This is a genomic window from Methylobacterium sp. UNC300MFChir4.1 (assembly GCF_900110155.1).
Lineage (GTDB): Bacteria > Pseudomonadota > Alphaproteobacteria > Rhizobiales > Beijerinckiaceae > Methylobacterium.
The window spans coordinates 1-55682 of the sequence record NZ_FOCS01000011.1; the positions used below are offsets into that span (position 1 = coordinate 1).

General features: G+C 69.1%; 52 protein-coding genes and 3 pseudogenes (1 of these 55 running past the window's edge). 34 read left to right on the forward strand and 21 right to left on the reverse strand.

What is annotated here, in order from left to right; genetic code table 11:
- Positions 1 to 320: transposase (locus BMY19_RS30485; protein ID WP_139215643.1), on the reverse strand; the 320-nt coding region annotated here is incomplete at its 3' end.
- Positions 321 to 329: 9 nt separating this feature from the next.
- Between BMY19_RS30485 and BMY19_RS15880 the strand changes: the two are divergent.
- Positions 330 to 518: pseudogene (locus BMY19_RS15880) on the forward strand (transposase domain-containing protein); the annotation flags it as partial.
- Positions 479 to 1175, forward strand: a protein-coding gene (locus BMY19_RS15885) for an IS5 family transposase (protein ID WP_100252363.1) whose coding sequence is annotated in 2 segments (ribosomal slippage) — positions 479 to 768 and positions 767 to 1175 — 699 coding nt in all. Because the reading frame shifts where the segments join, the coding sequence is not laid out codon by codon here. The pseudogene BMY19_RS15880 and the gene BMY19_RS15885, both read left to right, overlap by 40 nt.
- Before the next feature lie 91 nt (positions 1176 to 1266).
- Here the strand turns inward: BMY19_RS15885 and BMY19_RS15890 are convergent.
- Positions 1267 to 2037 (reverse strand): Flp family type IVb pilin, encoded by a 771-nt coding sequence (locus BMY19_RS15890; RefSeq protein WP_210186922.1) that lies wholly within the window; start codon positions 2035 to 2037, stop codon positions 1267 to 1269.
- A 123-nt stretch (positions 2038 to 2160) separates the two neighbouring features.
- On the opposite strand from BMY19_RS15890, the gene BMY19_RS30490 reads away from it, so the two are divergent.
- Positions 2161 to 2586: a hypothetical protein gene (locus BMY19_RS30490; RefSeq protein WP_139215644.1), complete on the forward strand. Its 426-nt coding sequence runs from the start codon at positions 2161 to 2163 to the stop codon at positions 2584 to 2586.
- On the opposite strand, the gene BMY19_RS15900 is transcribed toward BMY19_RS30490, so the two are convergent.
- The 3 genes from BMY19_RS15900 to BMY19_RS15910 are packed head-to-tail and all read right to left on the reverse strand — an operon-like array spanning position 2570 to position 7522.
- Positions 2570 to 4168, reverse strand: a complete 1599-nt coding sequence (locus BMY19_RS15900; RefSeq protein ID WP_100252252.1) for a flagellin — start codon at positions 4166 to 4168, stop codon at positions 2570 to 2572. The genes BMY19_RS30490 and BMY19_RS15900 overlap by 17 nt on opposite strands.
- A gap of 2 nt (positions 4169 to 4170) precedes the next feature.
- Positions 4171 to 6114: a flagellar hook-associated protein FlgK gene (gene flgK, locus BMY19_RS15905; protein ID WP_100252253.1), complete on the reverse strand. Its 1944-nt coding sequence runs from the start codon at positions 6112 to 6114 to the stop codon at positions 4171 to 4173.
- 34 nt (positions 6115 to 6148) lie between these two features.
- Positions 6149 to 7522 carry a flagellar hook protein FlgE gene (locus tag BMY19_RS15910; RefSeq protein WP_100252254.1) on the reverse strand — a complete coding sequence of 458 codons (1374 nt, stop codon included), beginning with the start codon at positions 7520 to 7522 and terminating at the stop codon, positions 6149 to 6151.
- Positions 7523 to 7872: 350 nt separating this feature from the next.
- On the opposite strand from BMY19_RS15910, the gene BMY19_RS15915 reads away from it, so the two are divergent.
- Positions 7873 to 8286, forward strand: a complete 414-nt coding sequence (locus BMY19_RS15915) for a flagellar biosynthesis repressor FlbT (RefSeq protein WP_100252255.1) — start codon at positions 7873 to 7875, stop codon at positions 8284 to 8286.
- A gap of 214 nt (positions 8287 to 8500) precedes the next feature.
- Here the strand turns inward: BMY19_RS15915 and BMY19_RS15920 are convergent, their stop codons facing one another.
- A complete protein-coding gene (locus BMY19_RS15920; RefSeq protein WP_170862977.1) occupies positions 8501 to 8962 on the reverse strand; it encodes a PilZ domain-containing protein in 462 nt (153 codons plus the stop codon).
- Positions 8963 to 9211: 249 nt separating this feature from the next.
- Here BMY19_RS15920 and BMY19_RS15925 point away from each other — a divergent pair.
- Positions 9212 to 9610 (forward strand): annotated as a pseudogene (locus tag BMY19_RS15925) (helix-turn-helix domain-containing protein); the annotation flags it as partial.
- Here the strand turns inward: BMY19_RS15925 and BMY19_RS15930 are convergent.
- Together BMY19_RS15930 and BMY19_RS15935 are read right to left on the reverse strand one after the other, a co-directional pair.
- Positions 9604 to 10147 (reverse strand): annotated as a pseudogene (locus BMY19_RS15930) (IS630 family transposase); the annotation flags it as partial. The pseudogenes BMY19_RS15925 and BMY19_RS15930 overlap by 7 nt on opposite strands.
- Positions 10148 to 10379: 232 nt before the next feature.
- On the reverse strand, positions 10380 to 10652 hold the full coding sequence (locus BMY19_RS15935; protein ID WP_100252257.1) for a helix-turn-helix domain-containing protein: 273 nt from the start codon (positions 10650 to 10652) through the stop codon (positions 10380 to 10382).
- A gap of 116 nt (positions 10653 to 10768) precedes the next feature.
- Here BMY19_RS15935 and BMY19_RS30495 point away from each other — a divergent pair, with 116 nt between their 5' ends.
- From BMY19_RS30495 to BMY19_RS15975, 8 genes are all read left to right on the forward strand, one after another.
- Positions 10769 to 11632: a hypothetical protein gene (locus tag BMY19_RS30495; RefSeq protein WP_139215645.1), complete on the forward strand. Its 864-nt coding sequence runs from the start codon at positions 10769 to 10771 to the stop codon at positions 11630 to 11632.
- 116 nt (positions 11633 to 11748) lie between these two features.
- On the forward strand, positions 11749 to 12648 hold the full coding sequence (locus BMY19_RS15945; RefSeq protein ID WP_100252259.1) for a 3'-5' exonuclease: 900 nt from the start codon (positions 11749 to 11751) through the stop codon (positions 12646 to 12648).
- 5 nt (positions 12649 to 12653) lie between these two features.
- Positions 12654 to 12977: a hypothetical protein gene (locus BMY19_RS15950; protein WP_139215646.1), complete on the forward strand. Its 324-nt coding sequence runs from the start codon at positions 12654 to 12656 to the stop codon at positions 12975 to 12977.
- 661 nt (positions 12978 to 13638) lie between these two features.
- Positions 13639 to 14499 carry a TnsA endonuclease N-terminal domain-containing protein gene (locus tag BMY19_RS15955; RefSeq protein ID WP_100252261.1) on the forward strand — a complete coding sequence of 287 codons (861 nt, stop codon included), beginning with the start codon at positions 13639 to 13641 and terminating at the stop codon, positions 14497 to 14499.
- Entirely contained in the window at positions 14496 to 16757 is a 2262-nt protein-coding gene (locus BMY19_RS15960) for a Mu transposase C-terminal domain-containing protein (RefSeq protein WP_170862978.1), read from the forward strand. Before BMY19_RS15955 ends, BMY19_RS15960 begins: the two co-directional genes overlap by 4 nt.
- 2 nt (positions 16758 to 16759) lie before the next feature.
- A complete protein-coding gene (locus BMY19_RS15965; RefSeq protein WP_100252263.1) occupies positions 16760 to 17839 on the forward strand; it encodes an ATP-binding protein in 1080 nt (359 codons plus the stop codon).
- Entirely contained in the window at positions 17836 to 19692 is a 1857-nt protein-coding gene (locus BMY19_RS15970; RefSeq protein WP_170862979.1) for a TniQ family protein, read from the forward strand. Before BMY19_RS15965 ends, BMY19_RS15970 begins: the two co-directional genes overlap by 4 nt.
- A 255-nt stretch (positions 19693 to 19947) precedes the next feature.
- Entirely contained in the window at positions 19948 to 21123 is a 1176-nt protein-coding gene (locus BMY19_RS15975; RefSeq protein ID WP_100252264.1) for a methyl-accepting chemotaxis protein, read from the forward strand.
- A 68-nt stretch (positions 21124 to 21191) separates the two neighbouring features.
- Here the strand turns inward: BMY19_RS15975 and BMY19_RS15980 are convergent, their stop codons facing one another.
- Positions 21192 to 22067: an SDR family oxidoreductase gene (locus tag BMY19_RS15980; protein ID WP_091680254.1), complete on the reverse strand. Its 876-nt coding sequence runs from the start codon at positions 22065 to 22067 to the stop codon at positions 21192 to 21194.
- A 321-nt stretch (positions 22068 to 22388) separates the two neighbouring features.
- Between BMY19_RS15980 and BMY19_RS30915 the strand changes: the two genes are divergently transcribed.
- From BMY19_RS30915 to BMY19_RS15990, 3 genes are all read left to right on the forward strand, one after another.
- The gene (locus BMY19_RS30915) at positions 22389 to 22559 is read left to right on the forward strand and encodes a hypothetical protein (RefSeq protein WP_157862090.1); all 171 of its coding nucleotides are present in this window, start codon (positions 22389 to 22391) and stop codon (positions 22557 to 22559) included.
- A gap of 13 nt (positions 22560 to 22572) precedes the next feature.
- Positions 22573 to 22788, forward strand: a complete 216-nt coding sequence (locus BMY19_RS15985; protein WP_091680256.1) for a hypothetical protein — start codon at positions 22573 to 22575, stop codon at positions 22786 to 22788.
- A 164-nt stretch (positions 22789 to 22952) separates the two neighbouring features.
- Positions 22953 to 23378, forward strand: coding sequence for a GFA family protein (locus BMY19_RS15990; RefSeq protein ID WP_100252265.1), 426 nt, complete (start codon positions 22953 to 22955; stop codon positions 23376 to 23378).
- 95 nt (positions 23379 to 23473) lie between these two features.
- Here BMY19_RS15990 and BMY19_RS15995 read toward each other — a convergent pair whose 3' ends face one another.
- A complete protein-coding gene (locus BMY19_RS15995; RefSeq protein WP_100252266.1) occupies positions 23474 to 24082 on the reverse strand; it encodes an urease accessory protein UreE in 609 nt (202 codons plus the stop codon).
- A gap of 251 nt (positions 24083 to 24333) precedes the next feature.
- Between BMY19_RS15995 and BMY19_RS16000 the strand changes: the two genes are divergently transcribed.
- From BMY19_RS16000 to BMY19_RS16010, 3 genes are all read left to right on the forward strand, one after another.
- A complete protein-coding gene (locus BMY19_RS16000; protein ID WP_012318984.1) occupies positions 24334 to 24603 on the forward strand; it encodes a hypothetical protein in 270 nt (89 codons plus the stop codon).
- 152 nt (positions 24604 to 24755) lie between these two features.
- Positions 24756 to 25496, forward strand: coding sequence for a TerB family tellurite resistance protein (locus BMY19_RS16005; protein WP_020092283.1), 741 nt, complete (start codon positions 24756 to 24758; stop codon positions 25494 to 25496).
- Positions 25493 to 26248, forward strand: coding sequence for an N-acetylmuramoyl-L-alanine amidase (locus tag BMY19_RS16010; RefSeq protein ID WP_100252267.1), 756 nt, complete (start codon positions 25493 to 25495; stop codon positions 26246 to 26248). The genes BMY19_RS16005 and BMY19_RS16010 overlap by 4 nt, the downstream gene beginning before the upstream one ends.
- 24 nt (positions 26249 to 26272) lie before the next feature.
- Here the strand turns inward: BMY19_RS16010 and BMY19_RS16015 are convergent, their stop codons facing one another.
- Entirely contained in the window at positions 26273 to 27307 is a 1035-nt protein-coding gene (locus tag BMY19_RS16015) for a TerC family protein (RefSeq protein WP_100252268.1), read from the reverse strand.
- 275 nt (positions 27308 to 27582) lie between these two features.
- On the reverse strand, positions 27583 to 29118 hold the full coding sequence (locus BMY19_RS16020; protein ID WP_170862980.1) for an MDR family MFS transporter: 1536 nt from the start codon (positions 29116 to 29118) through the stop codon (positions 27583 to 27585).
- 255 nt (positions 29119 to 29373) lie between these two features.
- On the opposite strand from BMY19_RS16020, the gene BMY19_RS16025 reads away from it, so the two are divergent.
- A complete protein-coding gene (locus BMY19_RS16025; protein WP_100252269.1) occupies positions 29374 to 30591 on the forward strand; it encodes a TIGR03862 family flavoprotein in 1218 nt (405 codons plus the stop codon).
- 10 nt (positions 30592 to 30601) lie between these two features.
- Here BMY19_RS16025 and BMY19_RS16030 read toward each other — a convergent pair whose 3' ends face one another.
- Entirely contained in the window at positions 30602 to 31504 is a 903-nt protein-coding gene (locus BMY19_RS16030) for a collagen-like protein (RefSeq protein ID WP_100252270.1), read from the reverse strand.
- A 225-nt stretch (positions 31505 to 31729) separates the two neighbouring features.
- Between BMY19_RS16030 and BMY19_RS16035 the strand changes: the two genes are divergently transcribed.
- From BMY19_RS16035 to BMY19_RS16050, 4 genes are all read left to right on the forward strand, one after another.
- On the forward strand, positions 31730 to 32515 hold the full coding sequence (locus BMY19_RS16035; protein WP_100252367.1) for an ImuA family protein: 786 nt from the start codon (positions 31730 to 31732) through the stop codon (positions 32513 to 32515).
- Positions 32442 to 34127: a Y-family DNA polymerase gene (locus BMY19_RS16040; RefSeq protein WP_100252271.1), complete on the forward strand. Its 1686-nt coding sequence runs from the start codon at positions 32442 to 32444 to the stop codon at positions 34125 to 34127. The genes BMY19_RS16035 and BMY19_RS16040 overlap by 74 nt, the downstream gene beginning before the upstream one ends.
- The gene (locus BMY19_RS16045) at positions 34124 to 37408 is read left to right on the forward strand and encodes an error-prone DNA polymerase (RefSeq protein ID WP_100252272.1); all 3285 of its coding nucleotides are present in this window, start codon (positions 34124 to 34126) and stop codon (positions 37406 to 37408) included. Before BMY19_RS16040 ends, BMY19_RS16045 begins: the two co-directional genes overlap by 4 nt.
- 67 nt (positions 37409 to 37475) lie before the next feature.
- Positions 37476 to 37940 carry a hypothetical protein gene (locus BMY19_RS16050; RefSeq protein WP_056532603.1) on the forward strand — a complete coding sequence of 155 codons (465 nt, stop codon included), beginning with the start codon at positions 37476 to 37478 and terminating at the stop codon, positions 37938 to 37940.
- 39 nt (positions 37941 to 37979) lie between these two features.
- Here the strand turns inward: BMY19_RS16050 and fae are convergent, their stop codons facing one another.
- Positions 37980 to 38519 carry a formaldehyde-activating enzyme gene (fae, locus tag BMY19_RS16055; RefSeq protein WP_020092273.1) on the reverse strand — a complete coding sequence of 180 codons (540 nt, stop codon included), beginning with the start codon at positions 38517 to 38519 and terminating at the stop codon, positions 37980 to 37982.
- A 320-nt stretch (positions 38520 to 38839) separates the two neighbouring features.
- On the opposite strand from fae, the gene BMY19_RS16060 reads away from it, so the two are divergent.
- A complete protein-coding gene (locus BMY19_RS16060) occupies positions 38840 to 39055 on the forward strand; it encodes a hypothetical protein (protein WP_020092272.1) in 216 nt (71 codons plus the stop codon).
- 18 nt (positions 39056 to 39073) lie between these two features.
- Here BMY19_RS16060 and BMY19_RS16065 read toward each other — a convergent pair whose 3' ends face one another.
- Complete coding sequence (locus BMY19_RS16065; protein ID WP_100252273.1) at positions 39074 to 39523, reverse strand: hypothetical protein; 450 nt, start codon at positions 39521 to 39523, stop codon at positions 39074 to 39076.
- A 250-nt stretch (positions 39524 to 39773) separates the two neighbouring features.
- Here BMY19_RS16065 and lexA point away from each other — a divergent pair, with 250 nt between their 5' ends.
- Positions 39774 to 40502, forward strand: coding sequence for a transcriptional repressor LexA (gene lexA / locus BMY19_RS16070; protein WP_020092270.1), 729 nt, complete (start codon positions 39774 to 39776; stop codon positions 40500 to 40502).
- Here lexA and BMY19_RS16075 read toward each other — a convergent pair.
- A complete protein-coding gene (locus BMY19_RS16075) occupies positions 40496 to 42823 on the reverse strand; it encodes a ComEC/Rec2 family competence protein (RefSeq protein ID WP_100252274.1) in 2328 nt (775 codons plus the stop codon). The two genes, lexA and BMY19_RS16075, sit on opposite strands and share 7 nt — an antisense overlap.
- Before the next feature lie 193 nt (positions 42824 to 43016).
- Between BMY19_RS16075 and gltX the strand changes: the two genes are divergently transcribed.
- The 4 genes from gltX to BMY19_RS16095 all read left to right on the forward strand — a co-directional run bounded on the left by gltX (position 43017) and on the right by BMY19_RS16095 (position 47306).
- Complete coding sequence (gene gltX / locus BMY19_RS16080; RefSeq protein WP_091680275.1) at positions 43017 to 44444, forward strand: glutamate--tRNA ligase; 1428 nt, start codon at positions 43017 to 43019, stop codon at positions 44442 to 44444.
- 300 nt (positions 44445 to 44744) lie between these two features.
- Positions 44745 to 46034: a citrate synthase gene (gene gltA, locus BMY19_RS16085; RefSeq protein ID WP_020092267.1), complete on the forward strand. Its 1290-nt coding sequence runs from the start codon at positions 44745 to 44747 to the stop codon at positions 46032 to 46034.
- A gap of 68 nt (positions 46035 to 46102) precedes the next feature.
- On the forward strand, positions 46103 to 46984 hold the full coding sequence (locus BMY19_RS16090) for a DNA-3-methyladenine glycosylase family protein (RefSeq protein ID WP_100252275.1): 882 nt from the start codon (positions 46103 to 46105) through the stop codon (positions 46982 to 46984).
- Between the two features lie 73 nt (positions 46985 to 47057).
- On the forward strand, positions 47058 to 47306 hold the full coding sequence (locus BMY19_RS16095) for a hypothetical protein (RefSeq protein WP_020092265.1): 249 nt from the start codon (positions 47058 to 47060) through the stop codon (positions 47304 to 47306).
- 285 nt (positions 47307 to 47591) lie between these two features.
- Here the strand turns inward: BMY19_RS16095 and parC are convergent, their stop codons facing one another.
- The gene (gene parC / locus BMY19_RS16100; protein ID WP_020092263.1) at positions 47592 to 49838 is read right to left on the reverse strand and encodes a DNA topoisomerase IV subunit A; all 2247 of its coding nucleotides are present in this window, start codon (positions 49836 to 49838) and stop codon (positions 47592 to 47594) included.
- Between the two features lie 175 nt (positions 49839 to 50013).
- Positions 50014 to 50733, reverse strand: a complete 720-nt coding sequence (recO, locus tag BMY19_RS16105; protein ID WP_100252276.1) for a DNA repair protein RecO — start codon at positions 50731 to 50733, stop codon at positions 50014 to 50016.
- Positions 50734 to 50869: 136 nt separating this feature from the next.
- Between recO and BMY19_RS16110 the strand changes: the two genes are divergently transcribed.
- Positions 50870 to 51271 carry a hypothetical protein gene (locus tag BMY19_RS16110; RefSeq protein ID WP_100252277.1) on the forward strand — a complete coding sequence of 134 codons (402 nt, stop codon included), beginning with the start codon at positions 50870 to 50872 and terminating at the stop codon, positions 51269 to 51271.
- A gap of 20 nt (positions 51272 to 51291) precedes the next feature.
- Positions 51292 to 51987 (forward strand): gamma-glutamylcyclotransferase, encoded by a 696-nt coding sequence (locus BMY19_RS16115; RefSeq protein ID WP_100252278.1) that lies wholly within the window; start codon positions 51292 to 51294, stop codon positions 51985 to 51987.
- A 69-nt stretch (positions 51988 to 52056) separates the two neighbouring features.
- Here the strand turns inward: BMY19_RS16115 and BMY19_RS30920 are convergent, their stop codons facing one another.
- The gene (locus BMY19_RS30920) at positions 52057 to 52200 is read right to left on the reverse strand and encodes a hypothetical protein (protein WP_020092259.1); all 144 of its coding nucleotides are present in this window, start codon (positions 52198 to 52200) and stop codon (positions 52057 to 52059) included.
- A gap of 175 nt (positions 52201 to 52375) precedes the next feature.
- Between BMY19_RS30920 and BMY19_RS16120 the strand changes: the two genes are divergently transcribed.
- On the forward strand, positions 52376 to 52999 hold the full coding sequence (locus BMY19_RS16120) for a hypothetical protein (RefSeq protein WP_020092258.1): 624 nt from the start codon (positions 52376 to 52378) through the stop codon (positions 52997 to 52999).
- Positions 53000 to 53063: 64 nt separating this feature from the next.
- Here BMY19_RS16120 and BMY19_RS16125 read toward each other — a convergent pair whose 3' ends face one another.
- Positions 53064 to 53975: a LysR family transcriptional regulator gene (locus tag BMY19_RS16125; protein ID WP_100252279.1), complete on the reverse strand. Its 912-nt coding sequence runs from the start codon at positions 53973 to 53975 to the stop codon at positions 53064 to 53066.
- Between the two features lie 101 nt (positions 53976 to 54076).
- Between BMY19_RS16125 and BMY19_RS16130 the strand changes: the two genes are divergently transcribed.
- Positions 54077 to 54751 carry a L,D-transpeptidase gene (locus BMY19_RS16130; protein ID WP_020092256.1) on the forward strand — a complete coding sequence of 225 codons (675 nt, stop codon included), beginning with the start codon at positions 54077 to 54079 and terminating at the stop codon, positions 54749 to 54751.
- Between the two features lie 193 nt (positions 54752 to 54944).
- Here the strand turns inward: BMY19_RS16130 and dnaE are convergent, their stop codons facing one another.
- Positions 54945 to 55682: the 3' end of a DNA polymerase III subunit alpha gene (dnaE, locus tag BMY19_RS16135; protein ID WP_100252280.1), read on the reverse strand. It continues 2781 nt past the right edge of the window; only the last 738 of its 3519 coding nucleotides appear in the window; its start codon lies off the right edge, out of view; the stop codon is at positions 54945 to 54947.

Below are 55682 nucleotides of genomic sequence, written 5' to 3' on the forward strand. Positions count from 1 at the left end.
ACCGCCGGCACGAAAGCCGGCAGCGCGGCGGCGGCCTGGCGCGCCTCGCGTCGCCACGTGAACAGCTGCTGCGGCGTCAACCCGTGCCGGCGGGCCACCACCGACACCACCGCGCCCGGAACGAACGTCTCCTCCAGGATCCGCGCCCGGTCGTCCGCGCTCCAGCGCCTGCGGCCGACCGCGCCGTCGATCACCTCAAAACGCCGGACCGTCCCCTCCGGCTCAAGTCTACGGTCAAGTCGAGACACAAAACGATCCTCTCGTGGCGGATCGTCAAACTGCCCGGTCAGGTCGCCCCACAGAAGATGGGGCCGGAACATCGCTTACGCTCGGACGGTGGGGCCGGGCATTGGGCTGTCGTCGCCTCGCTGGTCGAGACCTGCAAGCTGAACGGGGTCGAGCCGCAGGCCTACCTGACCGACGTCATCACCCGCATCGTCGCCGGACATCCGCAGAGCAATATCGACGACCTGCTGCCCTGGGCCTACGCCCCGCAGACCCTCAGGGCCGTGGCCTGAGAACGACGCTTACCGTGATCAGCGGCCTCGTCCACGTGCTCAAATCTGGAAGGCACTCGACGGACGCGCGGCGCGAGATCTACGGGTCGAAGAAGACCCTCTACAATCGCTTCGTGCGCTGGGCGGCCAAGGGGATCTGGGCCGAGCTGTTCAAGACGCTGGCCCAAGCTGGCGGGCCACCCTCTCAGGTGCTGATCGACTCCACCGCAGTGAAGGCTCACTGCTGTGTCGCGGGGGCAAAGGGGGGAGCAGAACCAGGTCGTCGGCCGCTCGCGGGGCGTGCGCACGACCAAGATCCACGCCCTCACCGACCGCTTCTGCCGCCCGCTCGCCTTCCTGCTGACCGGCGGACAGGCCGCCGACTGCAAGGCGGGCACCCTGCTGCTTGAACGCCTGCCGACCTGCCGCATCGTGCTGGCGGATATGGACTACGACAGCGACGTCATTCGGCGGCAGATCGAGGCGAACGGAGCTGCGCCCGATATTCCGCCCAAGATCAACCGCCGCTGGAAACCGTGCTTCTCACCCGTGCTCTATCGCGGGCGCAACGCTATCGAGCGCATGTTCGGCCGTTTCAAGGACTTTCGCCGCCTCGCCACCCGCTACGACCGTCTGGCGACCAACTATCTCGCCGCCGCCACCAGCTACTGGTTATGAGTCCGGACGGTAGTTCGTGCCGATTCGGGTTAGCCGCAGGAGCGTGCTTCCGTCAGGTACGTCTGCACCCACCAAGAGGGGCGACTGGTCGCTAGAGGGACCGAGCGTAGGCCGCAGCACGGTACAAAGCCTCGAGTTCTGAATGTTGCATGGTCGGCCTTGATAAGCTCACCGCTGCTCCTCCACTGCTGCTATACGTACGTGTTCCGGAAATAGATCCGTCCGATTCGAAGGTAAGATTATCTCCAAAATTGAATCCTGACACCGTTCCATAAACTGTGAGCTTGTCACCGGCCGATCCATCGCCGGTCGGGCTTGTAAAATAGTAGCTTGTCGTAGTTGTCCCAGTGGTATCGGTGATAGAATAATTGGCGGCATTGGCACTACTGGCGGGCTGGTAATCGATCGAGGAACCGTCGGCATAGCGGTAGGATGTGGTATTGGCCATTCCACAACGGCCCAGATTGCACCCGGTATAGACGACTTTTTTGACGTAAGGGCCTTTCGCGGCGAAATCGAGCTTGGCGACTCCTGGCTGCCCATCAGCGATCGACATGTTCGCGATGTTTGGTGTTGAGCTGGCTATTCCTGAACCAGTCGCGCCCGCGATGGCAGCGCTGTTCCGATTCAAGGCACCCGACAACGACGATTTCGTCGCGACGAGAGATCCAACGAGACCCATAGCGATCAAGCCAACGATGAACCCATACTCGATCGCTGAAGCACCCTGATCGTCCGCCCCAAGCGTTCCAGGCTTCGTCACCGTACTCTCCTCATCAGCTGTCTGCTCAGGGAAGCCGCGATCCGACATCCCGATCAATCTTCGATCAATCCCTGCCTCTGCGAAGACGAATCGCAGCATCGTGCAAGTCGATTCACCAATGAGCATGTAAGGCGAATTTGAATGGCTCTGAGCGACGCTGTCAAGCTGCTGTTGGAAGATGTGCGGTGACCAGACCTCTGGACAAAGTAAGATCATAGGATCTTGCTGGCTGCCGCTGACGTGTTGGTATCGGAGTTTGGCTCCAAGGCATTGTCGATTCGCAGTGGCACAGTCTCGGTGGCCATCGCATTAAGGGACGAACTGCTCGATCAGGAGAGGAAATTTATCCGCTGCGCCTTCATCGGAGAGGCCCCAAAACAGCATTCTCTTTACGGCGACATCTACGAGGGAGACACGGTCAAACGCAGGGTCAAGGCGATTTACACTGAGCATGCGCGTCATCAAGGCGCGCGAAGTCTCCGGCGTTTGCACGATGATCAAGGAGCCATTGAGGCTTATCTGCTCGGGTCTACGCCCCTTCCGTGCCTCCTTGACGAATTCGGAATAGATGGAACGGACGGGCCGATGATCACCCGGACCAAGATCGACGTTAAGGATGTAAATTCCCATGCTAAGACAGATAGTTGACCAAAGATAACTTCGAAAGCGATGCAGTGATTTGGTAGCTGGCCTGAAGGCGGCTCTGCAGATCGAGCAACTTTGTCGCGACCACCTCGGTTGGCGCTTGTTCGATGCCGTCGAGAGTGTTTTGAATCGTATTCTGCGTCGCAGTATTGGTCGTGGCCGCGTTCGTCAGCCCAGCGGAAGCGAGGCTGAGATTCGTCACGATGTCTTGGACGCTGGGGGAGGTATCCGCGGAAGCCAGGAGGCTGTTAGCCTTGCTCGCGATGGCCTGATACGTGGCTCCCACGTTGACGTTCGACGTCGCTGGCATGCCAAACGCGACTGTGGCGAGGCCGGCGAGCACGTTCTGAATCGGGGTTTCATTCGCTCGGCTGCCGACGGCGATAGAGCTGGTGGCGCTGACCTGAACCGTTTGAGTCGCTCGCGCGTCACTGTCACCTGCCCCGCTCTCACCTTGATACCAAACGACGGTTTTACTGGCAGCACCCGTGACGTAGCCGGTGGGACGACCAGAGGTGGTATCTGTTACGATACGGTTCGGCGTCGTTCCGGCCGAGGCTGAGGCCGCGAAGAAGTTTTGGGCGGCCCGGCCTGCCGCGTTCGCCATCAGCGTGCTCCCGGCGGAGCTGCCGAGGGCACGGGTCAGAGCTTGAGACAGGTTTGTTGTCGTTGTCGGGATGTCGGATCCGACTGCGAAACTCGTTGTCGAAGTGCTGTCTGCGGTGGTCGCAGCCGTCAGCGTGACGCTCGCCATCGTGCCATCCGGCAGCTTGAGAGAGAGAGTCACGCTGTCGCCCACCTTTGGCTGAGCGGTCAACGACAGCTTCGTAGAGGACGGCGTGCTCGCCGTCGGTGGTGTGTAGCCTGACATCAGGAACGAGCCGGTCGCGGTGGCGGCTCCGGTCAAGGCATAGCCGAATTGCGTCGTCGCGCCAGCATAGGTGTCGTCTGCGAGCGCGATCTGGTTGAGACCTAGGGTCTCATTGTTCGGTGTCGTCCCACCTGGGGCGGTCTGCGTAAGACGCCCAAGCCCTTTTGTGCCGAGGTCCGCCTGAATCTGTTCGGTAATCAACGTCTTCAAGCCAGCGATAGGCTGGCCCGTACTGTCAGTTGTACCCGACAAGATCATATCCGCGCCTGCGACCGGCTGCGTTGAAACGTTCTTGCCACCGAACATGTAGCTGCCGGCCGCCGACTGGTTCAGGGAATCGAGTGCGGAGGAGAGATTGGCCATCGCCGCGTTGGTGCTCGCGATCGTGTTGATCGGCGTACTCTGCAGGCCATTGTTCAAAACCGTCTTGGCGTTCGTCCCCATTGCGGCCACTTGCGTAAGGCTAGCCACCGCCAGGTCGGTTCGGGTTTTTGCTGCCGAGATGCCAGCGGCGTAGCCGGTCAGCGCACTTATCGTCGCCTGTGCGCCGAGCGCCGTCGATCGACCAGTGCCCAGCTTGCCGTAGGTCTGCGCAGTCTGACCGGTCGCGAGCTGCGTAGAGAGATCGTTGAGCTCACCCTTCAAGGAGAGCAGTTGCGTTGCATTTCGATTCGCAATGTACGAACCGGCCGCGAAGGGGGTGATGGTGGTCATGATCAGACCTGGAGCAGTTGGTTGAGCATGTCACGGGCGGCAGTCAGGATCCTGGCATTAGCGCCATAGGCGGTCTGCAGGGTGATCAGGTTCGACATCTCTTGATCGATGTTGACCGCCGCCCCCGAGGAAAATCGGCTCTGGGCGGTCGACAAAGCCGTTTGCTGCGTCGCGTCAAGCGCTGCGGCGTTGGCCGCGGCCGCACCTTGCGATGCGATGATATCCTGCGCGAAACCGACGACGCTAGCCTTGTAGGGGGCGGAGACACCACCGATGCCGCTCGACGACGAGAAAGTCTGCTGTGTCGATGTCAGTGCCTTGTAGATCGTCTGCGCGCGCGCACCGGAGGCGCTCGAGTCGGTCGCACTCGACGCTGTTAGAGCAGCAGTACTGCTGGCGATCGCAGGGTTGATCCTGATACGCTGCGCCAAACCGGTGAGCTGTGAGCCGCTATCGAACGAACCGGTGTAGAGCGCATTGCTGGAGCTGTCCGTGAACATCGCGATCTGCGGATAGCCGGTCGTTAAGTCGGTCGATTTAAGGGGGAGCGTGACGTTGGCCGTTGCAGCCAGGACTGGCGCTTTAGCGTTCTTGCTCGCGATCGCCAGAACTGCCCCGCTGGTGTTGGCTGCCGCGCTTGAGTTTGGGCTCGTGCTCGTGTTGACCGTCAACGCCGGCAGTTTCGGGTCACTCGCCGTCAGGCCATCGAGCGCTTTTTGGATGGTGTCGGCGTAGGTGGCAGGTCCGTCCTTGATGCTGAATGCCACCGTGACGGCACTGGCATCATTAGTTTGGCTGGCCGTCACCGTCGGCAGTGGGTCAGCGTTCGATGCGACGAGGATGATGTTCCTCGGCACGTTGTCAACACCGGTGACCGTGATCGTCAGGGCATTGCCAGCTTGTAAGCCGGCTCCGGCAGTCGCACTGCGTGCCGGTATCGCACCGCTCAGATCTATGGTTGCGGTGCCGCTGACCATGGCTGCGGTTCGCTGCGAGTCCGTCAAGGAACTCGCAAGACCAGCGGCCAAGTCGTCGAGCTGGCGCTGAGCCTGCGGCAGCGTCTGGTCGCGCAGCTCAATTTGCGCGGCAAGGGTGCCGGAGCGCAGCGCCCCGGACGCACCGAGATCGATCGTACCGCCACCCGGCAGCGTCGCCGTGATCGTGCCAACAGCGCGCTTGTCTGGATCAGTTGAGTAGATCGAATTGGCGCTGAGGCCTCCACGTCCATCAAAGCTCAGCGATGCGGCATATCCGCGATCCACCAGAGTGACGCCCGATTGGGTTAAGACCGATACCGTCCCATTGGTGTGGGTCGCAGTCTGTACGTCCATATAACTAGACAGATTGTTGATCGCTTGATCGCGCTGATCCTGTAGGTCCGCAATCGACCCGCTATCCGTAGTGTTCTGAATTTTATTGTTTAAGTTTGCGATGTTGGAGAGGAGTGCGCTGGCTGCCTTCGTATCGGTGCCGAGCTGAGCCTCGATTCCAGTTCTCATGCTCTGCACTGTACTCGCAGCGCTGTTGATTTGACTAGCAAGTGCCGATGCGTTGCTGATTACCGTCGTGCGAGCGGCCGCCGAGGTCGGGTTGGCAGCGAGCTCTTGAAGCGATTCTGTAAAAGTGTTCAGCGTCCCGTCGAAGGCTGTGGTGCTGCCGGGTGTTCCATATAGCTGATCGAGCTGCGAGAGCGTGCTCGATCTCGTACTGGTGTAGGATGCCCCGGAAGTTTCGAGCCTCAGCTGCTTCAGCGCCGCGGCATCGAAGCTGCGCGTGATCGTGCCAGAGGCGACACCTAAATTGTTTGTGCCGGTAGCGACTGGTGCGATCGTCCGCTTGACGTAGCCCGCCGTACCGGCGTTTGCCACGTTTTGCGAAACGATGCCGATGGCCGCCTGCGTGGCGGCGAGGCCGGCCGTCGCGTTCGAGAGTGCGTTGAGCGACATACGTTAAGGCCCCGCTAGCCAGCCTGCGACCCGTCTACCGGATGACGTTGAGAAGATCAGACATCATCGTCTGAGCTGTCGACATCACCCGCGTATTTGCAGAGTAGGCCTGTTGCGTGACGATCATTTTCGAAAATTCGGAAGCAATATCCGTATTCGACTGCTCAATGCTGGAACCTGTAATGGTGCTGCCATTCAATCCCGCATCTGGCTTGCCGGATTCGGCGGTCTGCACGTAATTACCATCTGAGTTGGCCTTGAGACCGTCCGGATTTTTGAATTGGGCAATGCCTACTGTGGCTATCGGAACAATAGACCCATTCGAGAAAGCGCCGTTGATCTTGCCGTCAACACCCATGGAAACGCTTGTGAGCGTGCCTGCCGCGCTACCATTTTGGTTTAGGTTGCTCGTTGTCGCAGCACCCGTGGCATCGGCATACTGAGTAAGACCGCTTTTTCCAAGATTGACGTTCACCGATCCGAAACTTGTTCCGTTGACGGTCAGTGGTGCAATCGGTATCACGCCCGTCGCAGGTTGTTTCATCTGCCCGCTACTATCGAAAGTGACTCCCATCCCGACGTTGGTCCAAACGGGCGGTGTTGAGATCGTGTCGGACTGATAGAAAAGATTCCACACGGCATCTTTTTTGTTCGCTGGATCCGCATCTTGGACTTTTGCCCATCGAGTTGACAGGGTGACCGGCGAGCCAGTCTCAGTATACATTGTGAGCTGTGGGCCGAGGATGCTGTTGTTTGTCAAATCCGACACGTCTGTCGCTGAGGCGGTCGCGAGATCTGGCGTTACAGATCCGTCCGTGGTTGTCACCTTCAAGGATGCCGTGCTGGGGTTATATAGGTGAGAATCTTTAGCTGTGACAGTTGGTGTCGCCGGAAGATTGCCCCCATAGTCGATCGTAGTCGTCGCTTGCGCCTTGAGTGCATAGTTCCCGATTTTAATCGGTCCGGTGGTCGTTTCGCCGGTCGTCGGATTGGTGGTGGTGCCGCTTAGGTACGCGCCCGAGCCGTTGACGAGATACCCATCTTTATCTTGGGCGAAATCGCCGCGACGTGTGTATAATGGCGTTTTGTCAAATGTGGGCTGGTTGTTAGCGTCGCCTGTCTTTTGCATCACGGTAAAGAAGCCGGTGCCATTGATGGCCATGTTAGTAGGTATGGTCGTCGAAATGATGTTTCCGGCGATCGAATTGGTTAGCTGCGATTGAGCAAGAACCGACCCTGCCACTTCTCGCTTCGGCGCAGATTCTGTGACCATGTCGACGAAGCTGGTGTCGACTCGCTTGTATCCGGTAGTCTGAGAATTTGCGATGTTCCCAGAAATGTTGCTGATGGCGTAGGATTGCGCCTGTAAGCCAGAAACTGAAGTCTGAAGAGCGCGAAAAAGGTCCATCGTGAAACTCGTGCGAACGACGAGAGGCCTCTCGCAAAAGATGGTCCAAAAATTATTGATTGTGTACCAATGGCTTAGAGATTTAAACCTCACCTTTCGAGGCATTGGGCGGCAAGTTCTTCCTGATTTCTGGGCAAAATGTGCCGATCCATCGGCAAGCAGTGGCAGGACATCGCTGCGCCCGATCTTGCAAACTATCTGTGGGGCGTCCGCGCCATGATGGAAGCGGCCGGATCGCGCGTTCGCCCCACGGTCGCGAGACTCTCAAACCGTTTGTCGGCCGACTCCGGGACTTAAACAAGTCTTAACGAGCCAAGTGGATTTTGCGAGGCGAATCGGGGGGGCACGTGATGCCGTTGCATCTCAATATCAGACCTGGCGAGCGGCTGTTCATCAACGGTGCGATCATCCAAAACGTCAAATCCCGCACCGCCGACTTCACGATTGAGAATGCCGCGCGTGTCTTGCGTGAGTCCGAGTGTATCGCGGCCGATGATGCCAACACACTCGCCGGCAGGGTCACTCTGGCGCTACAGAATTTACACCTCAGCGCGGATCGCCAAGCGCAACTCACTGAACTGACATCGCTCTTCCACGTTATGGGAGAGCAGATGCCAGAGGGCTTGCCGGTTATGAGGCGGATCAGGGCGGCACTCGCAAGTGGTAATACCTACGGCGCGCTAAAGATGGGTCGCGATCTATTCGAGATCGAAAATCGGACTGTACAGCGCTCGACTCGGAGTGACTCTCATCGGGATGCGTGATCGGAAGCCGTGGCGGTGAGACAGGGGCCCGCGCCGATCCGAGCCCGCTCACGCTCGCGTAAACAGCGACATGCGATGAGTCTCGGTGTAGATCTTCTCTCTGCGTACTGCGCCGCTGCTACCCTGGCCAGGACAGCGTAGCTCTCGTCGGCCATTGCATTCGTTAGGACTCCTTCTCCGCTCAATCGCATCACTGTTGCGCGGAGCAGTTCCTTCAAAGAATGACGCGCTCGTTGAAAGTCAACGGGCCGAACGGAAGTCGGAACGCCACGCCGACCCCGTCAGGGGTGTGGCGGACCACGCGTGCGAAGCGCTTGCCGACGGTCACGGTCGTGCCGACCTGGGGCCGCTCATCGAGCATCAGGGCCGCCCCCGTTCTTGAAAGGTCGGCGATTAACGCTTTCGCTACGTGATCGCCCGCGATTTCGACCCGCACATCGCGATAGATCGGGATGATGCGGGTCGCCTTGCGCTGATCCTCCCGGTCGCCGATGTCTCGCAGCCATGCCAGCTGCGCTTCAATTCTGCAGCGTCTCTCCGGATTCGCCACAACCTGAAAGACGAAGCCGCCCGGTCTTCTATGCAGCACGATGCCGTCGATCAGGCCGAGATGTTCCAGGATGCAGGTGACGCGGACACCGGCGTTGGGCAAGGGCTCTGATGTGAGTTGCTGCAACGCGATCGAGTCAACGCTCGAGACGTCGGCGAGACATGGAACGTCCTCCCTGCCGACCAAACAGTACCGACCCTTGGTTGAGATAACAGCGGGCTCTAACACGCAAAAGGCCTCTGTTGCTGCGTCGCGGAAAATCTATAGGTGTATACTCTTGACGTTCTGTTTCTTGGGGGCCTGCATATAGATGCATCTAGTGCGGTGACGCGGACGGAGGATTCACGCAGGCGGTGAAGCGTGCGATTCTGGGCCATGGCTCAGACGGTATGCGTTCTTCTCGATGCGAGCGATGCGGCACGGCTCGCTGCAATCGCCAGCGACCGCTGTCGCCCGCTCAAACATATCCAGCGCGCCCGCATCGTCTTGCTCTCGGCCGAGCGCCTGAGTGTCCAGAATTTCGCCCGGCGGGTCGGCTTCAGCCGCACGGCCGTGTGGCGCTGGCAGCGGCGCGAAGCCGATGCGGGTGTCGAAGGTTTGCTGCGCGACAAGACGCGTCCGCCTGGCACGCCGACCCACTCGACCGAGACGGTGGCCAGGGTGCTGGCCCTGACCTGCTCGGAGTCGCCAGGCGAGGTCACACACTGGACCGGCCGGGCCGTGGCCAGCGCGGTCGGGATCTCGTTGCGTGCCGTGCAGCGGATCTGGACGGCCGAGTCGTTCTCATCGCCGGCTGCGGCGAGGTAGTCGCGGCACTCCTGCGGAGTGAAGCGCGTGAAGGCCTGACAGATCGCTGCCCAGACATCCGGGATCGTGCGTGCGGCCGCACTCCGCAGCAGCGCCTTCAGCTTCGCGAAGACCTGCTCAATCGGGCTGAAATCAGGGCTGTAGGACGGGAGGTAGAGCAGCCGCGCTCCTGCAGCTTCGATCGCGTCCTGCGCGCTCGCGACCTTGTGGGCGGCTGTCCATGATGACGATGTCGCCCGGGTGCAGCACCGGTACCAAGGTCTCGGTGACATAGTTGCGGAAGCGCCTGCCGTTCGTGGGACCGTCCAGCAGCGCGGTCGCGCACCGCCCGCCCGTTCATAGGGCGGCCGTGATGGTCGTGCTTTTGTAGTGAACAAACGGGGCTGCAAGCCGGCAGCGCTCGCCGCGTGGGGCCCAGCCGTAGCGGCGCGCCATGTTGGTGGCCGCCGCCGTCTCGTCCAGGAACACCAGCCGGTCTGGATCGAGTTCGGGCTGCGCCTTGAACTGATCCGCCCCCAGTGAAGTGGTCCGCCCTGAGGTATGGCTTTCGGGCCAGTGTGTCCGGCGGGGACGGACCAGCAACCGATAGGAATTCTATCAGGTCACGCCATCGCGGCCGAATTCGACAACCTAAAATGGCAACGACCTCACGCGCTTCTTGATAAGATTGTGTCAGGCGGGCCAGATTTCTTGTTAAAGCACACGAGGTGTGGATAAGTGGAGACAGCATTCGCCTCTATCTCGGTCGTCGGTCTGCTTCGGACGCAATCGAAAATGGTTTATGGCGCTGATCAATTTTAACGCCAGACCATCGCGAGTCCGCGATGATCACGATTCCCCGATCCTGCAAGAGTCGTTCGATTGCCGATATCGCCAAGCTCTGCAAAGGACGTTCGCCAGCCTCGAATCCTTGCACTGCGCGTAAGCTGACACCCGAGTCTTCAGCGAGTTGCTTTTGTGAAATTTCGAGGAGTGCCCGAGCGGCACGGCACTGTGCCGGCGTAATCATATGGTCCTCGGATATGACTCTAGACCTATTTGCGTAAAATGCGCATATTGGCGCATTTTACGCACGTAACGAAGCGGGTCCGCTCCTTGGACGCCCGTAGGTTTTGGAGTGATCGGATGCTGTCTCATCCGTCCGAACATCTTGTCCCTGACACGCTCCTGAAAGCCGCAAGCGATGCTGTTGCCGCCGCGGTGAGTACGAAATTCCCGCTCGATGAGCTCCTCGGCGTTGAGCTCAGTCGCCTCATCAGCGTCTCGTCCTCCGTGGTCAAGCGCCACGGCATCCTCTTGGAAAAGGCGTGTGTCGAGGCTCTGGGGGCGAGCGGTCGTTTCGAAGTCCTGCACAACCCCTGCATCCCGATCACGGCCGCCGCCGATGGTCTCATCGCGTCGAACTCCCCCGAGAGCCTAGCACGGATCCACCTGCGGTATGATCAGCCCGCGGTGCGTTCCGTCAATCAGGATCTGGTCGTCATCGACCCCGTGATGGGGTGGGCCGGCGCGTACAGCATCAAGCGCGGCGGTGGCTCTATGGGCGCGGGGCTGCGCAAGCCGCTCGAACGCGACGTCGCCTGCGTGCGCCTCCTGCTGCGGAGCTACCTGCGCGACCAGGGCTATTCGACGGTCGACGTGACGACATCGGCCTGCATCGACTGGTGCGGTGCCGCCGGCCTGCCGCCGCATCTCACCGTCCAGGGACCGGACGTCGATGACCACTTCGGCGTTCCGGTGATCGCGACGGTCGAGCGGATGACCAATCATCTCCGCGACGAACTGCATCGTGCAATCCCCGACCTGCTCCGCCCGATGATCCAGCGGTTCGAGAGCCTCCCGCCCGTTCAGCCACGGCCAGTCCCCGACGTCGCCCATGCGGCTTCCGAGCCCCAGGACGACGCCACCGTCAAGCGGTTGGTCGAGGCGATCTTCCCGGTCGGGCCCGACGCGATCCGCCTGCCGATTCGCACGCGCAACCCGCGCTGATCGCCGAACTACCCCCCTCCCCGTCACAGGCATCGCTCCCCCGAGTGCAACGCGGGATCGATCTCGCATGTCCCTGCCGTTTGCAGAACGGCACAAACCCCATTCGGAGCTTGAACATGGACCTCTTCGAGGCTGAACTTCACGCCATCGCTCTGCGATGCTCGACCGAGTTTCGCGTGCTGCGCAAGCTCGCCCGTCGTGAGTACTGCGAGAAGCCGCTCGGACCGCGCACCAAGATCGGCGTGATCGTCGATGTCGAGACCACGGGTCTCGATACCGGGCCCAACGGCGACGAGATCATCGAGGTCGGCTTGCTGCGTTTCGCTTATACGACGGGCGGTGTCGTGCTCGGTGCCCTCAGTCAGCACACGGGCTTCCAGCAGCCGAGAAATCCGATCCCAGCCCTTGTCACGCGCTTGACCGGGATTACCGACGACGCAGTCCGCGGCAAGCGCTTGGACGTCGCGGCGATCGAGGCGTTCGTCGCCGACGCCGACATCGTCATCGCGCACAATGCCGGCTTCGATCGCCGCTTCCTGGAGCGGGTGTGCCCGATCTTCGAGACGTTGCCTTGGGCATGCTCGCAAACCCAAGTGAAGTGGTTCGAGGAGGGAATCGAGGGGACCAAGCTCGTCTACCTAGCCTACCACAACCGGTTCTACTACGAGGCTCATCGCGCCATCGACGATTGCTTCGCGCTCTTGGAAATCCTGGAGCACCCGTTGCCGGAGTCCGGCCAGACGCCGCTCGCCCAGATGCTGGATGCGGTCCGTCGGCCGAACCTGCGAGTCTACGCCCTCGGCCTTCCTTATGAGCTGAAGGATCGGGTTCGCGCCCGCGGCTACCGGTGGTCGAACGGCACGGACGGGCGGCCGCGAGCGTGGCATCGCGATGTCACCGGTGAGGAGGTCGAGGCCGAGCTCCGGTTCCTCGATGGCCTTGATCGCGCGGACGTGCTCGAGCCCTTGGTGATCGAGATCGATGCCTACGTCCGATTTTCCGATCGTCAGGCGTGACGCCGATGAAGACCGAACCTGCACCAGCTGCGATGCCGCGCATCACGTCCGTCGCACGGCTCACCAGTTCGGGTTTCACGGAGGTGCAAGCGCGGACGCTCGCTGAGATCGTGCACACAGCGGCCGAAGAGACGGTCGAAGGCCTGAAGCACGAAGTGGCGCGCTGGCACGGATACCTCGCTTTGTACGTGATGATGCAGATCGCGGTCGTCCTCCTCGCGATCCTCTTGCTTCAGGCCTTGTCCGAGCCCGTGCGCGGGTCACGCGCGGTCCTCGGTGGGTCCGCGAACACGTCGAGCCAACGATCGGGCGCGGCGATTCATAGTTAAAAAATTCTCAACGTGTCTCGATTCGGGGTGACCCAAGACGGGAAAACGAAGCCGCTCGGCAAAAAGATCGAGTCCGATCAAGGGGTTGAATCCGAGGGGGCGGGAACGCTAAACCGTTGATCCATCAGCGATTCGCGAGACCATCGAGCACGCGCAATCGGCCAGGTGCAGCCCCACGACGGCAGGGACCCTCTGGTGTCAGACCTTGCAGTGCGCTTAAGCTTTGCCTGTGAGCGGCGGTGACGAGCTGGCTGCAACTACGGAGACGCGAACCACGACCCGAACTGCGATGCCCAACCAAAGATCCAAGCCTCACCCAGGAGACGTCCGTGTTCGAGGCGGACGTCCCCCAGCGGTGATGACCCGATTTGCCGACGGCAAAGCCCTGAGAAGCTTGTCGGCAATCCCCACGACGAGGATGCTGTGTCGACCGGCGCGAGGAATCGCGCCGGGCTGGCACGGGCTGGAAGGTCGCATGTCGATGACGGCGACGCAATAGCCCGCACCGGGGACCCAGCATCCTCATCATCCCTGATCCTGAAGCGACCCCCAGCGTCGACCTGCGCGCCAGCGCAGATCGCTGACGGCTGTCCGCTTCATCCCGCGCGCTGCCGCAGGCGGCGTGCTCCACATCGGATGATGACCCGAGGACTGCGAACCCATGCAACCCATGTTTCTGGGCACGGCGGAGCCATGCCTGCGCTACGAGCCGCTGCCGAGCCGTGCCTCCCGTTCCAGTATTCGTCCCTCACGCGGCGGTTCGCGTGTGACGGTCCTTGTGGGCAAACCGCCCCGTGAGATCCGGTGCGAGAGCAACCTCGAGGCCGACGCCACATACGTCTTCGATGCCGATCCGGATATCGTCGATATTCTGGAACAGCCGCCTGCGGTGGCATTCTTCGATGAGCTTGGCCAACAGCGACATCACACCTTCGACTTCCGGCTGATTCATCGCTCCGGACAGTCGACGTTCATCGCGGTCAAGCCGCATGCGCGGGTCGAGGCGAAGAATTTTCTTGAGCACTTGAAGCGGATCGCCGCGTACGTGCCGCGCTCCCTCGCACAGCGCGTGGTGTTGGTCACTGAACGCTCGCTCGGCCACATGCGCGTGCGTGACGCCAAATTGATCTGGTCGGTTCGTCGCCACGATGATCCGGAAGCCGACGCTGCGGTGGCAAACGTCGTCGCCGATCTGAACGGGGCGATGACGATCGCCGATCTCGTCGCCAAGACAGGGCTCCAGGCCCGTGCCTTCAGCGCCGTCGTCCGCGCGATCGCGGACGAACAGCTGAGCCGGAGCGGCTGGGGGATCGGCTATCGCACCCGAGTTTGGCGCAGTCAGGACAGCGTGTCTAACCTGCAGTCGCCCGCAGTTCGATGGAGTGCCGGCGTCTCCTACGGCGCGCCGTTAGGGAGCGTCACGGGCTCCAAATCGGAGGTCTCGTCCCGCTGCTTCCATCCCGGCTCCGTGGCTGTCGTACCCAGCCTGCAGGCCGCGGCGCTGTTGGAGGGGCTCTCGTGAGTGCCTTCCCTGGACCCCATGCGCCGATACCACTGCGCCTGTACCCCGACGACATGCATGAGATCGGCGGCCACGAATACCGGTGGGAAGATACCACCGTTGACGGCTACATCTTTTCCCGGGTCGACGATCCAAGCCTGCGAGAAGCATTCTCTTTCGCGGCTTTCGACCAAGTACGTCGGGAACGGGACTATCGCTTTCATCGCGGTTGGTTCAACCCCGGCCGCGTGAAGGCGCGGCTCCACGCAGGGGTCGCCTACATCGCCGATTGCAGCGACTTCCTCCAAAAAGTCATTCTATATCGGATGACGGTGTGCAGCATTCTCATCCGTCGCATCGACGATGGCGAAGCCTCACTGTCCGACCCGTCACTCAAGCGTGTCCTCCCCGAAATCGAGGGGGAGATCAAACTCATTGAAAACCCGCTGCGACGGACCAAGGACGGGAAGCCGCGCAAGCGGCGCGGTGGGCCTATCAAGAACTCAACCGTGGAAGGACAGGATCGGGCCGACATTGTCGGTCCAAAGGCCGTTCGCGACTGGTACAAGCGCCTGCGCGAAAGCGGCTTCGATCCGCGAGCCTTGATACCGCGCTACAGCCGCTGCGGTCCGCGAGCGCCGGTCATCGCCAATGAAATCCGGACACTCGCGACCAAGCGCGCGGCTGAGTTCGCGACGCGCGCCCGACCGTCGAAGAAAGATAAGCACGAAGATCTATCTCGTGACATCGACGATCTCAACGTGGAGCGCGAAAAATCTGGTTTGCCACCACTCCCGGTCCCGTCCGAGAAGTGGTTCTTCAAACAGATCCGCCAACTCGATGCTTTCCACGTCTGGTCCGGACGTTATGACCCTCAGACGGCCGCGGCCAAGTTCCGAATTTCGGCCAAGGGGCTCGACGTCCATCGCCCCCTCGAGCGTGTCGAAATGGATGAGTGGGAGGTCTCACTCATGGTCATCGCCGTCGAGGCGGGCCTTTGGTACAGCCTCACCCCCGAGCAACGGGAACGCATCGCGCGACGGCGATGCCACATTGCAGTGGCGATCTGCTGCGCGACACGCTGCATCTGCGGCCTCAGTTTTGCCTGGACGCCGTCGACCGACAACGTGCTCGCGGCCTTGCGGATGGTCGTCGTCGACAAGGGTGTCTACGCCGATGCTGTCGGCGCTCTCACCCCGTGGGACATGCACGGAACGATCGAGGAACTCGTCACCGACGGAGGGCCTTCCTTCTCGAACGCGCGGTTTCGGCTCGCCTGCCTGATCCTCGGCCTGAACCCGGTTCTCGCAGTGAGCGGCATTCCCTGGTTGCGCGGACGGATCGAGCGCGTGTTCCGGACCGTGCACGCGACACTGATCGCGCGCTTCACTGGTCGCACGTTCGAGAACATTGTCCGGAAAGGCGACTACAAACCCGAACGCGACGCCAGTCTGACGGACGAGGATTTCTGCTGGATCCTCGTACGATATGTGGTCGACATCTACCACAATCGACCACACGAAGGCCTGCAGGGCCGTACGCCGCGTGAGGTCTGGGACGAGCGTGCCCGTATGTTCCATGTCGTGCCGCCGCCGGACCGCGACACGCAGCGCGCCGCCTTCGGCCTCGCCCGCAACGCCGTCCTCGACCATGAGGGCGTCCGTTTCCTGGGGCTGCACTACCAGTCCCAACACCTGCAGCGCCATCGTCGCAAGCACGGGCACGATACTGCGACCGTCGACGTCGAGATGCGCATCGATCCGCATGACCTCGGGACCGTATCGGTCAAGCTCGGGGAGAACGGCGCATACCTGAGCGTGCCGTGCACGACCCCCGGCTTCGACGACATTCCCATTCAGACCTGGATGATGGCACTCGCCGACATCCGCGCCCGCTTCAGCCCCGATCGAGTGACCTCGACGGTCATTCAGCAGGCGAACCGCGAGATCGAGGCTCGTCGCAAGACGGCCCAGGGGCTCGCCGGGGTCGATCCCATCGCGCCGACCCAGGAGCAGATCGATCACGCCGAGGCCACGCTCGTCATCGGGTTCCGTATTCTCAGGAGCGACGCCGACGCTGTCGTTGGACCCCAGGGCGTAGGTGGTCTGTACGACGACGCCGTGGAGACCGGTGCCGCTCTCGGTGACGACATGCCGACATCCACTCAGGCTGGGACCGTTCCGTCGACCGAGACACCGACGCCGGCTGCCGACCCCCGCCCGTCACCCCGGGCCGATGACGGGCCCGCGTCCACACCGAAGACCTGGAGCCTGGACTGACCATGTCGCTTCACGGTCTTGATGCCCTCGCCACGCTCAAAGCGTCCTACGCCGAACGCGAACTGGTCCGGATGGACGTCATGGAACGGATCCGGGCCCGCTTTCTCACCACGGATCGTTATGCGACGCTCGTCAAAACGTTCGGGGCGGCGCTCAAGCCCCTCGTCATGCGGAAAAGTCTCGACAGGCCGTTCGGTCCTGGCAACAGGCAAGAGGGCCTAATCGTCCTCGTCGTCGGCGAGACCGGTGCGGGTAAGTCCAATGCCATCCACCGGATGCTCGACACCCATCCGGCCTATACCGGCTACGCCAACCCGGCAAACCCAAACCCAGCCGCGATCAGCATCAAGATCCGTGCGCCGAGCACTTTTTTGGCGGTGGGACAGCAGGTGCTAGCCGCCACGGGCTACCCGCTCGCCGGGCGGCTTCCGATGCACGAGATCTGGCAACGCGTGTCACAGCGCCTGCCGCTGTCCGGCACCACGGTCCTTCACCTCGACGAGATGCACAATCTCACCGACCTCGCGAAGATCACCGATACGAAGCATCTGCAGCAGACGCTGAAAAGCCTCGTCGTCGATCCCGAATGGCCGATATCCGTCATCGTCTCTGGCCTGCCGAAGCTGGTGACCTTCATCGAAGGGTCGAGCGAACTGAAGCGGCGAACACGCCCGGTCGAATTCCTGCCTCTATCCCTAGAAGATGACGAGGGCATGCTCGCTGCCGTCACCGGCGAATTGGCCGGCATGGCGGACCTGATCGTGTCCGAGGCCTTGCAGACCGCCGTGATGCCGAGGCTGTTCCACGCGGCCTCCGGTCAACTCGGAACCACCATCAACCTGATTCAGGAAGCCATCGACAAAGCGTTGGAGGTGGACGCAGGCCGGCTCCAGATTGAACACTTCGCACTCGGGTACGCGTACCTGTCTGGATGCAGTCCCGACGCGAACCCGTTCCGGGTCGCCGACTGGCGCGCGGTCAAACCAGCAAGTCTCCTGCGACGGGACACCAAGCCCAGTGCCTACGACGCACCCGCGGTGACGCCGCCTGTGAAGAAGAAGCGGACGCGCGTCAAACCATGACCCGCCTGCGCCCCCTCCTCCCACTCCATCCGGACGAGGCGCTGACGAGCTATGTCTCACGGCTCGCCGCCTTGCATCGGATCAAGACCGCTAACGACTTCGGCCGTGAACTCCGTTTCTCATTCAGACGGCTCTGCTACGGCGACGCCGATGCACTCGCGCGCCTTTCCGACCTGACGAACTTGCCCATTGATACGCTCGAGCAGGCCGCTCCAGCTTCGACTGAGGACGGCTGGTTCATCCGAGGCGAAGGATTCAAGCGAACGTCGCTGCGGCGCTCCGCAATCGGCTATTGTCCAGCCTGCCTTCGTCGGGACATCGGCAGCGATCCGGATCCCAAGGTAAAAGCCTACGATCGGCTGGTTTGGGAACTGGCCGCGTTCCGAACTTGCCCGGAGCACGCCATCGCACTCACGATTGTCCCCGCGCCCACCGACTTCTACCTCCTGCGGGACTTCATCCGGCGGATCGATTGCTCGATCCCGGCCCTCGACCGCGCTCTCGCAAATGCGGTTCCTCGGCAAGCGACCGTCCTCGAACGATACATTCACGAGCGCATGGAGTTCGGGCGGGGACGCCATCCCGTGTTCGGTGAGATGCCCCTGGAAGCGGTAATCCGTGCCTGTGAGGTGTTCGGATCCGCGGACGTGTTCGGGCCCGCGCGGAAGTTCAACACGCTGAGCCCGGAAGAGGCCACGATCGCCGGCGGTGTCGGCTTCGAGGCCCTCGATCGGGGGCAGACCGGCATCACTGACTTGTTGGATCGCGTCCGCACAACGTGCCTTGGCAATAGCCAGGCCATCGGAAAGCCCGCGGTCGTCTACAGCCAACTCTACAAATGGTTGTATAGAGCCTCTCAGCCCGAATTCGCCCGGATCAAAAATCATGTCGTCGATCACATCGTTCGACATCCGACAAGCGACCTTGCTAGCACAGTGTTCGGAAAGCCCATTGAGGGCCGACCCTGGCACTCGTTGCGAACCGCCCATCTTGCCCTCGGCATCGGAGCCAAGCGGCTGCGCAGCGCCCTCGTCGCATCAGGTCGGATCTCCAAGGACACTCTCACGCTCGCCGATCATCAGGTCATCGTTCCCGTAGATGATATTATAAACGTCGTTGAAGAATTTAGAGAATGTATTAATTATACGGATCTGGGGCCATATCTCGGTCTAAACCGCGAAACGATCGAAAATTTTATTGGACCAGGACTTATCGAGCCGATTGTTCCTTTAGTGGAGCATCTGAAATATAATGTCTTGTTCCGACGTGAGGACGTTAAGCGTTTTCTTGATCGGCTGTTTCAGGATGCGCGGCCTGTCGATGCTCGGACGCCCGCGATGTGCACGATCCTCCAAGCATCACGACGGGCTCGATGCCGGGTGCGCATGATCATCGATCTCATTCTCGAACGTCGTCTTAAATGGACTGGCCGTTTGAAAGGCGTCGAAGGCATTGCAGCTTTGTTGGTCGACGTACAAGATGTTCGTGCTGCTATTCATCCAGAATTAATCAATGGTTTGACATTCCATAAAACCGTAGGGCGAATGCGCATCAAGCCAAAATTATTGAATGCTTTGATTGCCTCTGGCTACATCGATGCAAAAATCTTTGGCAATGAATCGCGGCGTGAGCCGCATCGCGTCATTTCAATCGCTTCGGTCGAACGTTTCGAGCAGACATATATGACGCGCCATCGATTGACGCGAACGTTGAAGATGAAATACGATGCCGTAGATCGGCTATGCCTTGAGTTCGGTCTCAGTCATATTTTTGTCGATGCCGAGCAAAATATTAAAATCTATCGGTTGGATGAAGCGCTCGCTTTCATCGAAAGTGTCAAACGCGATCGATAGGAAGGTTTAATTTGGGATAATAATTTATCTCTGAATCAGATATTTCAGAATCATTCGCTGTTAAAGCGTTGTTATTTCCAGCGGTTGTAGTTCCTCTGCGAACACGCTGCACCTGCCAAATATCAGCACCTCATAATCCGGAAGGGCTACTGGCAGCGCCCCGGTGGTCCGAGCCTCCGTGTCCTACGGTTTCCACGTCGAGAAGCCACCGCCAAGTCGTCGGACGGATCTCAAATCGCGGGCAAACTATGGGTCATGGCGCGGGCCAACTCGCGGCTCGAAGGCCGGTTTAAGCGCGATTTTGCGGACAAACTCGAGGTCGCGGTACAGCTGATCCCCCTCGCGATCGGGATCGGGCTGGTCGGGTTCCTGCTGGCGCGCAGCATCACCCGCCCCCTGAGCGCCTTCACGGCCGCCCTGCGCCGCCTCGCCGGCGGCGCGACGGACGTCGCCATCCCGGGTCTCGGCCGGCGCGACGAGATCGGCCAGATGGCCGAGGCCGCCGGCGTGTTCCGGGACAGCATGATCGAGGCGCGGACCCTGTCGACCGAGCAGCGCGCCGAGCAGGAGCGTCGGCAGGAGCGGGCCCAGTGGATGGAGGCGGTGACCCGCAGCTTCGACACCGAGGCGAGCCAGCTCCTGGCACGGGTCGACACCGCCGCGGCCGGCATGCGGGAGGCCTGTCGGGCGATGGCCGACACCGCCGCGCAGGCGTCGCGGCAGGCCGGCTCGGCCGCCGGGGCGGCGCAGCAGGCCGCCGCCAACGTGCAGACGGTGGCGGCGGCGACCGAGGAGCTGTCCGCCTCGATCGGCGAGATCGGCGGGCAGGTCACCAAGTCGGCCGCGATCGCCGGTCAGGCGGTGAGCGAGGCGGAGCGGACCGACCGGCAGATCCGCGGCCTCGCCGGGGCGGCGGAGCGGATCGGGGAAGTCGTGCGGATCATCTCGGCGATCGCCGAGCAGACCAACCTGCTGGCGCTGAACGCCACGATCGAGGCGGCGCGGGCGGGCGAGTCGGGGCGCGGCTTCGCGGTGGTCGCCGCCGAGGTGAAGGGCTTGGCCGGGCAGACCGCGAAGGCCACGGAGGAGATCACCGCGCAGATCGCGGCGATCCAGGGCGAGACGACGGAGGCGGTCGGCGCGGTCCACTCGATCGGGAGGACCGTCGACACGATGAACGCGATCGCCAGCGCGATCGCGGCGGCGGTCGAGCAGCAGCGGTTCGCCACCGGGCACATCTCGCAGAACATCGACGAGGCCGCCCGGGGGACCGACGCGGTGAGCGCGAACGTGGTCTCGGCCTCGTCGGCGGCGGAGGCGACGCACCGCGTGGCCGGGGAGGTCGGTGCCGCGGCCGGCGACGTCTGCCGCAGCGCCGAGGCCCTGCGCGCCGAGGTGATGCGCTTCCTCGTCGAGATGCGCGCCGCCTGAGCGCGCCGTCGCCCCGGACGGGCGCCGCTGCCGCGGGGCCTGTCCGGGAAACGCGCGGGAGAGGCGCGTCAGAACACCGGCATGGCCCCGGCCACCGTGACGAGCGCGCCCGACGTGTAGCTGCTCTCCTCGGAGGCCAGCATCACGTAGGCCGAGGCGAGTTCGGCCGGTTGTCCGGGCCGGCCGAACGGCACCTGACTGCCGAAGGATTTCACCGAATCCTGGCTCATCCCGGAGGGGATGAACGGGGTCCAGATCGGCCCGGGCAGCACGCCGTTCACGCGCACGCCCTTCTCGGCGAGGAGCTGGGCCAAGCTGAGCACCATGTTGCTCAGGGCGCCCTTGGTGGCGCTGTAGGCCATGAGCGACGGCATCGGGTGCTTGGAATTCACCGAGGAGGTGAAGATCACCGAGGCGCCGGGCTTCAGATGGGCGAGCGCCGCCTTGGTCACGTAGAACGCGCCGAACACGTTGGTGCGGAAATGGTCCTCGAACACGGCGTCGTCGATCGCGGCGAGATCCTCGTTCGGCTGCTGGAACGCGCCGTTGTTGACCAGCACGTCGAGGCGCCCGAACGTCTCGACGGTGCGGGCGACGATCTGGCGCCCGTAGGCGGCGTCCTTGAGGTCACCCGGCAGGAGCAGCGCCCGCCGACCGGCCTTCTCGACCCACTGGGCGACTGCCTCCGCGTCGGCCTGCTCGTCCGGCAGGTAGGAGATGGCGATGTCGGCCCCCTCCCGGGCGAAGGCGATGGCGACCGCGCGGCCGATACCGGAATCGCCGCCGGTGATCAGCGCGGCCTGGCCGGTCAGCTTGCCCGAGCCCTTGTAGCTCGCCTCGCCGTGGTCGGGTTCGGGCTCCATGCGGCCGGTCTTGCCGGGGAAGCTCTGGGGCTGCGCCGCGAAGGGCGGGCGGGGATACTTGTGCAGCGGATCCGTGGTCACGCGTCGTCTCCGATGGGGATGCCGGTCCAACCGCACGGCATCCCGGGTGTTCCGGTGCCCTGGCGCCGCGCCCCGCCGGCACAGCCCTGTTCGAGGCCGCCCGCCGCCCTCCCCCCTCGCGGACAACACGAACCCGTGTGTCGGCGAGCGGCCGACACAGGTCAGCAACAGCCGCTCCGCATCCTGGCCGCGAGGAGGTCCCGCCATGATCGACGTTCAGCCGGAGGATCGGGCCGCCCGCGTGATCGACCGGGTCCTGCTCTGCGCAGCGATGCTCTCGCTCACCTTCGGACTGGCGACGGGCCTGTGGGGCCTGCTGCAGTGAGCCAGCCCGGGGATCCGGGTCCCGCGCAGGGATCCGGGGCGCGGATCACGATCCGGCCCGGTCGCGCGCCCGCGCGGCGGTCCGGACGCGACTACACCGCCGTGACGCTGATCGGAGCGGGACTCACGGTGCTCGCGCTCGCGCTGCTGCTGGTCGGGATCCCGTGAGCGGTCGCCGGCGATGCTGCTGAACCGCGTCCTCGTCGCCGCGCTGGTCGTCGCGGTCGCGGCGTTCCTGCTGTACCTGGCGGCCCTCGCCCGCGCGGCGCTGTCGCCCAACGAGCCCTACGCGGCCAGCATCGGCCTCACCCTCGACCAGTGCGTGGCCGCCCAGGACAGCCTGTCCGCCGAGGCGGCGCGCCTCTACTGCCTCAGGCCCGTCCCGAAGCGCCTGTGACCGGCAAGGATCTCGGCCCGCCGGAGACCCTGCGTGAGTTTTCCTGACACATCGTGTGAGGACATGGTGATTGTCCGCACGGTGCCGGAAACTTAGGGTTCGAGGTGCCGGCTGGCTCCGCCACCGCGCCCGATCGCAGGAAAACGCACGGAAGACCCGGCACCATGACGGATGACGCGACGATCCGGTCCGGACGCTGCCACTGCGGGGCGGTGCGCTTCGAGGCGGCTCTCGACGACGATCTCGCGTCGATCCGACGCTGCACCTGTTCCTACTGCCGCATGCGCGGCGCCGTCGTCGTCATGGCGCGGCCGGGCGGGGTGAGGATCCTGGAGGGGGCGGAGGCGCTGACGACCTACCGGTTCCATACCGGGGCGGCGCAGCACTTCTTCTGCTCCCGCTGCGGCGTCTACACGCACCATCAGCGGCGGTCGGACCCGAACGTCCACGCCGTCAACGTGGCCTGCCTGGACGGGGTCAGTCCCTTCGACTTTCCGGAGGTCCCGGTGATGGACGGCGTCAATCACACGAACGACACCGGCCAGCCCACGCGGCGCGCCGGCACGCTGCGCTTCGTCCCGGCAGAGTGACGGCCGCGTAGGGCTGCGTGAGGGCCGCGTGACGGCGGCGGACCGTCCGCGGTCGGGGCCCGGTGCGGGATCCCCGATCGGGCTCGGCGCAACCGCTAGTGATCGTGGCCGCAGCCGCAGCCGGGACCGTGCACGTGGCCGTGCTTCTCGTGCCCGTGATCGTGGCTGTGCCCATGATCGTGCGCGTGGGCGTGGTCATGCCCGTGGTCATGGCCGTGGTCGTGATGATGGTGGGCGTGATGGTCGTGCCCGTGATCGTGCCCACAGGTGCTGTGATCGTGGGCGGCCTGCTCGGGACGGAAGGCACGGGAGACCGGGGTCGCGACGCAGCCCTGCCCGCGCACCAGCTCGGCCGCGGCGGGCGTCGCCGGCACGTAGAGCACGTCCGCGCCGATCTCGGCGTCCACGTGGCTGCCGCCGAGCTGCCAGGCCAGGCGCAGCAGGCGGGCCGGATTCTCGGCGCGCACCTCCAGGAGATCCTCGGCGGCCGCCCGCACCGCGACGAGCCGGCCGTCGTCGAGGCGCAGGGCGTCGCCGTCCTCGAGCGCCGCAGCCTTGGTGAGCGCGACGTCGAAGCCGAGGCCGCCCTCGGCGACCAGGGATCCGGCGACGGCAGCCCGGCCCGCGCGGTCGAGGGTCACCGTGTCGGCGACGCGGTCGGCGCGGACCGCGGCCCGGCGGACGATCGTGGTGGCTGTCGGCATGGGACCCTCGGACATGTGCCGGACTGGTGCCGGGCGTGGTGCCGGATAGGGCGTCGCGGCACCGCGGCCGGAGCGCCTCCGAACGTGGCATAGGGCGAGACGGGAACCGGGCGCAACTCGTCTGGCAACGCGTCTCGCGGCCGATGGAACCTTAGCCGTATGGCCGACATTCCTTTCCTGCTAAGCTCGACCCGATCCGCAACGATCACGGCCACCGGCCGGACCGGATTCACAAGGGAGTTCTGGGGACCATGAAGAAGCTGACGGCCGCCGCCATCGCCACCATCGCCGCCCTCTCGCTCGCCGGCTGCAACACCCCGGAGGACCGGGCTCTGGGCGGCGCCGGCCTCGGCGCCCTGACCGGTGCCGCGATCGGCGCGGCGGCCACCGGCCGCGCGGGCGGTGCCCTGGCGGGTGCCGCGATCGGCGGCGCCGGCGGCGCCATCGTGGGCGCCTCGACCGCGCCGCGCTGCCCCTACGGCACCTATCGCGACGCCTACGGCAACGTGTACTGCCGCTGAGCTGAAGGGGGCGGGCCGGGCGCGTCCCGGCCCTTCCTCGCGGCGTGCGGAGCGGCTATCCCGTCGCTCGGCCGGGCCCGTCCCGGTGCCGGAACCCCGCCGCCGCCGATGACAGAGCCGAGCCGAGGATCAGCGCCGGGACCGGTCGTCCCATGACTCAGGCGACCAAGACTCAGGGCGTCTGGGGCAAGCTCGGCGGCGCCGGATTCGGCCTCGCGATCGGCGGCCCCCTCGGGGCGCTGATCGGCGGGGTCGCCGGTCATTTCCTGCTCGACCGCGTCGGCGCGCCCTTCGGGCGGACGCCGCGCGACGTCGTGTTCACCACCGGACTCGTGGCGCTCGCCGCCAAGATGGCCAAGTCCGACGGCGTCGTGCTGCCCTCGGAGGTCGAGGCGTTCGGCCGGGTCGTGCAGGTGGAGCCGTCCGCGCGGGCGGGCGTCGAGCGCCTGTTCGACCTCGCCAAGAAGACCACGAACGGCTTCGAGGCCTACGCCCAGCAACTGGCGACCACCTTCGGCGACGAGCCGGCGCTCCTCGAGGACGTGCTCGACGGCCTGTTCCAGATCGCCGGCGCCGACGGGGCGCTGCACGAGGCCGAGGAGCGCTACCTGCGCGCGGTCTCGGGCATCTTCGGCTTCGACGAGGCGGCGTTCCGGCGCATCGCCGCCCGCCACGTGCGGTTGCCGGACGATCCCTACGGCGTCCTCGGGCTCGACCGCGAGGCGGACGACGCCGCCGTGAAGGCCCGCCACCGGGCGCTGGTGGCCGAGCACCACCCGGACCGGGCGCTCGCCCGCGGCCTGCCGACGGAGGCGGTGGCCATCGCCACGCGGCGGCTCGCTGCGATCAACGCCGCCTATGACCGGATCGCGCAGGAGCGCGGGCTGCGGTGAGCCTGACCCCCGACAGCCCCCTCGCCCGCCGCGTCGCGCCCTCGCCGAACCACGGCGCCCGCCGCGCGGGGCCGCTGGACATGCTGATCCTGCACTACACCGGGATGGACAGCGGGGCCGCCGCCCTCGCGCGCCTGCGCGACCCGCTGAGCGAGGTCTCGGCGCACTACCTCGTGTTCGAGGATGGCGGGATCGTCCAGATGGTGCCGGAGGCCCGCCGGGCCTGGCACGCCGGCGCCGGCGCCTGGAAGGGCGAGACCGACGTCAATTCCCGGTCGATCGGGATCGAGATCGTGAACCCGGGCCATGCCGGCGGCCTGCCGCCCTACCCGGAGGCCCAGGTCGAGGCGGTGATCGCGCTGGCCCGGGACGTCCTCGGCCGCTGGCCGATCCCGCCGGAGCGGGTGCTCGCCCATTCCGACGTCGCGCCCGAGCGCAAGGAGGATCCGGGGGAGATCTTCCCGTGGGACCGTCTGGCGGCGGCAGGGGTGGGCCACCGCGTGCCCCCCGCGCACCTCCAGGACGGCCGGTTCTTCGCGCGGGGCGATGCCGGCCAGCCCGTCGAGGCGCTGCAGGCGATGTTCGCGCTCTACGGCTACGACCTGCCGGTGACCGGGCTGTTCGACGCGCGCACCCAGGCGGTGGTCACCGCGTTCCAGCGCCACTTCCGCCCGGCGCGGGTGGACGGCGTGGCCGACGCCTCGACCATCACCACCCTGCGCGACCTGATCGCGGCGCTGCCGCCGGCCTGAGGGCCGGGCGCCCGCCGGGCCCCCTCAGGCGCGGTGGGCCCGGGCCTCACGGGGGTGCCCGGCCTCAGGGGCCGGCGCGACCGGCGCGTCGGTCCGGGTCCGCCAGAGGCTGTAGACGACGCCGGCCGCCAGCAGCGTCAGGGTCACCACCAGGGAGACCCAGGGCTGCACGTGGACGAGCTCGAACGTGTCGGCGACCACGATCTTGGCGCCGATGAAGATCAGGATGAAGGCCAGCGCCGTCTTCAGGTAGGCGAACCGGTCGACCATCGCGGCGAGCGCGAAGTAGAGGGCGCGCAGGCCCAGGATCGCGAAGATGTTGGAGGTGTAGACCACGAACGTGTCGGTGGTGATCGCGAAGATCGCCGGCACGCTGTCGACCGCGAAGATCACGTCGGCGCCGTTCACCAGCACCAGGGCGAGGGCCAGCGGTGTGAAGTACAGGGCGACCTTGCCGGTCTTCGGGTCGGTCTTGCGCACGGTGAAGCGCTGGCCGTGCAGGTCGGGGGTGACCCGGAAGGTCGTCTTGAACCAGCGCACGACGGCGCTGTTCTGGAAGTCGCCCTCCTCCTCGTCGCCCGCGATCAGGATCTTCAGGCCGGCGTAGATCAGGAAGGCGGCGAACAGGGAGAGCACCCAGTGCACCTCGTGCACCAGGGCGGCGCCGAGCCCGATCATCAGGCCGCGCAGCACCACGGCCGCCAGGATGCCCCAGAGGAGGACCCGGTGCTGGGCCGCCCGCGGGATGCCCAGGGCCGTGAGGATCATGGCGATGACGAAGACGTTGTCCATCGACAGCGACTTCTCGACCACGAGGCCGGTGACGTACTCCTCGGCGGAAGACGGCCCGAGATACCACCAGATCCAGCCGCCGAAGGCGAGGCCGAGGGCGAGGTAGAAGCCGGTGAGAGCCAAGCTCTCCCGGACGCCGATCTCGTGCTCCTTGTCGCGGTGGAGGAGCCCGAGGTCGAAGGCGAGCAGGCAGGCGATCAGGACGTGGAACCCGAGCCACATCCACAACGGCTTGCCGAGCCATTCGACGGTGAGGACGTCCATCATGTGCGGGGACCTGATGCTGATTCCAGATGGAAAGCATCGGCTCCGACATCACGGGCGCTGAGGAGCGCCCGCCAGAGGGGCCCGCAGCCGATGGGGCCGACGTAAGCGGTGATCCGGGCGAATCAAGGGCAGAGCGCCCGGCCGGCGCGCGGTCCGGTGACGCTATCCGCTCCCCGTGGCCCCGCCGCGACGCGGGCGCGCGTGTCGGGGCGACCTCCTGTCCCGGAGCAGGAGCGCGCGCGGGGTGAGGGACCGCGTCCGGTTCCGCGCCGCCGTCAGGCGGAGGCGTCCGGCGTCTCGGCGGCCATCTTGGGGGATGTGCGCTCGCGCAGGGGCCGCTCCTCCATCAGCGCCAGGAACGTGAAGGCCCCGAGCAGGCCGAGGCAGGCGGCCAGGAAGACGTGGCGGAAGGTCAGGGCGAGCTGGGCCGGGTCCGCGCCGCGGATCAGGCTCTCCACGTCGTGGGCCCCTCCCCCCGCCCCGCCCGCGGCGCCGCCGAGCACGATCGTGCCGAAGGCCGCCACGATCAGCGCCCCGCCGAGGGAGCGGAAGAAGTTCATCGCGGCGGTGGCGATGCCGAGCTGGTGCGTCTCCACCGCGTTCTGGATCGAGATGGTCGAGAGCGGGAGGATCGTCCCGATCCCCATGGAGAGCAGCGCGAACAGCACCTCCATGAGCCAGAAGGGCAGCGCCCGGCCCTGCCAGGCGATGGTGGCGCAGCAGGCGAGGCTGACGCACATCATCGCCAGGGGCACGCGCTTGTAGTGCCGGAAATGCAGCATCGACCGGCCCGACAGGGTCGCGCCCGTGACGGTGCCGATCATCAGCGGCACCAGGGCCACCCCGGACTCGCTCGCCGAGAGCCCGATCACCCCTTCGAGGAAGATCGGCACGTAGATGGTGAGCCCGATGAAGGTGCCCATGGCGAAGCACGCGGCCAGCGTCGCGCTGTAGACCACCCGGTCCTTGAGCACCTCCGTGGGGATCAGCGGCTCGGCCGCCGTGGCGAGCCGCGCCGCGAAGCCGCCGCCCAGCACGGCCGCCCCGGCGAGGAGGGCGAGGACCGGTGCGGAGTCCCAGGGGTAGCGCACCCCGCCCCAGCTCAGGGCTAGCAGGAGGGTGACGGAGCCCGCCACCATCAGGGCGGCGCCGGGATAGTCCAGCCGGTGGCGGCGCTCGTGGCGGGGCAGGCGCTTGAGGTTGGCGTTGGTGAGCGCGAAGGCGAGGACGCCGATCGGCAGGTTGATCCAGAAAATCAGCGACCAGTGCAGGTGCTGGGCGAAGAGGCCGCCGAGCAGCGGCCCCGCCACCGAGGCCGTCACGAACACGCCCGCGATCACCACCTGGTAGCGCGCCCGCTCCTTGGGCGACATGATGTCGGCCAGGATGGTCTGCGCCAGGGCGATCAGCCCGCCGCCGCCGACACCCTGGAGACCCCGGGCGAGCGCCAGCGCCACCATCGTGGGCGCGAGCGCGCAGGCGAGCGAGCCGACCACGAAGGTCGCGATGGCGATCAGCAGCATGACCCGCCGGCCGTGGATGTCGCTGAGCTTGCCGTAGAGCGGGGTCACCGCCGTGGAGGCCAGCAGGTAGGCGGTGACGATCCAGGGCAGGTTCGCGGCGTCGCCGAGGTCGAGGCCGATGGTCGGCATGGCGGTCGCCACGATGGTCTGGTCGAGGGCCGCGAGCAGCATCGCGGTCATCAGCCCGTAGACGATGGCGCGGATCTCGCCGGGGCTGAGCGCGGCCTGCGGGGCGGCCCGCGCCTGGGCCTGCGGCTGGATCTCGGTGACGGCGACGGGACTGGCCACGTGTCTGAGAGCCTCTGATCCGGACCGTGCCGGCCGACCGTCCGGGGCGGACGGGGCCTGGGGCGGCATGAGGGGGCGCGGGCGGGCCGCGGTCGCGGGTCGGTGCACCGGTAACCGCGGCGCCCGGGATCGGGAAGAACGTGCGTTCGGGCGTGTCCGTTTCCTAGCGCAACGCCGGAGGCCGGCCCATGGCGCCCGGCGCCGATCCGACCTTCGCCCTTGACAGAGGGGTCCGGGCTGTCGCTCTCCCGCCCCATGCCGGATGACAGGGACGCAATCGCCATCGTGGGCGGGGGGCCCGCCGGGCTCGCCGCGGCCGAGGTGCTGGGCGAGGCCGGCCGCGCGGTCACGGTCTACGAGCGCATGCCGTCGGTCGCCCGCAAGCTGCTGATCGCCGGGCGCGGCGGCCTCAACATCACCCACGGCGAGGCGCGGGCGGAGTTCCTCGCCCGCTACCATCCGCGCGGCGCCCTCGACGCGGCGATCGCGGCCTTCCCGCCCGACGCGCTCAGGGCGTGGTGCGGGGATCTCGGCGAGCCGACCTTCGTCGGCTCGAGCGGGCGCGTCTTCCCGCGCAGCTTCAAGGCCTCGCCCCTGCTGCGGGCGTGGCTGGCGCGGCTCGACCGCCTCGGCGTCCGGATCCGGACCCGCCACCGGCTCACGGGGATCGCCGGGGGCCTGCGCTTCGAGACCCCGGACGGTCTCTTGGACATTCGGCCGCGCGCCACCCTGCTGGCGCTGGGCGGGGCGAGCTGGCCGCGCCTCGGCTCGGACGGGCGCTGGGTGCCGCTCCTCGAGGGGCTCGGCGTGGCGGTGTCGCCCCTGCGTCCGGCCAATGCCGGCTTCGCGGCGGCGTGGTCCGACCTGTTCCGGGAGCGGTTCTCCGGCGCGCCGCTGAAGCGGGTGGCGCTCACCTGCGCGGGCACCACGGTGCGGGGCGAGGCCGTGATCACGGAGGCCGGCCTCGAGGGCGGGGCGGTCTACGCCCTCTCGCGCGCCCTGCGCGAGGCGATCGCGGCCGGGGGCAGCGCCCGGCTCGTCGTGGATCTCCGCCCGGACCTGACCCGGGACGCCCTCGCCCGCCGCCTGTCTGGCGCCCGGCCGGGCGACTCGGCCGCGACCCGGCTGCGCAAGGCCGCGGGCCTCGCGCCCGCGGCGGCGGGGCTGCTGCGCGAGGCGGCCGGCGGCGCCCTCCCGGCGGAGCCCGGGGCCCTCGCCGGGCTGATCAAGGCGGCGCCCGTCACCCTCACCGCCTCCGCGCCGATCGAGCGGGCGATCTCGACGGCGGGCGGCGTCCGGCTCGACGCGCTGGACGGGCGGTCCATGCTGCGCGCCCATCCCGGCCTGTTCCTGGCCGGCGAGATGCTCGACTGGGAGGCGCCGACCGGCGGCTACCTCCTCCAGGGCGCCTTCGCGGGCGGCCGGTCGGCCGCCGCCGGGATGCTCGACTGGCTGCGCGAGACCGGCGGCTGACCCGCCCGGCTCACGGCCGCGTGCAGAACCCGACGATGCCGGTCGCCTCCGCCGGGCAGCTGGCGCCCTCCCCGTCGTAGGTCGGCGCGCCGCCCTTGAGGCAGTGGGCCGTGACCAGCATCTCTCCGGTCCCGCAGGTGATCGCGCAGCCCCCCGGGCAATCGGACTTGCGCACGGGCCGCAGGCTGGCGGCCTCGCCCTTCGGGCCCGGGCCGCCCTGCGGCCCGATCGGCCCCCGCGAGCCCGGTGCGCCCGGCGGGCCCGAGGCTCCCGTGTCGCCCTTCGGGCCCGGTGCGCCCTGCGGGCCGGCCGCGCCCGTGGCACCAGGCTCCCCCTTCGGGCCGGGCTCGCCCTGGGGACCCGTATCGCCCTTGAGGCCCTGATCCCCCTTGAGACCCTGATCCCCCTTGGGGCCGGTCTCGCCCTTGGCCCCTGTCTCGCCCTTGGCCCCTGTCTCGCCGGGCGGTCCCGCCGCACCCTGGGGACCGGGCGGTCCGGGCGGACCCTCGGGCGCGCAGTTCGCCACGACCGCCTCGCGCTCGTCCGGCTCCGCCTTCAGCGTCACCACGCAGGTCGAGGGCCGGTAGGGCAGCCGGAAGGTGAACCGGCCGCGTCGGTCGGCCTGGATCGAGATGTCGTCGTCCAGCACCACGATCGCGCCGGGCTTGCGCACGGAGCCCGAGATCCTCAGGTCGCCGGCCTCGATCCGCGCGTCGTAGACCATGATCGGCTGGCTCGGGGCCTGCGCGTGGCGGACCCGCGGGCGGGCCGGGCGCGCCCGCCCTGTCGCGGGTGCGGACGCGGCCGGATCCGGGGCGGCGGCACCCGGCGGATCCGCCTGCTGGCCGAGCGCCGCGCCCGGCAGGGCGAGCAGGAGCGTCAGGGTGAGGGCTGAGCTGAGGGCTGAGCGCATGCGCGGTCCGGTTCGGCCGCGTCACGCGCGCGGCGTCCGGACATTGGTCTCGCCCTGCGATTGCGGTCAACCGCGACCTCGGACGCCGCGGGGGCGGCCGATTCCACAGGCGTCCACAGCCGTCCACAGGCCAAGCCGCTGCCGCCACGCGCGATTCCGGGACCCCGCGGAAACCGTTTGTGCATGTTCCTGTTATGTTCCTATCGTCCAGCATGACCGGAGCCGATGGAGATGGGGCTGGACCCTGCCGACGAGACCGAGGCGGCGATCGCGCGGGGCGATCCCCGGGCCCGGCTGGCGGTCCTGCGGGCGCGCCTCGCGCCGCCGGATCGCGGCCGGGATCCAGCCCCGGTCCTGCCGCTGGGCGTTCCGGATCTCGACGCGCACCTGCCGGGCGGCGGTCTCGCCCTCGGGCCGCCCCACGAGATCGCGCCGGCCGAGCCCGCGGACGCGATCGCGGCCCTGGGCTTCGCCCTGGCGCTCTGCGCCCGCCAGCTCGCCCGGGAGCCGGGGGAAGCGCTGATCGCCGCCGCGCCCGGCCAGCCCCTGCCCTACGGGCACGGCCTCGCCGGCCTCGGCCTCGACCCCGGCCGCCTGCTGCTGCTGGAAGCCGGCAGCGACGCGGAGGTGTTCCGCGCCCTGGAGGCGGCCCTGCACGCGCGGGCACTCACGGCCCTGATCGGCCTCCTACGGGACGGGCTGCCGCTGAAGCCGGGCCGGCGCCTGCAGCTCGCCGCGGAAGGGCCGGCGCCGCCGCTGCTGCTGATCCTGCGGCCGGCGCCGGCCGGTCTGCCCAACGGGGCCGCCACGCGCTGGCGGATCGCCGCCGCGCCGGCGGCGCGGGACCGGTTCGGGACCCTGGACAGGCCGCGCTGGCGGGCGCGGCTCGAGCGCTGCCGCAACGGGCGGGGCGGCGACTGGCTTCTGGAGTGGGACCATGCCGCGCATCGTCTGCATCTGCCTGAGCCACTGGCCGGTGACGCGGCTGCGGCGGGCCGGTCTCGCGCCTGAGCGCGGCCCCCTCGCGGTGGCGGCCGAGGGGTCCGGCGGGCTGCGGCTCGTGGCCCTCGACCCGGAGGCCCGCGCCCTCGGCCTCCGGGTCGGCGAGCCCCTCGGCCGGGTCCGGGCGCGGATCGGCGTGCCGCTCCAGGTCTACCCGGCCGACCCGGAGGCCGACCGGGACGCCCTGCTGCGGCTGTGCCGCTGGGCGAGCGGCTACGCGCCCCACGTGGCGCCGTTCGGGCCGGGCGAGGCGGCGGACGGGCTCTACATCGACGTCGCCGGCGCGAGCCACCTGCGCGGCGGCGAGGCGAACCTCGTCGCGGACCTAGCCGCCCGGCTCGCGCGGAGCCGCGTACCGGCGGGGATCGCGCTGGCCGACACGCCCGGCGCCGCCTTCGCGCTGGCGCGGCAGGGCGGGCTTGATCCGGTCGTGGTGCTGCCGGGCGGGGCCTCGCAGGCCCTGCGGGCCCTCCCGGTGGACGCCCTGCGCCTCGATCCCGGCACGGTCGCGGGCCTGAAGCGGCTCGGCCTGCGCCGGATCGGCGAACTCGACGCCCTGCCCCGGGGGCCCCTCGCCCGCCGCTTCGGCGCGACGCTGCTGCTGCGCCTCGACCAGGCCCTGGGCCGCCGGCCCGAGCCGCTGGCGCCCCTGACGGAGGCGGCCGCCTACGCCGCCGCCCGCGGCTTCCTCGACCCGATCGGGCGGCAGTCGGACATCGTCCGGACCGCCCGGGACCTGATGGCGGAGACCGCGCCGCGGCTGGAGCGGGACGGGCTCGGCGCCTGCGCCCTGCGCCTCGGCCTGCACCGGGTCGACGGCGCCCTGCGGGTGATCGATCTCGGCCTGTCCCGGCCCGAGCGCGATCCTGAGCGGGTCGCGGCCCTCGTCGCCCTGCGCCTCGACCGGCTGGGCCCCGCCCTCGACGCCGGCTTCGGCTTCGAGACGGTGGCGCTCGCCGTGACGGTGACCGGCCCCATGCCGGCCCGCCAGACGGATCTCGGCGCGGCGGACCCGGGCGACGGGATCGGGTTCCTGGCCGACGCCCTGGCGCAGCGCCTCGGGCGGGCGCTCCTGCGGCTCGAGCCGCGGGCGAGCCACCTGCCGGAGCGGGCCGACCGGGACCGGGTCTGGGTTACCGGAATGGGGCACGGACCGTCGACCGATCGAGGCGTCGGCCGGCCACGGGCGCCTCTCCCGCCCCCCGCTCCCGAACGGGAGAGTGGGCCGGATGCGCTCCTTCAGCGTCGGCGTTCAACCGTGATGGCTGAGCCTTCCGGCCCAGCGGCGGAAGAGGAGGCGCGCACCGGCGCGTCCCCCTGGCCCGACCACCTCCCGCCCCGCCCCCTGGTGATCTTCCCCCGCGGCGAGGCCGCCCTCGACGTGCTCTCGACCGTCCCGGAAGGGCCGCCCCGGCGCTTCCGCTGGCGCGCCCGGATCCACCGCGTCGCCCATGCCGAGGGGCCGGAGCGGATCGCCGCCGAATGGTGGCGCGCGCCCGGTGCGGATCGCGATTACTACCGCATCGAGTGCGAGGCCGGGCACCGGCTCTGGCTCTACCGCGACGGCCCGCACGCCCCCGATCGCCCGGCCGCGTGGTACGTCCACGGGCTCTTCGCGTGAGCGGTCCCGCCTACGCCGAGCTCGCCGTCACCACGAACTTCTCCTTCCTGCACGGCGCCTCCCATCCGCAGGACTTCGTCGTGCAGGCGGCGTCCTACGGCCTCGCGGCCATCGGCATCGCCGACCGCAACACCGTGGCCGGCGTGGTCCGGGCGCACGCGGCGGCGCTGGCGCTCGACCAGGAAGGCACACCGATCCGGATCCTGCCGGGGGTGCGCCTCGTCACCGAGGAGGGGTTCGAGGCCGTCACCTACCCGATGGACCGGGGCGCCTGGGGGCGCCTCTGCCGGCTGCTCACCCTGGGCAACCGGCGCGTCCGCAAGGGCGCGTGCCGCTTCTCCTTCGCCGAGATGGTGGAGGCCGCCGAGGGGCAGATGTTCATCGCGATGCCGCCGGCCCGGCGCCTGCCGGAGGGTTTCCGGGCGCGGCTGGAGGCGCTGGCCGCCGCCGCCCCGGGCCGGACCTTCCTCGGGGCGAGCCACACGCGCCGCGGCGACGAGCGGCGGCGCCTCGGGCTGCTCGCCGAGCTGGGCGCGGCCTCCGGCGCCCCGATGGTCGCGGTCTCGGACGCGCTCTACCACCATCCCGAGCGACGCCCGCTGCAGGACGTGGTCACCTGCATCCGCCAAGGCTGCCGGATCGAGGACGCCGGCTACCGGCTGGAGGCCAATGCCGAGCGCCACCTGAAGCCCGCCGCCGAGATGTCGCGGCTGTTCGCCGACCACCCGGAGGCGCTCGCCCGCACCGTCGAGATCGCGCAGGCCTGCGAGTTCAGCCTGTCGCAGCTGCACTACGAGTACCCGGACGAGCCGGTGCCCCCCGGGCGCACGCCGCAGGAATACCTGGAGGAGAAGACCTGGGAACGGGCGCGCTGGCGCTACGGCGGCGAGGTCCCGGACGGCGTCGCGGCGACGCTGCGCGAGGAGCTGCGGCTCATCGCCAAGATGAAATACGCCCGCTACTTCCTGACCCTGTTCGACGTGGTCGAGTTCGCCCGCGGCCGGGGCATCCTGTGCCAGGGCCGCGGCTCGGCGGCCAATTCCGCCGTGTGCTTCTGCCTCGGCATCACCGCGGTGGACCCGTCGAAGCACCGGCTGCTCTTCGCCCGCTTCATCTCGGAGAACCGGGGCGAGCCCCCCGACATCGACGTCGACTTCGAGCACGAGCGCCGCGAGGAGGTGATCCAGCACCTCTACGCCCGCTACGGCCGGGAGCGGGCCGCCCTCTGCGCCACGGTGATCCACTACCGGCCCCGCATGGCGATCCGCGAGGTCGGCAAGGTCCTGGGCCTGACCGAGGACGTGACCGCGGCGATCGCCGACACGGTCTGGGGCTCCTGGGGCACCGGCATGCCGGACCAGCACGTGCGCGAGGCCGGGCTCGACCCGGAGAACCCGGCGATCCGGCAGGCGCTCGACCTCGCCCACCAGCTGATCGGCTTCCCCCGCCACCTGTCGCAGCATGTCGGCGGCTTCGTGCTGACCCGCGGCCGCCTCGACGAGACCGTGCCGGTGGGCAACGGCGCCATGGCGGACCGCACTTTCATCGAGTGGGACAAGGACGACATCGACGCGATCGGCCTGATGAAGGTCGACGTGCTGGCGCTCGGCATGCTGACCTGCCTCAAGCGCGGCCTCGATTTCCTGGAGAAGGATCACGGCACCTTCTACGAGACGCTGGCCGACCTGCCGCAGGACGATCCCGCGACCTACGCGATGCTGACGAAGGCCGATTCCGTCGGCGTGTTCCAGGTCGAGAGCCGGGCGCAGATGTCGATGCTGCCGCGCCTGAAGCCCAGGGAGTTCTACGACCTCGTGGTGCAGGTCGCGATCGTGCGCCCCGGCCCGATCCAGGGCGACATGGTCCATCCCTACCTGCGGCGACGCTCCGGGATCGACCCGGTCGAGTACCCGGCCCCGCACCCGGATCACGGCCCGGCGGACGAGCTGAAGGAGGTCCTGCAGAAGACCTACGGCGTGCCGCTGTTCCAGGAGCACGCCATGCAGATCGCCATCACGGCGGCGGGCTTCACCCCGGCCGAGGCCGACGGGCTGCGCCGGGCGATGGCGACCTTCCGCCACGTCGGCTCGATCGGCGGCTTCGCGGAGAAGTTCGTGGGCGGCATGACCCGCCGGGGCTACCCGCAGGACTTCGCCGAGCGCTGCTTCGCGCAGATCCGCGGCTTCTCGACCTACGGCTTCCCGGAGAGCCACGCGGCGAGCTTCGCGCTCCTCGTCTACGCCTCGGCCTGGATGAAGTGCCGGCACCCCGACGTCTTCCTGGCCGCGATCCTCAACGCCCAGCCGATGGGCTTCTACCAGCCGGCCCAGCTGGTGCGCGACGCCCGGGCCCACGGGGTCGAGGTGCGGGGCGTCTGCGTCAACGCCAGCGACTGGGACTGCACCCTGGAGCCGGCCGGGGATCCGGCGCTGCACGCCGTGCGGATCGGTCTGCGCGTCGTGCGCGGCCTGCCCGAGGCCGCGATGCGCCGGCTCGTGCGGCTGCGGGCCAACGGCTACGCCAGCATCGAGGGCCTGCAGGCGTCCCTCGCCCTGCCCCGCAACACCCTGGAGCGGCTGGCCGAGGCGGACGCGTTCCGCTCGCTCGGCCTCGACCGGCGCGCCGCCCTGTGGATGGTCCGCACCCTGGAGGGGACGTCATCCCGCAAGGCCGCCAAGGCCGATGCGAGCGAGCGCCGCGCCCATCTCCTCGACGCACCCCTGCCGCTCTTCGCGTGGCACGCCGATGACGGCCTGTTCCGGCACGAGCCGACGGTGGACCTTCAGCCCCTGGCCCCGTCCGAGACCGTGGCCGAGGATTACGCCGCCACCGGCCTGTCGCTCCAGGGGCACCCGGTCGCGTTCTTCCGGGGGCGGCTCGCCCGGATCGGCGCGATCCCGGCCCGGGCCCATCTCGATCCGGCGCTGCCCCAGGGGGCGCGGGTCACGGTGGCGGGGCTCGTGCTGATCCGCCAGCGGCCCGGCACCGCCAAGGGCGTGGTCTTCCTGACGCTGGAGGACGAGACCGGTATCGCCAACGTGATCGTCTGGAAGACCGTGTTCGAGGCGAACCGCCGGATCGCCATGCAGGCGCGGTTCCTCGCCGTGCGCGGCCGGATCCAGCGGGCGGACGGGGTGGTCCACCTCGTGGCGGAGGGGTTTCGCGACCTCACCGCCGCCCTGCGCGACCTGCGCGAGGCCGGCATGAAGCTGCCGCCCGAGAACACGGATTTCGGCGTGCCCCCGGACCGGCGCGTGTTCCCCAGCCGGGATTTCCACTGAGGCCGGCCCTTCGAGCGGCCCTCGACCAGCCCCTCGACAGGCCCCGCGCCGCGCGTAGAGTGCGGCGATGTCGAGCTTCGCCGTCCCGCGCCTCCTCCTCGCCGCCTGCGCGGCCCTGCCCCTCCTGGCGGAGGCCGCCCGGGCCGACAGCTGCGACGACCTCACCCGCCAGATCGCCGACGCGATCGGCGGCCGGGTCGGCAAGCGCGCCGGCCCCAGCATCGACATCCGCGTGGCCGGCCCGATCAAGTTCGACGTGACCTGCCGGGCCGAGCCGATCGTGCAGGCGACCTCCGCCGAGCCGAGTCCCTCGGCGACCTTCTTCCGCGACCTGTCGGTGGCCTCCGAGATCCTCGTCGGCCAACCGGCCGCGACCGTCGAGCCGATCATCGCCACCGCCTACCGGACCGCGCTGGCGGAGCGGCGCAAGTCGTTCATCCAGCAGAACGGCTGGTCGGCGTCCTGCTACACCGACCCGGGCAGCAGCGCGATGCGGACCCTCTGCTCGGTGGGGCGCATCCCGCCGGGCTGAGGCGGACCTGAGCCGGCAGGATGCGCGACGCGGGCCCGCTCAGTACTCGATCACGCCGTCGAGCGCGTAGTGCTTCACGGTCTTCCGGTTGGCGATCAGCTCGTCGACCGTCGGCTCGCCCTTGAGGGCGCGGGCGATGGCGAGTTTCGTGGCCTCGTAGTTGGTCCGGTAGAGGTCCTTCTGGTCGAGGTTGTCGTCCTCGGCGCAGCGCTGATCGAGCCAGATCATGATGATCATGCACAGCTCGTCGAGCCCGTCCTTCGGCAGGATGCCCTCGATGATGCAGTCCACGATCGCGTCGCCGGTGGCGGCCTGGACCACGCCGCCGAGGAGCTCGGCATACTCGGCCGTGTGGATCGTGACCTTGGTGGTCATCATCGTGGCCGGGCGCACGAGCTGGTTGAGGTCGCGCACCACGAACATCCGCGTGTGGCCCTGGACCTGCCCCATCATCGACGCGAAGGCCTGACCGACCGGGCCGCGCACCGAGCCGATCAGCACCTCCGGCATGGCGTCGGTGTACTGGCCCTCGGCCGCCAGCACCGTGGCCTCGCCCGTGCGGAACCAGATCTCTTGCATGTTCGAACTCCACCTGATCGGAGCCCGCGGGAGACATCATCGGCGGCCTCGCGTCAATCGCCCCGAGGCCGGCCCCCATCCCGGCCGCCCCTGCCCTCGCCCGCGCCGCGGCGCGGGCGCAGCCCCGTGCCGCCCCGTGTCGCCGCGATGCGGCCGCCGGCATCCGCGACGGCGCGCATCTCCACCCCCGCGCGGCCTGTGGCCTTGAGGAACGCGGACAGGCGAGGCAGGGAAGATCGGAGCGCGGCTCCGGGAGCGGTCCCGGGCCTGGCCGTTCCGGTGGGCGCGCGGCGCCGTGCCGGGCATGCGGGAGGAACACGATGGCGGAGAGCACGGACCGGGGCTCCGGCTGGAGCCTTCAGGCGAGCGCCGTGCCCGACGGGGTGCGCCTGGAACTCGCCCTCGCCGACCTCGGCGGTGCGCCGGTCACCGCCGCGATCGTGCTCGACCGGACGGAGGCCCGGGCCTTCGCCCGCGCCCTGCTGGCCGCCGCCGGCGACGCCGCGGAGCGGACCTTCCCGAAGCCGGGCGCCTGAGGACGCGCCGCCGGCCGGTCAGCGCACGCCGAGGCCCGGATTGCGGCCCGGCAGGCGGGGGACCACGGTGCCGCGCTTCTCGATCGGCGCGTCGCAGGCGTAGGCGAACTCGGTCTTCAGCGGATCGAACACGGTCTCGCCGGTGATCCGGCAATCCTCGCGCACGGTCTCGTCGAGATAGGCCCGGGCGGCGGTGCGGAAGCGCTTCACCCGGGTGGCGCCCGGCTCCGGATCGATCCGGACCTCGCTCAGGTTGCAGCCGGTATACTCGCGCAGGGCGTTGGACACGATCAGCATCCGGCGCAGCTGCCGGTTGTCGTAGACCTCGTAGGGCTCCTTGCAGCCGATCGTGACGACCTGGGGAGTGAGCGCCACGTAGTTCCGCGAGATGTAGGAGAATCCGGTGGTGCAGCCGGCGAGGCCGAGGGCGGCGAGGCCGAGGGGCAGCAGAGCTGCGGAACGTCGCATCCTCGTCATTCCAAGAGGGTCCCAGCCCGCACCCCGGATCCGCCGCCTTCCCGGCGGGGCGCCGCGATGCATTGAAACGGCTCCGCTTGCGCCGTCAATGCGTTTCTCGACCTTCTCCCGCGGGCGCGCCCGCGGCGCGCCGGGCCGAGCGGTGCCGCTCTTGCGGAACACTTGCGGAACGTTTAACCTGTTCGTGATTTGTTTCGGAGACCGTCACGTGGCGGTCCGCCAAGCCGCGAGTCCCCCGTCGATGCTCACGCGCAAGCAGCTGGACCTCCTGCGATTCATCCAGAGCCGGATGCAGGAATGCGGTGTCCCGCCGTCGTTCGACGAGATGAAGGATGCCCTCGATCTCAAGTCGAAATCCGGCATCCACCGGCTAATCACGGCACTCGAGGAGCGCGGCTTCCTCCGGCGCCTACCGAATCGGGCGCGCGCCATCGAGGTGATCCGGATCCCCGAGAGCCTGACCCAGGCCGCTCCGGCGACTCAGGCCCCCGCCGAGCCGCGCCGCTTCACGCCGAGCGTGGTCGAGGGCGGTAAGTCCAAGCAGCCGCCGGCCCCGGCGAGCACGCGGATGATCGACGAGTCCGGCCGCGCCATCTCGATCCCGGTCATGGGCCGGATCGCGGCCGGTACGCCCGTCTCGGCGATCCAGAACCAGAGCCACGCCATCACCCTGTCGCCGGACTTCGTGGCCGGCGGCGAGCACTACGCCCTCGAGGTGCGCGGCGACTCGATGGTCGAGGCGGGCATCCTGGACGGCGACCTCGTGGTCATCCGCAAGCAGGAGACGGCCAATACCGGCGACATCATCGTGGCGCTGATCGACGACGAGGAGGCGACGCTCAAGCGCCTGCGCCGCCGCGGCTCGTCGATCGCCCTCGAGGCCGCCAACCCGGCCTACGAGACCCGCGTGCTCGGGCCCGACCGGGTCCGGATCCAGGGCCGCCTCGTGAGCCTCGTCCGCCGTTACTGAAGCGGCTCGGCCGGCGCGTCGCCGGGGGCGAGGTCTCCGCCCGGCGCGGCGTCGGCCTCCGGCGTCGCGGCGACCCCGTCCTCCGCGGGGCGGTCGCCCGGCTCCGCGGTGACCGGCGACGGAGGTCCCGGCCCGCGCCCCGCGGCCTGCCGCCAGGGCACGGCGCGGCCGTCGTCCCGGGCGTAGCGCGCGGCGAAGCCGTCGCCGTCGGCCCGGAGAGCCACGGCCCCGCGGGCGGCGAGGACGCGCCGGTCGATCACCAGCGGCCCCGTGCAGGTGGGCGGCGCCGCGAGACCCGTGATCAGCACCGCGGCGCGGGCGCAATCCTCCGGGAAGGCCCGCCGGTCCCGGACCAGGGCGACCGCCCGCCCGTCCGGCAGCCGGGCGGTGCAGCCGAGCCGGTCGCAGCGCCCGCTGCCCGACCGGACGATCAGCGCCGCGGGCCGCCGCCCGTCGCCGTCCGCCTTCAGCCACTGCTCGAGGACGAAGCCCGAAGGGCTGCCGAGGGCCGCGAGCCGCCCGTCCGTGCCCCGCACCGCGGCCCCCGCGCCCTGCCGGTCGACGTAGAGGTCGTAGCGGTCGGGCCGGGCCGCGAGGACGAGCCCGAGCAGGACCGGCGGCACGGCGAGCCAGCGCAGGCGCGAGGCCGGCAGCGTCCCCAGCAGCAGGCCGGCGGTCAGCAGGGCCAGCGCCCCGGCGCCGAAGGCCGGCAGCACCAGGACCGCCCGCTCGAACCCGGCGATCCAGTCCGAGATCGCCAGCATCCCGGCCACCGCCTGCCCCATCAGCCACCAGACCGGCCGGTCGAGGGCGAAGGGATAGGCAAGGCAGCCGATCACCGCGGCGGGCATCACCACCAGGGAGACGAGCGGCAGGGTCAGGGCGTTGCCGACGAGGCCGAAGGGCTGGACCGTCTGGAAGTGGTAGGTGGCGAAGGGGGCCGTCGCGACCTGCGCCACCAGGGTCGTGGCCAGGGTCCCGGTGATCGCCGACAGGCCGGTCCCAACGAGCCGCCCGATCCACCCGGCCCCCGGGCGCACGAGCAGCCGCCCGTCGATCAGCCGCGCGCAGGCGATCAGCCCGGCCACGGCGCCGAAGGACATCTGGAAGCTCGGGCCGAGCAGGCCCTCCGGCTCCCGGGCGAGCGCGATCAGCGCCGCGAGGGCGAGGTTGCGCATCGACAGGGCCGGCCGGTCCACCAGGATCGCGCCGAGCATGATCAGGGTCATGATCAGCGAGCGCTCGGCCGCGATGTCCCAGCCCGAGAAGGCGCAGTAGGCGGTGACGCCGACCATGGCGAAGCCGGCCGCGATCTTCTTGATCGGCCAGAGGAGCGCGCAGAGCGGCACCGCGGCGAGGAGCGCCCGCACCAGCCAGAACACCACGCCGGCGGCCAGCACCATGTGGAGGCCCGAGATCGACACCACGTGGTAGATGCCGGCGGCGCGGAGCGCGTCGTTGGTGGCCGGCCCGATGAGGCCGCGCTTGCCCGTCACCAGGGCCGCCGCCACCGCACCCGCCTGGCCGCCGGCGGCCTCCGCGATCCGGCGCGTCAGCCCATTGCGCGCCGCGTCGAGCGCAGCGGCGAGCCGCAGGCCCAGCGGCGGCGACCCGGACGGTTCCCGGACGGTGACGGTGCCGATCAGCGAGCCCACCGCGCCGATCCCCTGGAAATAGGCGTCCCGGGCGAAGTCGTAGCCGCCGGGCCGGGCCGCCTCCGGGGGCGGCAGCAGCCGGGCCGTGGCGGCGACGCCGTCCCCGGGACGCGGGATCGGCGTCTTCCGGAACGAGACCCGGACCCGGGCGGGCCGCGCCTCCGGCGCGAGGCCGGCGAAGCTCTCCACCCGGATCACCAGCCGGGCGCCCACCTCGCGCTCGTCCAGGGCCTCGACCGTTCCGACGAGCGGGCCGATCGTGGTGCGGGTGAGGATCGGTGCGGCGACCTGCGAGACCCGCCAGGTCGCCGCCGCGAAGCCGAGGAACGCGGCCGCCACCGCGAGCGCCGCCGCCAGGGCCGCCGGCCGCGCGCCGAGGACGGGGACCGGCGCCAGCGCGAGGGCGGCCGCGATCAGGGGGGCGGCGAGGCTCGGCGCGCCGTCGGCCGCCGCGAAGTAGACCAGGATCCCGCCGCCGAAGGCCACCGCCAGCCAGGGGAACAGCCGGCGCTGCTCGGCCTCGCGGGCGAGGCCGGCGACGACCCAGTCGCGGAGCGCCGGGAGGGCGGCCAGGAGGGCGGCCAAGAGGGCGGCGGGAAGGGCTCGGGCGCGCGGGCCGATCAGCGCGACCGCGCCGTCCGCCCGCCTCGCGCCGATCCGCCGCATCGCCGCCGCCCCGCTCCGCGCGACCTGTCGTCGGGGCCGGGCGATTCTGCGGGCGATTCTTAACGCATCCGCCGGCCCGTGCTACAGCGGGTTCTTCGTGCTACGGGCGCCCTGTCGAGCCCCTCGCCGCTCCGCCGCCCCTTCGCCGTCCGTCGCGCCCCGTCCGCGACCAGCCCCGGAACATACCGGACCGATGTCCTCAGCCGTCGTCACGCGCTTCGCCCCCTCGCCCACGGGTTACCTGCATATCGGCGGGGCCCGCACGGCCTTGTTCAACTGGCTCTACGCCCGCCACACCGGCGGCAAGATGCTGCTGCGCATCGAGGACACCGACCGCGAGCGCTCCACCAAGGGGGCGATCGACGCGATCCTCGACGGCCTCTCCTGGCTCGGCCTCGACTGGGACGGCGACGTGGTCTTCCAGTTCGCCCGCGCCGAGCGCCACCGCGCGGTCGCCGAGGAGCTGCTGGCCGCGGGCCGCGCCTATCACTGCTACGCCACCGCCGAGGAGCTCACGCAGATGCGCGAGACCGCCCGCGCGGAAGGGCGCGCCCCGCGCTACGACGGCCGCTGGCGCGACCGCGACCCGTCCGAGGCCCCCGCCGGGGTCAAGCCGGTGATCCGCCTGCGCGCCCCGACCGAGGGCGAGACCGTGGTCGAGGACGCCGTCCAGGGCCGCGTGACCTGGGCCAACAAGGACCTCGACGACCTCGTCCTGCTGCGCTCGGACGGGACGCCGACCTACATGCTCGCCGTCGTGGTCGACGACCACGACATGGGCGTCACGCAGATCATCCGCGGCGACGACCACCTCACCAACGCGGCGCGCCAGAGCCAGATCTTCTCGGCCCTCGGCTGGGACATCCCGAGGATGGCGCATATCCCGCTGATCCACGGGGCGGACGGGGCCAAGCTCTCGAAGCGCCACGGCGCGCTCGGCGTCGAGGCCTACCGCGATCTCGGCTACCTGCCGGCGGCCCTGCGCAACTACCTCGTGCGGCTCGGCTGGAGCCACGGCGACCAGGAGGTCTTCTCCACCGACGAGATGGTCGCGGCCTTCGACCTCGGCGCGGTCGGACGCTCCGCGGCGCGGTTCGACTTCGCCAAGCTCGCCAACCTCAACGGCCTCTACATCCGCACCAGCGCCGATTCCGACCTCGTCGCGGCGATCGAGACCATCCTGCCCAACGTCGGGCCGGAGCGCGGCCTGTCGGCGCCGCTGCGGCCCGATCTCAAGGACAAGCTCGTCCAGGCCATGCCGGGCCTGAAGGAGCGGGCCAAGACGCTGATCGAGCTCCTCGACAGCGCCTACTACCTCTACGCCCAGCGGCCCCTGGCGCTCGACGACAAGGCCCGCGCCCTGCTCTCCGACGAGGGGCGCGGACGCCTCGCCGGGGTGCGGCCGGTGCTCGAGGCGCTGCCCGACTGGAGCGCGACCTCCACCGAGGGCGCGGTGCGGCAGTACGCGGAATCGGCCGGCTGCAAGCTCGGGCAGGTGGCCCAACCCCTGCGCGCGGCGCTCACCGGCCGCACCACCTCCCCGCCCCTGTTCGACGTGATGGCGGTGCTCGGCCGGGAGGAAAGCCTGGCGCGCCTCGGGGATCAGGCGCCGCAGGGCTGAGGCCGGGCTGAGGGCAGGGACGAGGCGGGGACGAGGCGGCGCTGGGACCGCCGCGCGCGGACCGGGAGCGGACAGGGAACTGCCGGCCCCGACCCGGATTGCGTTGGGTGGAAATCGGTTGGCGGAATTCGCTTGGCGACGGGGGCGGGTTGTCACCGACCCCGTTGCTGCTGCACTGCCGTTTGGGTAACCCATGGCTGTGAGCACCCGCAGCATAATGCGTGTGCTCAGGCCCCCGGGACCGACTCGGGCAGCCCGAGGCCGGCATCCGCCACGTCGCCAGAGAAGGGTCCACGATCCATGAGCGCACCCAGCACCATCACCGTGGACGGCAAGTCGATCGAACTGCCGGTGAAAACCGGCACGATCGGGCCGGACGTGATCGATATCGGCAAGCTCTACGCCCAGACCGGCGCCTTCACCTTCGACCCGGGCTTCACCTCGACGGCCTCGTGCGAGTCGAAGATCACCTACATCGACGGTGACGAGGGCGTGCTGCTCTACCGCGGCTACCCGATCGAGCAGCTCGCCGAGAAGGGCGACTTCCTCGAGACCTGCTACCTGATGCTGTTCGGCGCCCTGCCGACCGCCGCCCAGCGGGCCGATTTCGAGTACCGGGTCACGCGCCACACCATGGTGCACGACCAGATGAACCGGTTCTTCACCGGCTTCCGCCGCGACGCGCACCCGATGGCCGTCATGGTCGCCTCGGTGGGCGCCCTCTCGGCCTTCTACCACGATTCCACCGACATCACGGACGAGAGCCAGCGGCTGATCGCGTCGATCCGCATGATCGCCAAGATGCCGACGCTCGCCGCGATGGCCTACAAGTACTCGATCGGCCAGCCCTTCGTGTACCCGAAGAACGACCTCGACTACACGTCGAACTTCCTGCGCATGTGCTACGCGGTGCCGTGCGAGGAGTACGAGGTGAACCCGGTCTTCGCCCGGGCACTCGACAAGATCTTCATCCTGCACGCCGACCACGAGCAGAACGCCTCGACCTCGACGGTGCGGCTCGCCGGCTCCTCGGGCGCCAACCCCTTCGCCTGCATCGCGGCCGGCATCGCCTGCCTATGGGGCCCGGCCCATGGCGGCGCCAACGAGGCGGCCCTCAAGATGCTGATGGAGATCGGCACCCCCGAGAATGTCAGCAAGTACGTCGCCAAGGCCAAGGACAAGAACGACCCGTTCCGCCTGATGGGCTTCGGCCACCGCGTCTACAAGAACTACGACCCGCGCGCGCGGATCATGCAGAACACCACGCACCAGGTGCTCAAGGAGCTCGGCAAGACCGACGACCCGCTGCTCCACGTCGCCATGGAGCTGGAGCAGATCGCGCTCAAGGACGAGTACTTCATCGAGAAGAAGCTCTACCCGAACATCGACTTCTACTCGGGCATCACCCTCAAGGCGATGGGCTTCCCCACCGACATGTTCACGGTGCTGTTCGCGGTGGCCCGCACCGTCGGCTGGATCGCCCAGTGGGCCGAGATGATCGAGGACCCGTCGCAGAAGATCGGCCGTCCGCGCCAGCTCTACGTCGGTCCGGCCCAGCGCGACTACGTGGCCGTGGACCAGCGCGGCTGAGGCGGGACCACCTGCCCCGGGAAGCGTCGAGCGGGGCGGCCGAGAGGCCGCCCTTCGCGTTCGCGGAGGTGATCGAACGCCGCCTGCCCGTCCGGCCGCCCTACGACTGGCCGGCGATCCGCGCGTTCCTCGCCAAGCGGGCGATCCCGGGCGTCGAGACGACGGATCCCGCGGCTTCCTACGCGCGCACGATCAGCGTCGCGGGGCGGCACGGGCTCCTGACGGTGGCACCGGGCGCGGATTGCCTGCACGTCGCGCTGCGCGGCGTCGAGGCCGGGCACGAAGAGGCCGTCGCGGGACGCCTGCGCCGCCTGTTCGACTGCGACGCCGACCCGGCCGCCGTCGCGGCCTGCCTCGGCGGGGATCCGGTCCTGGCCCCGCTCGTCGCGGCGCGGCCGGGTCTGCGCCTGCCGGGGGCCTGGGACCCGTTCGAGACCGGCTGCCGGGCGATCCTCGGCCAGCAGGTCTCGGTGGCGGCCGCGATCGGGCTCGCGGGCAGGCTGGTGGCGGCGTTCGGGACACCGCTGGCGGAGCCGGCAGGCGGTCTGACCCACGTGTTTCCCGCGCCGACCGATCTGGTCGAGGCGGATGTCGCGCTGGCGCTCAACATGCCGCGGGCCCGCGGCGCGGCGATCCGGGCGCTGGCCGCGGCGGCGCTGGCCGATCCGGACCTGTTCGCCCCGGCGGAGTCGCTCGAGGCCGCGCTGCTGCGCTTCACGGCGATCCGCGGGATCGGTCCCTGGACGGCGCAGTACATCGCCATGCGGGCGCTCAAGCTGCCGGATGCCCTGCCGGTGGGCGATGTCGGGCTGCTGCGGGCGCTGGAGGGGGCCACCGGGCGTCCGAGCCCGGCGGCGCTCCTGGCCCGGGCCGAGGCGTGGCGGCCGTATCGCGCCTACGCGGCGCAGCACCTCTGGGCGGCGGACGAAGCATCCGCGACGGGGCGATGAGGCGACCGAGAGGTTCATGTTCCCCATCGCCGATATCGGCTAAGCTTGCGGCCGGCCGGGGGGCTCAGGTTCGATGTCGGAAGCGGACAGCGAAGCGCGCGACACGCTTGTTGCGAACGAGCGGATCAAGTTCACGGCCACCTACGCCAACGGCCTCGCGGTCGCGATCTTCGCCGTCGGCGGTTTCGCGCCGTTCATCTCGACTGCCCTGTCGGATCGTCCGCACTTCGCGCCCGTGCTCATCGCCATGGTGGTTTGCTGGATCATGAGTGGCGCCATACATTGGGCTGTGAGGCGCGCATTGCGGAACCTTCGCCCATGACGACAGCTCAGCTTCTTCTCCTGCTCGCGGTTCCGATCGGCGGCGGCGTGCTAGCCTTCGGTGCGCTCTGGCTCGCCCAGCGGGCGCATTGAGGACTGGGCCTCCGCACCGCGGGAACCGTTCCAGACACTCCCAATCGCGCCCGCATCTCGAGGGGCGGCGGAGCCGCCTCGAAGGCGGGCTCCAGGGATTGCGCGGCTGATCGGAGGTCTCCCCCGAGGCGACTCCTCTCCGGCATCTCAGGATGAGGTGGTGGGTCGGGAATCCTTCACCCTCCGCGGCTCCTCACCGTCCGAACCGCTCGAATTTCGGGAAGCTGCGCGCCATCATCAGCCCGACCTCGGCGCGGTGGCCGAGCCACTTCTCCAGCACCGACGCGTTCGCGAGCCGGCCCTCGGCCGAGCCGTCCTGCCAGGGCAGGCCGTCGGCGAGCTTGAACACGTGCGCGTCGAGCAGCGTCCCGCTGCGGCAGCGCTGCAGCCGGACCCCCTTGCCGCGGGCGAGCTCCGCCACCTCGGAGACCGGGAAGACCAGCAGCAGCTTCTCGGTGTTCACCACCGCCACGTGATCGCCGTCGGCCGGCACCAGCACGGCGGCCGTGGCGTCGCCGTCGAGGCCGAGCACGCTCTTGCCCTTGCGGGTGTTGGCCACGAGCGCGTCGGCGGGCGCCACGAAGCCGCGTCCGTCCGAGCCGGCGATCAGCAGCTTGGTCTCCGGCCGGTACGGCAGCGCCGCCACGATCTCGGTGCCGTCGTCGAGGTCGGCCATCAGCCGGACCGGGTCGCCGAAGCCGCGGCCACCCGGCAGCTTCGAGGCCTCGAGCGTGAACACCTTGCCGTTGGTGGCGAGCAGCAGGATCTTCTGGGTCGTCTCGGTCGGGAAGGCGATCTTCAGGGTGTCGTCGCCCTTGAACGCGACGCCCGAGAGATCGGCGACGTGGCCCTTGAGCGCCCGGATCCAGCCCTTGGTCGAGACGATCACGGTGATCGGCTCGCGCTCGACCAGGGCCGCCGTGAAGTCGATGCCGCCGACATCCGGCGGGCTCGCCAGCGTCGTGCGGCGCTTGCCCAGCTTGGTCTCGGGCCCGAAGGTCTTCTTCACCGCGCGGATCTGCGCCTGGATCGCCTTCCACTGCGCCGGCTCGGAGGCGAGCAGGGCGTCGATCTCGGCCTTCTCGGCGGTCAGCGCCTCGAACTCGCGCTTCAGCTCCATCTCCTCCAGCTTGCGTAAGGAGCGCAGGCGGGTGTCGAGGATCGCGTTGGCCTGGAGCTCGGTCAGCTCGAACCGGGCCATGAGGGCGGCCTTCGGCTCGTCCTCCTCGCGGATGATGCGGATCACCTCGTCGAGGTCGAGGTAGACGATGAGCAGGCCGCCCAGGATCTCGAGGCGCCGGTCGATCTGGCCGAGGCGGTAGCGCGAGCGGCGCTGCAGCACCACGCGGCGGTGGTCGACCCACTCGCGCAGGCACTCGGCGAGCCCGATCACCTTCGGCACGAGGCCGCCGACCAGGACGTTGAGGTTGAGCGGGATGCGGGTCTCGAGTTCCGTGAGCCGGAACAGCGATTCCATCAGGATCACCGGGTCGACCGTGCGCGAGCGCGGCTCCAGCACCACGCGCACGTCCTCGGCCGACTCGTCGCGCACGTCGGCGAGCAGCGGCAGCTTCTTCTCCTGCAGCAGCTCGGCCATCTTCTCGATGAGCCGGCCCTTCGGGATGCCGTAGGGGATCTCGGTGACGACGATGTTCCAGGTGCCGCGGCCGAGATCCTCCTTGGCCCAGCGGGCGCGGACCCGGAAGGCGCCCCGCCCGGTCCGGTAGGCCTCGGCGATCGACTCGGCCGAATCGACGAGGATGCCGCCGGTCGGGAAGTCCGGGCCCTGGACGAACTTGGCGAGCTGCCCCGAGGTCGCCTCGGGATGGTTGATCAGGTAGAGCGCCGCGTCGCACAGCTCGGCGGCGTTGTGCGGCGGGATCGAGGTCGCCATGCCGACCGCGATACCCTGGCTGCCGTTGGCGAGCAGGTTCGGGAAGGCCGCCGGCAGGACGATCGGCTCCTCCTTCTCGCCGTTGTAGGACGGGCGGAAGTCGACCGTGTCCTCGTCGATCCCGTCGAGCAGGAGGCGCGCGACCTCGGTGAGCCGCGCCTCGGTGTAGCGGTAGGCCGCGGGACCATCGCCGTCGATGTTGCCGAAGTTGCCCTGGCCGTCGACCAGCGGGTAGCGCTGGGCGAAATCCTGGGAGAGCCGCACCAGCGCGTCGTAGATCGCCTGATCGCCGTGGGGGTGGAAATCGCCCATCACGTCGCCGACGATCTTGGCGCACTTCTTGTGCGCGGTGGTCGGGTCGAGGCGCAGCAGCCGCATCCCGTACAGGATGCGCCGGTGCACGGGCTTCAGCCCGTCGCGGGCATCCGGCAGGGCCCGGTGCATGATCGTGGAGAGCGCGTAGGCGAGGTAGCGCTCCTCCAGCGCGGATTTCAGCTCGACGCTCTCGATCCCGTCGCCGGACGGCGGCTCGAAGGGCTGGCCCATGTCGGCTCCTCACTACAACGTCTTCACCGCGCGCCGTCATTCCGGGGCCGCGCAGCGGGGCCCGGAATCCAGAGCCGCCGACGTCCCGCGCGTGCGCGCGGACGGTGGTTCTGGATTCCGGGCGCGCCTTCGGCACCCGGAACGACGACGGGGTATCAAGAACAGAACACGAACATTACCCGGCCTCGCGGCCGAGCGCAACGAATCGCGCCCGCTCCTCGGGCGGCCCGAGGCCGCGGGGGCCCCAGACGTGCCGGTCGAGGAAGTACCCCGTCAAGGTAAACCCTTGGGCAACGCCGTCGGGACCCGGGGATCCGCCCGCGTGCAGGAAGGTCGGGAGCGCCAGGAGACGGTCCCGGTAGGGCTCGCCGGCCGAGGCGCTGACCGCCCGGCCGCTCTTCGGCGACACGTAGGCCAGGGCGTCGTTGCCGCCGGTGGCCGCGCAGGCGGTGAGGTCGAGGCCGAAGCCGAGTTCCGACAGGATCGCCAGCTCGAACCGCACCATCAGGGGCGGGGCGATGGCGGGGTCGTCGAGGTGCTCGACCAGGATCCCCGCCGCCTCGTAGAGCGCCGGATGCGGGTCGCGCTCAGGGAGCAGCCGCAGCAGCGCGGCCATGTGGTTCATGCCGTAGAGGGCGAGGCTCGACCCGATCAGCCGCGAGACCTGCGAGTCCAGGGGCTCGACCGCGTAGGCGCCGAGACCCTCGTCGAGGCGCGCCCGCCACGTCACGCGGACCCGGTTCCCGGCCTGCAGCACGGGCTGCATCCGGCGCGAGCGCCCACCGTGCACGAGGCCGAGATGGCGCCCGTGGGCCTCGGTCATGGCCTCGAGGATGACGCCGGTCTCCCCGTGCCGGCGCAGGCCGAGCACCAGGGCGTCGTCGGTCCACTGCATCGAACGTCGCGTCTTCGTGTGAGAGATCGGGTGAGAGGCGCGCTTCGCGCCTGTCTCTCATATAGGGGGCCGCGGCCGCCGGCGCTGCCCCGCGCGGTCCCAGCCTCGGGCAACCTTGGCCGGGTAGCGATGACCGATGCCGCTCCGCGCCGCCCTCGCCGCCCTGCTGGTCCTCCTCGCCGCCGGCGCGCAGGCCGCGCCGCGCGCACCGAAGCCCGCCGCCGAGGCCGACCCCTCCCCGGCCCTCCTCCGGCGGATCGCCGCCCTGGCGCTGAGGCAGGTCGATTTCGGCGCGGTCTCGCTGCTGCCGGTGCGGTTCGCGGGCAGCCGGATCGCCGGGCCGATCGCCGAGGGGGGCGGGGTGATCTACTGCGTGTCGGGCCGGATGTACGGCCGGACCTTCGGCAAGCCCGAGCGCCCGAGGGTGGCGCTGCGCTACGACAACGACCGGCTCACGGTGCTCGACGACGACGAGGTCTGCACCGGACACCGCACCCGGCCCTTTCCCGAACTCGACGCGCTGGGCAACAAGCCGTGAGGCCCGGGCGTTGAGGGCCCATGCCCGCCGCGTCCGTCCGCACCCTCGACCTCAGCCTCGACCTGATCGCCCGCGCCCATTCCGTCCCGATCCCCGACGACCCGAGCGCGCTCGAGGTTCTGTCGGACGCCGAGTTGCGCCCGGGGCTCGACGCGATCGTCGCCGGGCGCGAGGGCAGCGACCTCTGGGTCTTCGCCTACGGCTCGCTGATGTGGAACCCGGAATTCCCGGTGGCCGAGCGCCGGATCGGGACGGTGCGCGGCTTCCACCGCCGCTTCTGCCTACTCCAGCGGCGGTTCCGCGGCACGCCGGAACGGCCGGGCTTCGTCCTGGCGCTGGACCGCGGCGGCCTGTGCCGGGGCGTGGCCTTCCGCCTGCCCGGCATGGAGATCCGCGAGGCGCTGATGCCGGTCTGGCGCCGCGAGATGCGCGGCCGCGGCTACGTCGCCCGCTGGCTGCCGGTCGCCACCGAGGCCGGGACCGTCCCGGCCCTGACCTTCCTGGCGAACCGCGCCAGCGACCGCTACGCCGGACGCCTCTCGGATTCCGAGATCGCCGAGAAGATCGCCGCGGCCTGCGGCCACAAAGGGCCGAGCGCCGAATACCTGTTCCGGACCGTGGAGGCCTGCGAGCGCCTCGGCATCCGCGACCGCCACCTCTGGAGCCTCCAGGCCCTCGTGGCCGCGCGCCTCAGGGCCTGCGCGCCCGGGGCGTGAGACCGTCTCCTGTCGAGCGCGTCGGTGCAGCCGTGCTCGCGAGGACGGTCGCGTCGACCGGGCAGCGGTTCAGATCCAGGCCCGCTTGGTGGCGACCACCAGGCGCCCGCCGCCGTGCTCCGCGTCCGGGTTGCGCGGCTCCCGGATGCCGGGGGCGCGGCCGGTGGTGACGTAGACGAGGAGGGTGAGGACGAGCAGGATCTTCGTGCGCATGGCGACGCTCAAGGTTGAGCGTCGGTGCATAGGAACGATCGGTTTTTACCGAGTTGCTGCAGTGCACGCGGGCGCGTCGGCGGCCGATTCCCTGCGGACGTGGTGAACGGAGGGTTGCGATGCGGCCGCGATCGTCTATGCCGCCGGCCCGTGATGTCCACAAGCGGAGGATGGGATGCGGCTCCGGATCGGCGTGGCCCTGGCGGTGGTCGTCATCGCCGCCGTTGCTCTGCTTGCCGGGCCGCTGAGCCGCGGCGACAGCCTGTCCGACATCCTGACCGGCCGGACCCCCCTGCTCGCCGGCAGCGCCCGGGCGCCCGGCGGCAGCGCGGACTTGAGCGGCACCGCGACCCTCGCGGCGGACCAGCGGCCGGCGACCCTGCACGTCGCCTGCGATCCGGGCGGCACCGGCCTGTCGGCGGCGCTGACCGTGCCGCGCTTCGCCGAGCTGGCGCCGCGCTTCGATTTCGCCGGCCTCGAAGGGGCCGACAGCGAGAAGCCCCTGACCGGCCTCCTGGTCTCCAGCGCCGGCAGCGTGCGCTCCGTGCGCATGCCGGTCCGCGGCGCCGCGACCGGGGCCGATGCGGGCTTCACGCTGACGGTGGCGGGCGCGCGCCGCGGCGAGGATCCGCTGCGCGGGGTCGCCCTGGCCCTCGTCCAGCCCGGGACGAAGCTGACCTGGACGCAGGCGAGCCCGCGCGGCGAGGACCCGACCCTGACGGCCACGTTCACGGTGGCGGAGGCCGATGCCGCCGCGCTGAAGGGCGCCCTGAGCGGCTGCCTCGCGGCGCCGTTCTAGGGTCGCGATCGCGGCGGTCGGCCACCCCGGCCCGTTCGTCGCGGCCGCAGCGCACCGGAGCCGGTCAACCGGCGTGCCTGATCCCCTCGATGGCGCGGATGCGCGGCACGGCGAAGTCGGTGAACGCGCGGACGACCGGGCGCATGTGGCGGACCGAAGGGTAGACCAGATAGGCGTCCGTCGAGCGCACCTCGTACGCGGGCAGGACGCGGACGAGGTGGCCGGCCGCCAAGTCCTCGGCGACCAGCAGGTGCTGGACCGGGCCCATGTACCGTCCCGCGCGCAGTTCGGCCAACAGCACCTCCGCGCTGTTGGTCCGCAGGGCCGGGCGGACGGCGAGGCTCAGCGTCTCGCGGCCGTGCTGGAGCACGAGCGTGTTCCGGTCGTCCAGGGCCGACGTGGTCGTCACGAGGGCCCGGTCGGCGATCTGCCCGGGCGCGTCGATGCCGCCGGCCCGCGCCAAGTATGCCGGGGCGGCGACCAGGATTCGGCGCACCCAGCCGAGCCGCCGCGTCACGACGTCCTGCCCGTGGGGCCGGCCGTAGCGGAGCGCGACGTCGTAATCCTCGTAGACGAGGTCGATCAGCCGGTTGTCCAGCACGAGATCGACCGTGACCCGTGGATTCTCGGCCTGGAACGCCGCCACGATCCGGTGCAGATGGGCCGCCCCGATGCAGGCGGGCGCGTGCAGCCGCAGCCGGCCTTCGATGCGGCCGGCCTCGGTGCGGGCATCTTCCAGGGCGGCGTCGATCGTGGCGAGCGCGGGCTGACAGGCCGCGTAGAGCCGCTGGCCCTGCTGGGTCGGACGCACCAGCCGCGCGGACCGTTCGAGGAGCCGCGCGCCGACCTGGGCCTCCAGATTGCGCAGATGCTTGCTGATCGCCGGCTGCGACACCGCGAGGTCGCGTGCGGCCGCGGTCATCGAGCCGCGCTCGACGGTCCGGAGGAACGCGCGCAGGGCCAGCGTCAGATCCATGGATGCCATCCGGTTATGGGTGCGATCACCCCATAGCCGATGGACGGGGCGGCCGCGTGGCGGTTCTGTGCGTCGTCGCCAGACCTTGGAGCGCAGCATCGATGTTTCCGACCCGCCGCAGCCTGCTCGCCGGCACGCCCCTGCTCGTCGCCGGCTGCGTCACCCGCGAGCCGCGCCCCGTCGCCGCGCTGCGCCCGCCCGTCGACCCGGCCTACACGGCCCTCTACGCCGCGCTCGACGGCGAGCCCTTCCCCGTGCCGGCGGTGGACCTGTCCGCGATAGACCCGCGCTTCCTGCGCCGGGAGGTGGCCTACGCCACGGCCGAGCCGCCGGGCACGATCGTGGTCGATCCTTCGGCGCGCTACGCCTACCTCGTGCGCGAGGGCGGGCGCGCCATCCGCTACGGCGTGGGCGTCGGTCGCGATGAGGCGTTCAACTTCCGAGGCGCGGCCGTCATCGCCCGCAAGGCCGAATGGCCGCGCTGGACGCCGACCCAGGCCATGATCAAGCGGGAGCCCGAGCGCTACGGGCCCTATGCCGGCGGCCTGCCCGGCGGGGCCGGCAATCCGCTCGGTCCGCGGGCGCTCTACCTCTATCGGGACGGTGGCGACACGCTCTACCGCCTGCACGGCACCACGGAGCCGCAGACCATCGGCACGATGGTGTCGTCGGGCTGCGTGCGGTTCCTGAACCAGGACATCATCGACCTGTACGCCCGCGTGCCGGTGGGGAGCCGGGCGGTGGTGCTGGCGGCCAGCGGGACGGCGGCGAGCTGAGGGCCTCGACGGGCACGCACCTACAATTCCCGGCGACAGAACTCACAAAAGCCCACCCGTCCTTGCGAGCGGAGCGAAGCAACCCCGTGTCGCGCGCCCTCATCGAGCGTGGCGCGTCCCTGGATCGCTTCGCTCCGCTCGCGAAGACGGCGCGGGCCGACCGAACCCACGGGCGCTTGGTATCAGCCGCCCCTCAGCTCACCTCCACCTGCACCACCCCGGGCACGGTCCGGAGCTGGCCGGCGAGCGCCGGGCTCGCCTGGAACTTGCCCGGCAGCCGGATCTCCACCTCGCGCTCGCCGCCGTCGAGCTTGAGGATCAGCGAGACCTCGCTCTCGCCCCGCATCGACAGGCGCTGCTGCACGGGCGCGACGCCGCGCGGGTCGCTCAGATGGATGCGGATGCCCTTCTGGTGGCGGGCGACCGCCTGGTCGAGGGGTTCCGCGGTGAGGATGCGGGCGCGCACGTCCTCCCCCTCCAGGTTCGCCTGGAGCTGCAGAACCAGCGGTCGGCCCGGTTCCAGGATGTCGCGGTACTGGCCGAGCCCCTCGGAGAAGATGATCGCCTCGAAATGCGCGGTCCGGTCCGACAGGGTGACGATGCCCATCTTGTTGCCGGTCTTGGTCCGCCGCTCCGCCCGGTCGAGCACCGAGGCCGCCACGCGGCCGACGCTCGACGTCCCGGCCCGCACGGCGCGGCAGAAATCCGTCCAGCTCTGCACCCGCAGCTTGTCCAAGAGGTCGCCGTACTCGTCGAGCGGATGGCCCGAGATGAAGAAGCCGATCGCCGCGTACTCGCGCTTGAGCGTGTCGGCCATCGGCCAGATCTCGTGCGGCGGGATCCGCAGGGACACGTCGTCCGCCACCACGCCGCCGAACATGTCGGTGACGCCGGCCGATTCCGCCTCCGCCGCGCTGGCGGCGAGCTTCAT

Bases quoted from the DNA above. Each gene is read 5' to 3' on its own strand.
- BMY19_RS15965 (WP_100252263.1), top strand. From the start codon at position 16,760: ATGTCGCTTCACGGTCTTGATGCCCTCGCCACGCTCAAAGCGTCCTAC.
- BMY19_RS16065 (WP_100252273.1), bottom strand. From the start codon at position 39,523: ATGCGACGTTCCGCAGCTCTGCTGCCCCTCGGCCTCGCCGCCCTCGGC.
- BMY19_RS16000 (WP_012318984.1), top strand. From the start codon at position 24,334: ATGAAGAAGCTGACGGCCGCCGCCATCGCCACCATCGCCGCCCTCTCG.
- BMY19_RS16030 (WP_100252270.1), bottom strand. From the start codon at position 31,504: ATGCGCTCAGCCCTCAGCTCAGCCCTCACCCTGACGCTCCTGCTCGCC.
- BMY19_RS15935 (WP_100252257.1), bottom strand. From the start codon at position 10,652: ATGATTACGCCGGCACAGTGCCGTGCCGCTCGGGCACTCCTCGAAATT.
- BMY19_RS16050 (WP_056532603.1), top strand. From the start codon at position 37,476: ATGTCGAGCTTCGCCGTCCCGCGCCTCCTCCTCGCCGCCTGCGCGGCC.
- BMY19_RS15945 (WP_100252259.1), top strand. From the start codon at position 11,749: ATGGACCTCTTCGAGGCTGAACTTCACGCCATCGCTCTGCGATGCTCG.
- BMY19_RS30920 (WP_020092259.1), bottom strand. From the start codon at position 52,200: ATGCGCACGAAGATCCTGCTCGTCCTCACCCTCCTCGTCTACGTCACC.
- BMY19_RS16130 (WP_020092256.1), top strand. From the start codon at position 54,077: ATGTTTCCGACCCGCCGCAGCCTGCTCGCCGGCACGCCCCTGCTCGTC.
- BMY19_RS16095 (WP_020092265.1), top strand. From the start codon at position 47,058: ATGTCGGAAGCGGACAGCGAAGCGCGCGACACGCTTGTTGCGAACGAG.
- BMY19_RS15890 (WP_210186922.1), bottom strand. From the start codon at position 2,037: ATGCTGCGATTCGTCTTCGCAGAGGCAGGGATTGATCGAAGATTGATC.
- flgK (WP_100252253.1), bottom strand. From the start codon at position 6,114: ATGTCGCTCAACGCACTCTCGAACGCGACGGCCGGCCTCGCCGCCACG.
- recO (WP_100252276.1), bottom strand. From the start codon at position 50,733: ATGCAGTGGACCGACGACGCCCTGGTGCTCGGCCTGCGCCGGCACGGG.
- BMY19_RS30495 (WP_139215645.1), top strand. From the start codon at position 10,769: ATGCTGTCTCATCCGTCCGAACATCTTGTCCCTGACACGCTCCTGAAA.
- BMY19_RS16005 (WP_020092283.1), top strand. From the start codon at position 24,756: ATGACTCAGGCGACCAAGACTCAGGGCGTCTGGGGCAAGCTCGGCGGC.
- BMY19_RS15990 (WP_100252265.1), top strand. From the start codon at position 22,953: ATGACGGATGACGCGACGATCCGGTCCGGACGCTGCCACTGCGGGGCG.
- BMY19_RS15995 (WP_100252266.1), bottom strand. From the start codon at position 24,082: ATGCCGACAGCCACCACGATCGTCCGCCGGGCCGCGGTCCGCGCCGAC.
- BMY19_RS16110 (WP_100252277.1), top strand. From the start codon at position 50,870: ATGCCGCTCCGCGCCGCCCTCGCCGCCCTGCTGGTCCTCCTCGCCGCC.
- lexA (WP_020092270.1), top strand. From the start codon at position 39,774: ATGCTCACGCGCAAGCAGCTGGACCTCCTGCGATTCATCCAGAGCCGG.
- BMY19_RS15915 (WP_100252255.1), top strand. From the start codon at position 7,873: ATGCCGTTGCATCTCAATATCAGACCTGGCGAGCGGCTGTTCATCAAC.
- BMY19_RS15900 (WP_100252252.1), bottom strand. From the start codon at position 4,168: ATGACCACCATCACCCCCTTCGCGGCCGGTTCGTACATTGCGAATCGA.
- BMY19_RS16075 (WP_100252274.1), bottom strand. From the start codon at position 42,823: ATGCGGCGGATCGGCGCGAGGCGGGCGGACGGCGCGGTCGCGCTGATC.
- parC (WP_020092263.1), bottom strand. From the start codon at position 49,838: ATGGGCCAGCCCTTCGAGCCGCCGTCCGGCGACGGGATCGAGAGCGTC.
- BMY19_RS16025 (WP_100252269.1), top strand. From the start codon at position 29,374: ATGCCGGATGACAGGGACGCAATCGCCATCGTGGGCGGGGGGCCCGCC.
- BMY19_RS15910 (WP_100252254.1), bottom strand. From the start codon at position 7,522: ATGGACCTTTTTCGCGCTCTTCAGACTTCAGTTTCTGGCTTACAGGCG.
- BMY19_RS15955 (WP_100252261.1), top strand. From the start codon at position 13,639: ATGCAACCCATGTTTCTGGGCACGGCGGAGCCATGCCTGCGCTACGAG.
- BMY19_RS16060 (WP_020092272.1), top strand. From the start codon at position 38,840: ATGGCGGAGAGCACGGACCGGGGCTCCGGCTGGAGCCTTCAGGCGAGC.
- gltX (WP_091680275.1), top strand. From the start codon at position 43,017: ATGTCCTCAGCCGTCGTCACGCGCTTCGCCCCCTCGCCCACGGGTTAC.
- BMY19_RS15950 (WP_139215646.1), top strand. From the start codon at position 12,654: ATGAAGACCGAACCTGCACCAGCTGCGATGCCGCGCATCACGTCCGTC.
- BMY19_RS15970 (WP_170862979.1), top strand. From the start codon at position 17,836: ATGACCCGCCTGCGCCCCCTCCTCCCACTCCATCCGGACGAGGCGCTG.
- BMY19_RS16120 (WP_020092258.1), top strand. From the start codon at position 52,376: ATGCGGCTCCGGATCGGCGTGGCCCTGGCGGTGGTCGTCATCGCCGCC.
- BMY19_RS16125 (WP_100252279.1), bottom strand. From the start codon at position 53,975: ATGGATCTGACGCTGGCCCTGCGCGCGTTCCTCCGGACCGTCGAGCGC.
- BMY19_RS16035 (WP_100252367.1), top strand. From the start codon at position 31,730: ATGGAGATGGGGCTGGACCCTGCCGACGAGACCGAGGCGGCGATCGCG.
- BMY19_RS16015 (WP_100252268.1), bottom strand. From the start codon at position 27,307: ATGATGGACGTCCTCACCGTCGAATGGCTCGGCAAGCCGTTGTGGATG.
- BMY19_RS15985 (WP_091680256.1), top strand. From the start codon at position 22,573: ATGCTGCTGAACCGCGTCCTCGTCGCCGCGCTGGTCGTCGCGGTCGCG.
- gltA (WP_020092267.1), top strand. From the start codon at position 44,745: ATGAGCGCACCCAGCACCATCACCGTGGACGGCAAGTCGATCGAACTG.
- BMY19_RS16040 (WP_100252271.1), top strand. From the start codon at position 32,442: ATGCCGCGCATCGTCTGCATCTGCCTGAGCCACTGGCCGGTGACGCGG.
- BMY19_RS15975 (WP_100252264.1), top strand. From the start codon at position 19,948: ATGGCGCGGGCCAACTCGCGGCTCGAAGGCCGGTTTAAGCGCGATTTT.
- fae (WP_020092273.1), bottom strand. From the start codon at position 38,519: ATGCAAGAGATCTGGTTCCGCACGGGCGAGGCCACGGTGCTGGCGGCC.
- BMY19_RS16115 (WP_100252278.1), top strand. From the start codon at position 51,292: ATGCCCGCCGCGTCCGTCCGCACCCTCGACCTCAGCCTCGACCTGATC.